The 57671-nt window shown below is 40.7% G+C and carries 65 protein-coding genes (2 of these 65 cut by a window edge); 63 read left to right on the top strand and 2 right to left on the bottom strand.

The features are described 5' to 3' along the window. The 28 genes from GX348_03005 to GX348_02870 form a co-directional block, all read left to right on the top strand. A protein-coding gene (locus GX348_03005) for a 1-deoxy-D-xylulose-5-phosphate synthase (GenBank protein ID NLP41156.1) crosses the window boundary here: on the top strand, positions 1-1009 show its 3' portion. 878 nt of this gene lie to the left of the window's left edge; 1009 of the gene's 1887 nt are visible here — the last part of the coding sequence; the start codon falls outside the window, past its left edge; its stop codon occupies positions 1007-1009. Position 1010: 1 nt separating this feature from the next. Continuing rightward, positions 1011-1823, top strand: a complete 813-nt coding sequence (locus tag GX348_03000) for a TlyA family RNA methyltransferase (GenBank protein ID NLP41155.1) — start codon at positions 1011-1013, stop codon at positions 1821-1823. A 35-nt stretch (positions 1824-1858) separates the two neighbouring features. Continuing rightward, positions 1859-2713 carry an NAD(+)/NADH kinase gene (locus GX348_02995; GenBank protein ID NLP41154.1) on the top strand — a complete coding sequence of 285 codons (855 nt, stop codon included), beginning with the start codon at positions 1859-1861 and terminating at the stop codon, positions 2711-2713. Then, on the top strand, positions 2714-3283 hold the full coding sequence (locus GX348_02990; protein NLP41153.1) for a methyltransferase: 570 nt from the start codon (positions 2714-2716) through the stop codon (positions 3281-3283). A gap of 1 nt (position 3284) precedes the next feature. Beyond that, positions 3285-3734, top strand: coding sequence for an arginine repressor (gene argR, locus GX348_02985; GenBank protein ID NLP41152.1), 450 nt, complete (start codon positions 3285-3287; stop codon positions 3732-3734). Positions 3735-3755: 21 nt separating this feature from the next. Then, a complete protein-coding gene (gene recN, locus GX348_02980) occupies positions 3756-5468 on the top strand; it encodes a DNA repair protein RecN (protein ID NLP41151.1) in 1713 nt (570 codons plus the stop codon). Between the two features lie 171 nt (positions 5469-5639). Continuing rightward, positions 5640-6998: a SpoIVB peptidase gene (gene spoIVB, locus GX348_02975; protein NLP41150.1), complete on the top strand. Its 1359-nt coding sequence runs from the start codon at positions 5640-5642 to the stop codon at positions 6996-6998. A gap of 151 nt (positions 6999-7149) precedes the next feature. After that, on the top strand, positions 7150-7923 hold the full coding sequence (spo0A, locus tag GX348_02970) for a sporulation transcription factor Spo0A (protein NLP41149.1): 774 nt from the start codon (positions 7150-7152) through the stop codon (positions 7921-7923). A 121-nt stretch (positions 7924-8044) separates the two neighbouring features. Next, positions 8045-8728 (top strand): hypothetical protein, encoded by a 684-nt coding sequence (locus GX348_02965; GenBank protein ID NLP41148.1) that lies wholly within the window; start codon positions 8045-8047, stop codon positions 8726-8728. Between the two features lie 218 nt (positions 8729-8946). Continuing rightward, positions 8947-9474: an NUDIX hydrolase gene (locus tag GX348_02960; GenBank protein ID NLP41147.1), complete on the top strand. Its 528-nt coding sequence runs from the start codon at positions 8947-8949 to the stop codon at positions 9472-9474. A 6-nt stretch (positions 9475-9480) separates the two neighbouring features. Beyond that, on the top strand, positions 9481-10668 hold the full coding sequence (locus tag GX348_02955; protein ID NLP41146.1) for a TIGR00375 family protein: 1188 nt from the start codon (positions 9481-9483) through the stop codon (positions 10666-10668). An 81-nt stretch (positions 10669-10749) separates the two neighbouring features. Next, on the top strand, positions 10750-11391 hold the full coding sequence (spoIIM, locus tag GX348_02950) for a stage II sporulation protein M (protein ID NLP41145.1): 642 nt from the start codon (positions 10750-10752) through the stop codon (positions 11389-11391). 163 nt (positions 11392-11554) lie between these two features. Further along, positions 11555-11737, top strand: coding sequence for a hypothetical protein (locus tag GX348_02945; GenBank protein NLP41144.1), 183 nt, complete (start codon positions 11555-11557; stop codon positions 11735-11737). A gap of 157 nt (positions 11738-11894) precedes the next feature. Next, complete coding sequence (gene xerD / locus GX348_02940) at positions 11895-12782, top strand: site-specific tyrosine recombinase XerD (GenBank protein NLP41143.1); 888 nt, start codon at positions 11895-11897, stop codon at positions 12780-12782. A 50-nt stretch (positions 12783-12832) separates the two neighbouring features. Next, positions 12833-14005, top strand: coding sequence for a phosphopentomutase (locus GX348_02935; protein NLP41142.1), 1173 nt, complete (start codon positions 12833-12835; stop codon positions 14003-14005). Positions 14006-14010: 5 nt separating this feature from the next. Beyond that, positions 14011-15336, top strand: a complete 1326-nt coding sequence (locus tag GX348_02930) for a pyrimidine-nucleoside phosphorylase (GenBank protein NLP41141.1) — start codon at positions 14011-14013, stop codon at positions 15334-15336. Between the two features lie 136 nt (positions 15337-15472). Next, complete coding sequence (locus GX348_02925; protein NLP41140.1) at positions 15473-16648, top strand: D-alanyl-D-alanine carboxypeptidase; 1176 nt, start codon at positions 15473-15475, stop codon at positions 16646-16648. Between the two features lie 98 nt (positions 16649-16746). Next, positions 16747-17082 (top strand): anti-sigma F factor antagonist, encoded by a 336-nt coding sequence (gene spoIIAA, locus GX348_02920; protein ID NLP41139.1) that lies wholly within the window; start codon positions 16747-16749, stop codon positions 17080-17082. A 9-nt stretch (positions 17083-17091) separates the two neighbouring features. Next, positions 17092-17523, top strand: coding sequence for an anti-sigma F factor (locus GX348_02915; protein ID NLP41138.1), 432 nt, complete (start codon positions 17092-17094; stop codon positions 17521-17523). An 11-nt stretch (positions 17524-17534) separates the two neighbouring features. Next, the gene (locus tag GX348_02910) at positions 17535-18269 is read left to right on the top strand and encodes an RNA polymerase sporulation sigma factor, SigF/SigG family (GenBank protein ID NLP41137.1); all 735 of its coding nucleotides are present in this window, start codon (positions 17535-17537) and stop codon (positions 18267-18269) included. 54 nt (positions 18270-18323) lie between these two features. Continuing rightward, on the top strand, positions 18324-18506 hold the full coding sequence (locus GX348_02905; protein ID NLP41136.1) for a hypothetical protein: 183 nt from the start codon (positions 18324-18326) through the stop codon (positions 18504-18506). A gap of 67 nt (positions 18507-18573) precedes the next feature. Continuing rightward, positions 18574-18771 carry a dodecin domain-containing protein gene (locus GX348_02900; protein ID NLP41135.1) on the top strand — a complete coding sequence of 66 codons (198 nt, stop codon included), beginning with the start codon at positions 18574-18576 and terminating at the stop codon, positions 18769-18771. 187 nt (positions 18772-18958) lie between these two features. Beyond that, positions 18959-19417 carry a stage V sporulation protein AC gene (gene spoVAC / locus GX348_02895; protein ID NLP41134.1) on the top strand — a complete coding sequence of 153 codons (459 nt, stop codon included), beginning with the start codon at positions 18959-18961 and terminating at the stop codon, positions 19415-19417. A gap of 4 nt (positions 19418-19421) precedes the next feature. Next, complete coding sequence (gene spoVAE, locus GX348_02890) at positions 19422-19826, top strand: stage V sporulation protein AE (protein ID NLP41133.1); 405 nt, start codon at positions 19422-19424, stop codon at positions 19824-19826. A gap of 5 nt (positions 19827-19831) precedes the next feature. Next, positions 19832-20221, top strand: coding sequence for a hypothetical protein (locus tag GX348_02885; protein NLP41132.1), 390 nt, complete (start codon positions 19832-19834; stop codon positions 20219-20221). Positions 20222-20239: 18 nt separating this feature from the next. Next, the gene (locus GX348_02880) at positions 20240-20899 is read left to right on the top strand and encodes a hypothetical protein (GenBank protein ID NLP41131.1); all 660 of its coding nucleotides are present in this window, start codon (positions 20240-20242) and stop codon (positions 20897-20899) included. 12 nt (positions 20900-20911) lie between these two features. Beyond that, positions 20912-21508, top strand: coding sequence for a stage V sporulation protein AE (locus GX348_02875; GenBank protein ID NLP41130.1), 597 nt, complete (start codon positions 20912-20914; stop codon positions 21506-21508). Next, the gene (locus tag GX348_02870) at positions 21486-22994 is read left to right on the top strand and encodes a spore germination protein (GenBank protein ID NLP41129.1); all 1509 of its coding nucleotides are present in this window, start codon (positions 21486-21488) and stop codon (positions 22992-22994) included. The genes GX348_02875 and GX348_02870 overlap by 23 nt, the downstream gene beginning before the upstream one ends. A 51-nt stretch (positions 22995-23045) precedes the next feature. On the opposite strand, the gene GX348_02865 is transcribed toward GX348_02870, so the two are convergent. After that, positions 23046-23798 carry a hypothetical protein gene (locus GX348_02865; GenBank protein NLP41128.1) on the bottom strand — a complete coding sequence of 251 codons (753 nt, stop codon included), beginning with the start codon at positions 23796-23798 and terminating at the stop codon, positions 23046-23048. A 251-nt stretch (positions 23799-24049) separates the two neighbouring features. On the opposite strand from GX348_02865, the gene GX348_02860 reads away from it, so the two are divergent. From GX348_02860 to ytfJ, 9 genes are all read left to right on the top strand, one after another. Further along, positions 24050-24193 (top strand): hypothetical protein, encoded by a 144-nt coding sequence (locus GX348_02860; GenBank protein ID NLP41127.1) that lies wholly within the window; start codon positions 24050-24052, stop codon positions 24191-24193. Positions 24194-24225: 32 nt separating this feature from the next. Next, entirely contained in the window at positions 24226-24354 is a 129-nt protein-coding gene (locus tag GX348_02855) for a hypothetical protein (GenBank protein ID NLP41126.1), read from the top strand. Further along, positions 24299-24661 carry a hypothetical protein gene (locus GX348_02850; protein ID NLP41125.1) on the top strand — a complete coding sequence of 121 codons (363 nt, stop codon included), beginning with the start codon at positions 24299-24301 and terminating at the stop codon, positions 24659-24661. Before GX348_02855 ends, GX348_02850 begins: the two co-directional genes overlap by 56 nt. 185 nt (positions 24662-24846) lie before the next feature. Then, positions 24847-25467, top strand: a complete 621-nt coding sequence (locus GX348_02845) for a site-2 protease family protein (GenBank protein ID NLP41124.1) — start codon at positions 24847-24849, stop codon at positions 25465-25467. Positions 25468-25481: 14 nt separating this feature from the next. Further along, positions 25482-26471, top strand: a complete 990-nt coding sequence (gene trpS / locus GX348_02840) for a tryptophan--tRNA ligase (protein ID NLP41123.1) — start codon at positions 25482-25484, stop codon at positions 26469-26471. Between the two features lies 1 nt (position 26472). Continuing rightward, entirely contained in the window at positions 26473-27192 is a 720-nt protein-coding gene (locus tag GX348_02835; GenBank protein ID NLP41122.1) for a segregation/condensation protein A, read from the top strand. Continuing rightward, positions 27192-27716, top strand: coding sequence for an SMC-Scp complex subunit ScpB (gene scpB, locus GX348_02830; protein NLP41121.1), 525 nt, complete (start codon positions 27192-27194; stop codon positions 27714-27716). The genes GX348_02835 and scpB overlap by 1 nt, the downstream gene beginning before the upstream one ends. Positions 27717-27825: 109 nt before the next feature. Further along, positions 27826-28563, top strand: a complete 738-nt coding sequence (locus GX348_02825; GenBank protein NLP41120.1) for a DUF2953 domain-containing protein — start codon at positions 27826-27828, stop codon at positions 28561-28563. Continuing rightward, positions 28499-28951 (top strand): sporulation protein YtfJ, encoded by a 453-nt coding sequence (gene ytfJ, locus GX348_02820; protein ID NLP41119.1) that lies wholly within the window; start codon positions 28499-28501, stop codon positions 28949-28951. The genes GX348_02825 and ytfJ overlap by 65 nt, the downstream gene beginning before the upstream one ends. A 183-nt stretch (positions 28952-29134) precedes the next feature. On the opposite strand, the gene GX348_02815 is transcribed toward ytfJ, so the two are convergent. After that, positions 29135-29323: a rubrerythrin family protein gene (locus GX348_02815; GenBank protein ID NLP41118.1), complete on the bottom strand. Its 189-nt coding sequence runs from the start codon at positions 29321-29323 to the stop codon at positions 29135-29137. A gap of 178 nt (positions 29324-29501) precedes the next feature. Between GX348_02815 and GX348_02810 the strand changes: the two genes are divergently transcribed. From GX348_02810 to GX348_02685, 26 genes are all read left to right on the top strand, one after another. Continuing rightward, complete coding sequence (locus GX348_02810; protein ID NLP41117.1) at positions 29502-30650, top strand: D-alanyl-D-alanine carboxypeptidase; 1149 nt, start codon at positions 29502-29504, stop codon at positions 30648-30650. Between the two features lie 93 nt (positions 30651-30743). Further along, the gene (locus GX348_02805; protein ID NLP41116.1) at positions 30744-31334 is read left to right on the top strand and encodes a spore maturation protein; all 591 of its coding nucleotides are present in this window, start codon (positions 30744-30746) and stop codon (positions 31332-31334) included. A 3-nt stretch (positions 31335-31337) separates the two neighbouring features. Then, the gene (locus GX348_02800; protein NLP41115.1) at positions 31338-31874 is read left to right on the top strand and encodes a spore maturation protein; all 537 of its coding nucleotides are present in this window, start codon (positions 31338-31340) and stop codon (positions 31872-31874) included. Between the two features lie 121 nt (positions 31875-31995). Then, positions 31996-33276: an FAD-dependent oxidoreductase gene (locus GX348_02795; GenBank protein ID NLP41114.1), complete on the top strand. Its 1281-nt coding sequence runs from the start codon at positions 31996-31998 to the stop codon at positions 33274-33276. Between the two features lie 14 nt (positions 33277-33290). Next, on the top strand, positions 33291-34259 hold the full coding sequence (locus GX348_02790) for a hypothetical protein (protein ID NLP41113.1): 969 nt from the start codon (positions 33291-33293) through the stop codon (positions 34257-34259). 19 nt (positions 34260-34278) lie between these two features. Continuing rightward, entirely contained in the window at positions 34279-34995 is a 717-nt protein-coding gene (locus GX348_02785; GenBank protein NLP41112.1) for an rRNA pseudouridine synthase, read from the top strand. A 176-nt stretch (positions 34996-35171) separates the two neighbouring features. After that, entirely contained in the window at positions 35172-36419 is a 1248-nt protein-coding gene (locus tag GX348_02780) for an NAD(P)/FAD-dependent oxidoreductase (GenBank protein NLP41111.1), read from the top strand. A gap of 53 nt (positions 36420-36472) precedes the next feature. Next, positions 36473-36997, top strand: coding sequence for a hypothetical protein (locus GX348_02775; GenBank protein NLP41110.1), 525 nt, complete (start codon positions 36473-36475; stop codon positions 36995-36997). 110 nt (positions 36998-37107) lie between these two features. Beyond that, the gene (aroF, locus tag GX348_02770) at positions 37108-38121 is read left to right on the top strand and encodes a 3-deoxy-7-phosphoheptulonate synthase (GenBank protein NLP41109.1); all 1014 of its coding nucleotides are present in this window, start codon (positions 37108-37110) and stop codon (positions 38119-38121) included. A 17-nt stretch (positions 38122-38138) separates the two neighbouring features. After that, the gene (aroA, locus tag GX348_02765) at positions 38139-39434 is read left to right on the top strand and encodes a 3-phosphoshikimate 1-carboxyvinyltransferase (protein ID NLP41108.1); all 1296 of its coding nucleotides are present in this window, start codon (positions 38139-38141) and stop codon (positions 39432-39434) included. A 30-nt stretch (positions 39435-39464) separates the two neighbouring features. Further along, positions 39465-40136 (top strand): (d)CMP kinase, encoded by a 672-nt coding sequence (locus GX348_02760; GenBank protein ID NLP41107.1) that lies wholly within the window; start codon positions 39465-39467, stop codon positions 40134-40136. Further along, positions 40129-40713: a 1-acyl-sn-glycerol-3-phosphate acyltransferase gene (locus GX348_02755; GenBank protein NLP41106.1), complete on the top strand. Its 585-nt coding sequence runs from the start codon at positions 40129-40131 to the stop codon at positions 40711-40713. Before GX348_02760 ends, GX348_02755 begins: the two co-directional genes overlap by 8 nt. A 4-nt stretch (positions 40714-40717) precedes the next feature. Then, a complete protein-coding gene (locus GX348_02750) occupies positions 40718-42415 on the top strand; it encodes a histidine kinase (protein ID NLP41105.1) in 1698 nt (565 codons plus the stop codon). Continuing rightward, on the top strand, positions 42412-43176 hold the full coding sequence (locus GX348_02745; protein NLP41104.1) for a response regulator transcription factor: 765 nt from the start codon (positions 42412-42414) through the stop codon (positions 43174-43176). Before GX348_02750 ends, GX348_02745 begins: the two co-directional genes overlap by 4 nt. A gap of 181 nt (positions 43177-43357) precedes the next feature. Further along, positions 43358-45211: a carbon starvation protein A gene (locus GX348_02740; protein ID NLP41103.1), complete on the top strand. Its 1854-nt coding sequence runs from the start codon at positions 43358-43360 to the stop codon at positions 45209-45211. A gap of 205 nt (positions 45212-45416) precedes the next feature. Then, positions 45417-47387, top strand: a complete 1971-nt coding sequence (locus GX348_02735; GenBank protein NLP41102.1) for a bifunctional 4-hydroxy-3-methylbut-2-enyl diphosphate reductase/30S ribosomal protein S1 — start codon at positions 45417-45419, stop codon at positions 47385-47387. Between the two features lie 11 nt (positions 47388-47398). Next, positions 47399-48463 (top strand): type 2 isopentenyl-diphosphate Delta-isomerase, encoded by a 1065-nt coding sequence (locus GX348_02730; protein ID NLP41101.1) that lies wholly within the window; start codon positions 47399-47401, stop codon positions 48461-48463. An 81-nt stretch (positions 48464-48544) separates the two neighbouring features. Beyond that, a complete protein-coding gene (locus tag GX348_02725) occupies positions 48545-49306 on the top strand; it encodes a DUF1614 domain-containing protein (protein ID NLP41100.1) in 762 nt (253 codons plus the stop codon). Beyond that, a complete protein-coding gene (locus tag GX348_02720) occupies positions 49191-50456 on the top strand; it encodes a stage II sporulation protein P (GenBank protein NLP41099.1) in 1266 nt (421 codons plus the stop codon). Before GX348_02725 ends, GX348_02720 begins: the two co-directional genes overlap by 116 nt. Positions 50457-50558: 102 nt before the next feature. Further along, positions 50559-51866, top strand: coding sequence for a DUF512 domain-containing protein (locus GX348_02715; GenBank protein NLP41098.1), 1308 nt, complete (start codon positions 50559-50561; stop codon positions 51864-51866). A 2-nt stretch (positions 51867-51868) separates the two neighbouring features. After that, a complete protein-coding gene (locus tag GX348_02710; protein NLP41097.1) occupies positions 51869-52402 on the top strand; it encodes a cob(I)yrinic acid a,c-diamide adenosyltransferase in 534 nt (177 codons plus the stop codon). 24 nt (positions 52403-52426) lie between these two features. Next, positions 52427-53749, top strand: coding sequence for a ribosome biogenesis GTPase Der (locus GX348_02705; GenBank protein ID NLP41096.1), 1323 nt, complete (start codon positions 52427-52429; stop codon positions 53747-53749). Positions 53750-53768: 19 nt separating this feature from the next. Beyond that, complete coding sequence (plsY, locus tag GX348_02700) at positions 53769-54383, top strand: glycerol-3-phosphate 1-O-acyltransferase PlsY (GenBank protein ID NLP41095.1); 615 nt, start codon at positions 53769-53771, stop codon at positions 54381-54383. Positions 54384-54386: 3 nt separating this feature from the next. Continuing rightward, positions 54387-55418, top strand: a complete 1032-nt coding sequence (locus tag GX348_02695) for an NAD(P)H-dependent glycerol-3-phosphate dehydrogenase (protein ID NLP41094.1) — start codon at positions 54387-54389, stop codon at positions 55416-55418. Positions 55419-55632: 214 nt separating this feature from the next. Continuing rightward, entirely contained in the window at positions 55633-57108 is a 1476-nt protein-coding gene (gene spoIVA, locus GX348_02690; GenBank protein ID NLP41093.1) for a stage IV sporulation protein A, read from the top strand. 147 nt (positions 57109-57255) lie between these two features. Next, positions 57256-57671, top strand: partial view of an ACT domain-containing protein gene (locus GX348_02685; GenBank protein NLP41092.1) — the 5' portion only. The gene runs 34 nt beyond the window's last position; only the first 416 of its 450 coding nucleotides appear in the window; it begins with the start codon at positions 57256-57258; its stop codon lies beyond the right edge, outside the window.

Below are 57671 nucleotides of genomic sequence, written 5' to 3'. Positions count from 1 at the left end.
GGACAAATTTCATGGGGTCGGTCCGTTCTGTATCGAATCAGGCGAGTTTAAAAAGAGCAGCAGTAAGCCTTCTTATACGTCAGTTTTTAGTGATACACTTGTAAAAATAGCAAAAGATGATAATAGCATAGTGGCAATTACCGCCGCGATGCCAGAGGGGACAGGCCTAAAAAAATTTGCCTCCGCTTTTCCAAAACGATTTTTTGATGTAGGTATTGCCGAACAGCATGCAGTTACTATGGCGGCAGGTCTGGCTACACAAGGTAATAAACCACTGGTAGCATTATACTCGACTTTTGCTCAACGTGCCTATGACCAGATTGTCCATGATGTCTGCCTGCAAAAACTTCCTGTCGTTTTTGCCTTGGACAGGGCCGGAATAGTAGGTGAGGATGGTCCTACCCATCATGGCGTATTTGACTATTCCTATTTACGGCATATACCTAATCTTATACTGCTAGCACCGAAGGATGAAAATGAACTGCAGCATATGCTGAACAGTGCATTTGCTTATAATGCGCCGGTTGCTATTCGTTATCCAAGAGGAAGCGGCGTTGGTGTTGCGCTAGACACATCACTAAAACAAATTGATATCGGAACGGCCGAAGAGCTCAAGCAAGGCAAGGATATTGTGTTTTTCGCGATAGGCACCATGGTAGGCACATGTATGGAGGCCAGCAAAATACTTGAAGAACGTGGAATTAAGGCCGGGGTAGTTAACGCCCGTTTTATTAAGCCAATCGATGAAGCTCTGCTGCGTAGGATTGCCCGTGAAGTCGGCATTATTGTTACTGTTGAAGATAATGTCTTAGCGGGTGGCTTTGGATCGGCAGTAATTGAAACTTTAAGTGCGTGTAATTTAAATTGGGTAAAAACATTGCGTTTAGGTCTTCCTGATAAATTTGTAGAGCATGGCACGAGAACCGAGTTGCTCGAACTCTACGAACTTACTACTAATAAAATTGTCGATCGAGTCAGCACATTTATGCAGCAGTTCGGAGTGCGATAATATGAGCAATAAGCAACGTTTGGATATTTTGATGGTCGAAAATGGAATAGCACCTAGCCGGGAACGGGCTAAAGCCTGGATAATGGCCGGAGTCGTTTTGGTTGATGGTCAGAAAATTGATAAGGCCGGTACGCTGGTCCCAACGAAGGCAAACATTTCAGTTATAAATGATAGTATTGGTTATGTAAGTCGCGGCGGTCTAAAATTAGCAAAAGCCATAGAGTACTTTTCAATTAACCTTAAGAATAAAGTAATGGCCGATATCGGAGCGTCCACCGGCGGGTTTACGGATTGCGCTTTGCAAAATGGCGCGGCTAGGGTCTACGCAATTGATGTAGGATATGGTCAGTTGGCTTGGTCACTGCGAACAGATGACCGTGTTAAAAATATGGAGCGGACTAATATAAGAAACGTAAAGCCAGACGACATTGGTGAGGAACTAGACTTTGCTTCGATTGATGTTGCTTTCATCTCGCTTAGTAAAGTTCTTCCTGCTGCTAAGGCTTTATTAGCACCAAATGGCGAAATAGTTGCTCTTATTAAGCCCCAATTCGAAGCCGGTCGAGAGAAGGTTGGGAAGAAAGGGGTAGTGAGAGATCCGCTTGTTCATAAACAGGTGATTAACGAAGTAATTAATGTAGCCCGTGAACTTGAACTTAAACCGATTGGGCTTACATTTTCGCCAATCAAAGGACCGGAAGGCAATATAGAGTACTTATTACATTTAGCGAAATTAGGCATGGACGCTGTCACGACCGATACGATAGAAGAAGTTGTAGCTCAGGCTCATCTTGGCTTAGTTAAAGAACAGTAATGCATGTTGGGTGAATACGTGTTGGGGGCTATAATTTGTTGACGATTGGAATATTTCCTAACATAAAAAAAAGTAGTGTTGTTACAATACTAGGTTTTATAGTGGATTTTTTTAAAGAAAAAAGTATTAGGGTGTTATTGCCGTCACAGGCAGCTAAAAAACTGGGGCAGCCTGACCTGGGGTGCTCTGAAGAAAGTATAAGAGAAAAAATCGACATTGCGATAGCTATCGGTGGAGACGGGACATTATTGAGCTCAGCGCGAAAAATTGCGCCGCTTAATATTCCGATTTTTGGAATAAACATGGGAAGACTGGGCTTTCTGACTGAAGTTGAAGTACCACAGATGGAAATATTTCTGGAAAAGCTGATAAGCGGACATTATGATATTGAAAAGAGGCTAATGCTTGACGCCTTTATTCGGAGAGATTCTGAAGAAATATTTGTTTCTTCTTCTTTGAATGATATAGTTATTACAAAAGCTGGATACTCCCGGATGATTGAACTGACGTTAACAATCAATAACCAAGTTGCGGCTGCATTCTCGGCTGACGGGTTAATTATTGCTACTCCAACTGGCTCAACCGGTTACTCACTATCGGCTGGGGGGCCGATTGTAAATTCGGCTTTGAACGTTATTTTGGTTACGCCTATCTGTCCTCATACCTTGTATTCCCGCCCGCTAATTGTTTCGCCAGATGAAGAAATTACAGTTATAACATCGGTTAGCTCTGACGATATTGTTCTGACAGTAGATGGACAGGTCGTGCAAAAACTCCAACCTAACGATAAAGTCTTTATTAGAAAATCATCATATAACGCTAATTTAATCAAATTTGGCCACAAAAATTATTATCAAACATTAAGAACCAAACTATGGCGGGATGACTAAATGCAAACTTATAGCGCAGTAAAACTTGCACAATTTTTATTACTTCCCCATCTTGAAAAATGCAGGCGTGCCGTAGATGCGACTGCGGGCAATGGATGGGACTCTTTATTTCTGGCGGCTAACACTCCTGATTATGCTATAATTTACTCATTTGATATTCAAAAAAGCGCGTTAGCTAAAACCAGCGATCTGCTTGCCGAGCATAATCTTCTTTCTAAGGTTAAACTTATTGAGGACAATCATGAGAATATAGCTAATTATATAGTGGATCAAATTGATTTTGCTATGTTTAACCTAGGCTATTTGCCAGGTAAGGACCATAATATTACCACACAGGCCTCTACCACAATCAAGTCAATAAAACAAACTTTAACCTTGCTTAGAGTAGGGGGCTTTTTAACAATAATAGCATATCCTGGACATGAGAGCGGACAATTAGAGTTTGACGAAGTCAATAAATTACTAAAGGCACTTCCCACGAGAATGTTTGCGGTTAATAGCTGGGTACCTGTAAATGCTTCTAGAAAACCGCCAATTTTATACGTAATTGAAAAAGTAAGGAGTGAATAACGTGAAAGTGCTGCGTCATGCGAAAATTAAGGAAATCATAGATCATAGCGAGGTAGAAACTCAAGAAGAGCTGGCCGAGGCTTTGCGCAAAGATGGTATTGAAGTAACTCAGGCAACTGTTTCACGAGATATCAAAGAGTTGAGGCTAATAAAAGTTCCAACCGGTGATGGCCGCTACCGTTATGCGTTTCCGATGGATCAGTCAATGGTATTTTCTCAATCCCGTATGGAAAGAATGTTTAGGGACTCAGTCACTGGTATTGATTCTAGCCAAAATATTGTAGTCATTAAAACATTACCAGGAACTGCGAATGCCGTAGCCTCGACAATCGATTGTGCAAGATGGCCTGAGATAATTGGAACTGTTGCTGGTGATGACAATATTTTAATTGTTGTTAAGCCAATGGATGCCGTGGGACGTGTTATTGAACGATTGCAGTCAATATTCTGATTTTTGACAGGGGCGAGTAGGATGCTAAGATCATTGTGTGTTAATAATTTTGCATTGATCGAAAAGGCTAATATTGATTTTTCAAACGGACTAAATATTTTAACAGGTGAAACAGGTGCCGGTAAGTCAATTCTTATTGATGCTTTAAATACTGTTTTAGGTGGAAGAGCATCTAATGAATATATCCGTGAGGGATGCGATTATTTTCGGGTTGAAGCTTTATTTGATATCTCTAGTTTGGAGCCTGTAAAAGAACTTGCGGATAAATATGCTATTAGTACTGAAGACGATGGGACGCTGATTATTAGCCGGCGTTTTAATACAACTGGTAAAAACCTGATAATGATAAATGGCTGTCATGTGACGTTGAGTGTTCTAAAACTATTCGGGCAAAAACTGGTCGATATGCATGGACAGCATGAGAATCAAGCCTTACTTCGTCCTGAGACTCATTTAGGACTTTTGGACTTATTTGATAAAGACATAACAGTAGAAGTTGATAAATATCGCAAAATTTTCCGTAAATGGCAAGATGTTAGTAAGCAAATTACTGAATTGGAAGACAATATCCGTGAGCGAGTTCAGCGTTTAGATATGCTGATTTGGCAGACTAATGAAATTGCAGCGGCGGGACTGAAACCTGACGAGGAGCTTGAACTTGAAAACCAGATTAAAGTCCTTACTAATATGGAAAAAATCACAAAGTCGGTTACCAAGGCATATGGACTACTTGATGAAGAAAATGGCACTGAAAGTATTTTAAGCCTGGTGGCAAAAGCTAAGCGAGAATTGGATTATGCAGTTCGGTTTGATAAAAGCTTGGAACCGCAGCTCCAAATGCTTACGGATATTCTCTACCAACTTAAAGAGTTAAGCATGGATTTGGGTGGATACGTAGACGGCGTAGAATATAATCCAGCACAACTTACTCGACTTCATGAACGAATGGATATTATTTATAAATTAAGAAACAAGTATGGCGCGACCACGAAGGACATCCTAGCATATTATGAAAAATCGCTGAAAGAAATTGACAGCATGAATGCTTCAGATGATCAGAAAGCAAAACTACACAATGAACAAAAAATACTAAAAGAACAATTAATGGTTTTAGCCGATATAATTGATAGAAAACGTCGATCCTCGGCAAAATTGATGTCCGACTTAGTTTGCTCACACTTACAAAAGCTTGGTATGCCAAATTGTCTGTTCAATATTGAAGTAAGTAACACCGATAGCTTGAATTCATTTGGGAATAATGAAGTTTCAATTGTCTTTTCTGCCAATCCTGGCGAGGTTCCAAAACCATTGCACAAGGTTGCATCTGGCGGCGAATTGTCGAGAATAGCTTTAGCAATAAAAACAGTCTGCGCAAAACGTGATGCAATCGGGACGGTAGTATTTGACGAAATCGATTCAGGTATTGGCGGTAAAACAGCACAAATGGTTGGTGAGCGAATCGCAATGGTTGCGGCAAATAAGCAAGTTTTATGCATTACTCATTCGCCTCAGATTGCTTGTATGGCTGATAATCATCTTAATATCGAAAAACAAGTTCAAGCCAACCGAACAAAAACCAAAATCATCAAGCTAAATACTGACCAGCGCAAGTTGGAACTTGCCAAAATGATAGCAGGCATTGATTTAACAAAAGCTGCCATTGAAAATGCTGGACAAATGATTATGACAGCAAAATTAAAAAAAGAAATTTGGAAAAAAGAAACGCAAGCGTGAGCTTGCGTTCCTTTTTTAACGATAAACTTGTTTAATCGACTTCCAAGGCAATTTATGCTAATAATCCCGGAATAATCCCTAAAAAAATCGGGAATCTTTAAATTTGAGATATTCAGATTAATTAAGGGCAAAAAAGGTAAAAATCAAATAAGGGGGAGTGATGGAGTAAATATGACACGAATTAGTCGGCGCTCCATAACCGGGATATGCATTGCTGTGCTGATTATTGCATTTTGTGTTTCCCCACAATTCCGCAGTGTATACGGCCTTCCGCCGCACATGCGTATTATTGAAGGCGAGTCGGCCATTTTTACCGTCAACTTCCCTTTAACGGTCACTATCAATCATGATAATGATCAAAGTTTGCGGCTGAAATCACCAATGCCAGTTTATAGTATTTCAAAGTCGGTCGCATTGGAGCCAGTTAAGCTTGGTAGATCGATAGTTGAGTTTAAGCTTCTCGGTCTCATCCCCGTAAGGACAGTCGAAGTTGATGTTTTACCGCCTATTAAGCTTGTACCAGGCGGACACTCAATTGGAGTTGTATTGCATTCGCATGGAGTTATTGTTGTCGGTAATTCACCCATCAAGAGCGAGGAGGGTCTTTATGTGAACCCAGCCAAGGATGCAGGTATAAATGTCGGCGACATTATTTTGAGTATTAATGGTACACCGGTCCAGAGTGATAGTCAAGTAGCCGAAATAATAGATAGTAGCGGTCAAGAAAAACGTCCGTTAAATCTGTTAATTAAGCGAAATGATGAAAGGGTTCAGATTACTATAAATCCGGTTCTTTGCGATGAGACTAAACGATATAGAATTGGATTATTTGTAAGGGATAGTGCAGCCGGTGTAGGTACTCTTACTTTTTATGAACCAAAATCAAATATATATGGGGCATTAGGGCATGTAATAAGTGATAGTGATACAAATCAACCAATTGACTGTGATCAGGGGAGAATTGTTATGGCTACCGTTTCCGGCATTCAACATGGTAAAAGGGGTCAACCTGGCGAAAAAATTGGAGTTTTTATTGAGGAAGATAAATTACTTGGTGATATTCAGAAAAATACCCAGTTTGGTATCTATGGACAGCTTAACGCGTCTTTGCCAAATGATATTTATAATAGTGCAATTCCTGTAGCGTCGATGAATCAAGTGCAAACCGGATATGCTGAAATGTTAACCGTTGTAGATGGGCAAAGTATTGAAAAGTTCGCAATCGAAATTCAAAAGGTGAATCTTCAAGCTTCACCTGAAGGTAAGGGCATGGTAATTAAAATTACCGACCCAAGGTTAATGGAACTAACAGGAGGAATTGTGCAAGGAATGAGTGGGAGTCCAATTATCCAAAACGGAAAGATTGTCGGAGCAGTGACTCATGTTTTTGTTCATGATCCTACCAAAGGCTATGGGTGCTTTGTTGACTGGATGTTAATGGAAAGCGGGATAATTCCTAAACGCGATAAACAAACAGCAAAAAGACTGTTCTCTCTACAAAAAAAGCCAAACATAGTGTTAGCAGCCTAATAAATATGAACGGCTAATTCTTAGCTGTTCTTTTTTATTGTTAAACAAAAATAATATATTTTTGGATTTAATTTCCAAACAAGGAAGGAACTGACGTAATTTTGTCGAATTTGAATTACATAAGATTAGGGGTAGGGAGTGAATATTTAAAATGATCAGAGAAACTATAAAACTAGCAATTGCGGACGATAATAGAGAATTTGTCGGTATAATGCAAGAATACTTAATTCAACAATCAGACATTGAACTAGTAGGAATAGCTTATAATGGAGAAGAAATTGTTAAAATTGTTGAAGAAAAACATCCAGATGTAATTATCCTCGACATCATAATGCCACACCTTGACGGAATTGGTGTTTTAGAGCGGCTTAATGCGATGCCAAATAGAAAACCTAAAGTTATTATGTTGACTGCGTTTGGTCAAGAGAATATAACTCAGCGAGTTGTAGAGCTTGGCGTCGATTATTATATTCTGAAACCTTTTAATATGGATGTACTCACTAGCCGTATTAGGCAGTTGGCTAGTACAATAACATCACAACGGCCAGTGGTTGCTGCCCAGGCTATTAAAGCACGACCGATGGACGTTGAAGTTACTAATATTATCCGTGAGATTGGTATCCCTGCTCACATTAAAGGCTATCAATATCTGCGCGATGCCATCATGATGATTATCGCCGAGATGGAGTTATTAGGAGCAGTAACCAAAGTATTATATCCAATGATTGCTGAAAAGTATTCGACAACTCCAAGCCGGGTAGAAAGAGCAATCAGACATGCAATAGAAGTTGCATGGAATCGTGGTAATATGGACATGATCAATAGACTTTTTGGATATACTATCAAGTTGGAAAAAGGGAAGCCGACTAATTCGGAATTTATGGCGATGATTGCTGATAAGCTAAGAATGGAAATGCGGGCTTAAATGGTAAGTAAAGTTCCACGATTATAATTCGTGGAACTTTTTGCGTTTACTTAATCAGCAGGACTTTCGATTGTTGATCCGAATAAACCAACTATTACATATTTAATACTAGGAGGAAAAAATGAGTCAACATGCCAATATCATAGGCAAGTCTCGCATAAACATCTTTATAGGTGAATTTGGCAGCGGTAAGACGGAGCTAGCTGTAAACTATTCAATAGCGCTTGCTAAAAGCGGTCATAAAACTGCGATTGTTGATTTTGATTTGGCTAAACCCATCTGCAGAACGCGAGAGAGTCGAGAATTGTTAGAAAGAAGCGATGTAATAGTAGTAGCTCCTGAGCAGCATTTGGCCCATAGCGATTTGCCAGTTATGCCTAGTAACCTGATTCGCGTTCTTTATGACCGAGAATGTAATGTTGTTATCGATGTTGGTGGTGGTGACTCTGCCATAGTGTTAGGACAGATTAATCAGCAATTGAGCGAAAACGGCTACCAAGCTCAATTGGTTATAAATACGCTAAGGCCTTTCACCAACACAGCAGAGAATATTGTAAACATGCTTAAGCGAATAGAAGGGGTTTCCCGCTTAAAAGTAAGCAGCTTAATTTGCAACACTAATTTAGCACAGGAGACTACCGCCGAACATATTTCCAATGGGCTTAAAACAGTAGAATCAGCTGCTCAAGCTTTAGCCCTGCCAATTAGTTTTGTAGTAGTTCCTGAATGGTTAGAAAATAAAATTTCGGTACCATACCCGCTTTTTCTTCTTACACCTTATACTAAATATCCATGGATGGGTTAATAAATCGCAGGTAACCAGTTTTTTACTGTAGCCTTATCCGGATGAACTCTTTCACAGTAATTCTATTACAAGCATTTTCCTTTAAAAAAATTTGCAGTTCTTTTACTTTACCAAAAAAATATAAACCCCTTTGAAAAGTAATAATTTGCATGGATAGCCCTCCTCAGAGGTACTATATGTTTTGTAAACGCTTAATATGCTAGGAGGCGTGGAAATAATTGGAACATTTAACAGAGAAGTTCATTTCAGCCGAAAAAATATATGACGGCAAAATATTAAAGGTTCATCGTGATACGGTAATGTTGCCCAATAATAGGGAGGCAACACGGGAAGTTGTTGATCATCCTGGCGCCGTTGCCGTTGTTCCTATTTTAGATGATGGCAGAATTGTTTTGGTTAAGCAATTTCGCTATCCGATTGGTAAGGTCACGCTTGAAATTCCGGCTGGCAAACTTGATAATAATGAGGATCCTGAAGAATGTGTTGCGCGTGAACTGCGTGAAGAAACTGGTTATGTAGCTAAACAGATGATTAAGCTTACGTCTATATATACTGCTCCGGGCTTTACTAATGAGATAATCCATTTATACATTGCCCGCGATCTTGTAAAGAAGGAAGTTTGCCCAGACGAAGACGAGTTTGTTGATGTTGAAATATATACTCCCTCAGACATTAATACTATGATTAATAATAGTACAATAACTGACGCAAAAACCTTGATAGGCTTATTACTAGCAGGCAGGTAAATAAGTATGAGGCAGTATTTTGCTGATCTACATATACATGTCGGTGTTAGTAGTCAAGGTGAGTGGATAAAGATCCCAACATCAAGTAATCTGACAGTTACTAATATAATTGATGAAGCTGCACATCGTAAGGGCATGGATATCATTGGACTAATCGACGCCTTATCGCCGTTGGTTCTCGATGATTTGGAAGCATTGGTTAAGAGCGGCCTTATGACCTTAAAAACCGGAGGCGGTTACCAGTATCTTAATAGCTTAACGGTATTGCTGGGGGCTGAGATAGAAACAGTTGAGCTAAATGGTCGGACATCCCATACGCTAGTTTTTCTGCCCAATATTGAATCAATGCGCAAGTTTTCAGGGTATATGTCCTCCCATATCAAGAATATAAACTTAAGTTCTCAGAATGCCAGAATGACGCTGCAACGTCTTATTCAAATAGCTTCAGAGTTTGAAGGTATAATAATTCCAGCGCATGTTTTTACGCCACATAAAAGCTTATTTGGTATATGTTGCAATCAGCTAACTGAAATTTTATCCGACAAGGAAATAGCAATGATTGATGGAATTGAATTAGGGCTAAGTGCCGACAGCCAGATGGCTGATCGTATTGCCGAGCTAAATTCCTTCACATTTATCACCAATTCTGACGCTCACTCCTTAAGCAAAATTGCCAGAGAATATACTGTTTTCTTGCTTGAAACTGCTAATTATGCAGAGCTTAGAAAGGCTCTGCATAATGCCGCCGGCCGAAAGGTGATGGCAAATTACGGGCTGGATCCGCGTTTAGGCAAGTACCATCGTACTTTTTGCAAAACGTGCGGCAAATTTTTACCAAACATAGATGTTAAGACATGTTTTGTTTGCGGCAGTAATAAGACTATAAATGGTGTATTCGATAGAATAGAACAACTGGCAGACTTTAGACTCCCGAATCATCCGTCGTGGAGGGCGCCATATTTCTATCAAATACCGCTTGAGTTTATTCCGGGACTAGGGAAAAAGGCTATAAAAAAACTATTAGCCAGGTTTCATACTGAGATGAACATTCTTCATCAAGCCAAGAAACATGAACTGATAGAGGCTGTAGGTGAAAAACTTGCAAATGAGATAGATAAAGCTAGGTCTGGTCTGACTAAGATTGATTCCGGTGGGGGTGGATTGTACGGAAAATTGATTCGATCAACGAATTAGGCTTTTTTTGTTGGACAAATAAGGTATAAAGCAAGTTTACCCTGCATACATTGTAAAAGGTTAAGTTGGGGGGCTCATAGTATGCTGGGATACTTTCGCCAGAACCTTAGCAGTTACTTCCGGGCAAATATGGTGGCCTACTTTTTCATGGTCCTCATCCTTATTATTGGGGTTGTGGTAGGGGCGTTGGCGGTTAAAATATTGCCTGAGGAACAGAAGTTAGAGCTGATAAGTTATCTTCGAATATTTTTTAATGGTTTATCCCAAGGTCAAGCTAGCGGCGATACCTCTGTTATTCTGAGTGCAGTGCTATATAATAATGCTAAGACTATAATCTTTATGTGGCTACTTGGCTTTACGATTGTAGGACTGCCCTTCGTGCTCTTTATTTTGTTTACCAGAGGTTTTGTCATTGGTTTTACTGTTGGTTTTTTAGTCAATGAATATATTGCAAAAGGCTTACTATTTGCGCTAGTTTCAATCTTACCACATAATTTTTTTGCGGTTCCCGCGCTTTTGGCAACTGGTGTCTCGGCGACAACTTTCTCGCTAATGCTTCTCAAACGGAGAAAACATAGCAGATCTAATTTATTATATGAATCGCTTGGTTATACCGCAGTGTGCCTCGCAATGTTGGCTCTAATAATAATTGCAGGATTGATTGAAGTTTATGTTTCACCGGTGTTCATGAAATTGGTGGCTGGTCTTTTGATAAAAGAATAGAACATATAAGTATAGGAACTGGCTATGGCTGGTTTTTTTTTGCGGTTAACCTTTGAATTTTTCATAGCTAGATACGAATAAACTTAACTTTTTGTGAATAAGTATGATATTAAGTTAAGCCGGAAAGTGGGGTGGGTAAGTGATAATAACAATTTCATGGCGGATGCTAGCCTCAAAATTAAAGCTTGCTGTTAAAATAATTCTTTTAATAATAATAGTATTCTATATTCTCCCCAAACTGCTTAGTTTGTTTTGGTACGCTACTGACCAGGAGTTGAAGTTAAAAGAGCAGCATATGTTGGATAAACCATTACGGGTTTCTGCGCAAATTATTGACAACAGCTAACAAAGTTTACAAAAAGAATCAAAAAAACAATTTTCTTCGACAGGCAAAGAAAGGAAAATCACTTACTAATGTGGAATAAAACACCAATTAGTATATTACTGCGGGTTGTCAATAGTCAGATGACATATGACCGGAATATCGAAAAAGGGTGGTAGAGATGGAAAGTTACGTAAATCAGTTCATTAATTATCTCGCGGAGGAACGAGGGCTTGCTCAAAATACCTTAGAGTCATACGGGCGCGATCTACGTCAATTTCAAACCTATTTGGACAGCAGTAATAAGGAATTCTTAAAAGATTCTAATCGCAACACCATCCTTGCTTATTTGACCAATCTTCAAACCAAAGGACGAGCCGTTTCTACAATTTCTCGAAATCTCGCTGCGATCAAGTCATTTTATCAATACTTAGTCCGAGAACGGTATATTGATAAAGATCCGGCTGCTAATCTTGAATCTCCTAAACTTGAGAAAAAATTACCTAAAATTCTTACTATTGGTGAAGTAGAAGAATTACTTAAACAACCAAACGGCTCTTTACCGGCTGGCACACGTGATAAGGCGATGCTAGAACTATTGTATGCGACGGGGATCAGGGTATCAGAGCTTATATCGCTTAATATATCTGATGTTAATTTAGATATGGGCTATATAAAGTGTTACGGCAAAGGGGCTAAAGAAAGAATTGTACCGTTAGGTTCGATTGCAGCTAAATGCGTACAAGAGTATATTAACCGTGGACGGCCTAAATTAGTGCGTACCTATGATGAGGCTGCGTTATTTGTCAATCATCATGGCAATCGTTTGACTAGGCAAGGTTTTTGGAAGATTATAAAAAAATATGCCCAAGAGGCTAACATTACTAAAGAAATTACTCCGCATACTCTCAGGCATTCTTTTGCTACGCACCTATTAGAAAATGGCGCAGATTTAAGATCGGTTCAAGAAATGCTAGGCCATGCAGATATCTCTACTACACAGATTTATACTCATGTAACTAAGAACCATCTTAAAGAAGTGTATGACAAGACCCACCCACGCGCATAATTTAAAATAACTATAGTGAATATAGAATTCGCAGCAAGGGAGTCTGTATTTTGTTTAAAAGAATTATTCTAATCGTAATGGACAGTGTTGGAATTGGCGCTTTGCCAGATGCCGCAGAGTATGGCGATTCAGATGTCAATACGTTAGGCAACATTGCTCGCTCACAAGGCGGGCTTTTCTTGCCTACTTTTGAAAAGTTGGGAATTGGCTGTATAGAGCCGATTGAAGGCGTTAAATGTGTAAATAATCCTTTAGCCAGTTACGGCAAGATGGCTGAAATTTCAAAAGGGAAGGATACTACAACCGGTCACTGGGAGTTAGCAGGCTGTCCAGTTTTTACACCATTTCCTGTTTATCCGGAGGGCTTTCCCGCAGAGGTAATTGAAAAATTTCAAAATTTGGTTGGGAGAAAGGTACTTGGTAATATTCCGGCATCTGGTACTGCAATAATTGAAGAGTTAGGGGTACAACATCTTGAAACTGGCAAACCGATCGTTTATACGTCAGGCGATAGTGTTTTTCAAATTGCGGCGCATGAAGAAATAATTACGCTTGAGGAGTTATACGAGATGTGTAAAACTGCCCGTACAAAAGTGTGTGTTGGTGAACATGCTGTTGGCAGAGTTATTGCCCGTCCATTTATAGGACAGCCTGGTAAGTTTATACGCACTACCAATCGCCATGATTATAGCCTCGAACCTCATTCGCCGACTGTTTTAGATTTAATGAAGGAAAAAGGCTTTGATGTTATTGGTATTGGGAAAATTGCCGATGTTTTTGCTCAGCGCGGCATAACAAGATCTTATCCGACTAAATCTAATGATCAAGGTATTGAGCAAATTATGGAACTGGTCAAAGCCGATAGCGATGCTAAACTTATCATGGCAAATCTAGTTGACTTTGATAGTGTGTATGGCCATCGTAATGATGTCACTGGTTATGCTAAGGCTCTTGAACGTCTTGACTATAGCGTAAAAAATCTTATTACAATTTTAAAAGAAGATGACCTTCTTATATTAACAGCGGATCATGGTTGTGATCCTACAGCTCCAGGTACCGACCATACTAGAGAATATGTACCACTCTTAGTTTATAGCCCTAACATAATAGGAAGCAATCTAGGCGTACGTACCACCTTTGCTGATGTAGCGGCAACAATAGCTGAAAATTATAAGCTAACACCACTGCCTTTTGGAAAAAGCTTCTTAAAGCAATTGAGGTGATTGTAATGCGATTACTTGATATTATTGCGAAAAAACGTGATGGTAAGATTTTAGATGCTGCTGAGATAAAGGCGTTGGTTCAGGCTTATACTATGAATGAGCTTCCAGATTATCAGATGGCGGCTTGGTTAATGGCAATTTATTTTAGAGGAATGTCGCACCAAGAGACTGCTGCTTTGACCCTAGCGATGGCTGATTCCGGACAAATGCTTGATCTAAGTAAAGTGCCCGGAATTAAAGTCGATAAGCACAGCACTGGTGGGGTTGCTGACACTACCACGCTAATACTTGCTCCCTTAGTAGCAACCGCCGGTATTCCGATAGCTAAGATGTCAGGGCGCGGACTAGGTTTTACTGGCGGAACAATTGATAAGCTCGAAGCTATACCAGGCTTTAAAACAGCACTTTCCCAAGCTGATTTTATTGACACCATACAAAAACATGGTATTGCACTAACAAGTCAAAACTCAATGATTGCTCCAGCTGACGGTAAAATGTATTCTCTTCGCGATGTTACTGCAACTGTAGAGAGCATTCCGCTGATAGCCTCATCAATAATGAGTAAGAAGATAGCCGCGGGAGCAGATAAAATTTTACTTGATGTAAAGGTCGGCAACGGGGCGTTTATGAAAAATATTGATTCTGCTGTTGAATTAGCTTCAACGATGGTTGAAATTGGAAAGCTTGTTAACCGCGAAACAATAGCTATTTTGACTAGTATGGAAGAGCCGCTTGGAGCTGCAGTTGGCAATAGTCTCGAAGTTATAGAGGCTATCGAAGTATTGCAAGGCAGGGGTCCTACTAGCCTAAGGGATGTATGTTTGGTTCTCGGCTCATATATGATAAAGCTTGCCGGGCGTGTTGAAACGCTTGATGAAGGACGATATCTTTTGACTGAACTGTTGAATAATAAGTCAGCTTTAATGAAATTTAAGGAGTTTATCGCTGGTCAAGGTGGTAATGCAGCAATCGTTGATGATTATAATTTACTACCTCAGGCAAAATATAAAATAACTGTCAGTAGCAGCCAGAAGGGATATATAAATCATATTGATGCAGCAAAGATAGGATACGCTGCCATGATTTTAGGAGCTGGCCGAGAATATAAAGATCAAAAAATTGATTTATCAGCTGGGATTGTACTCAAAAGCCGAGTAGGCAATGAAATTGAGTGCGGCCAACCTATCGCTGATATTTATACAAATAGTAAAGAAAAGGCGGTTATTGCACAACAATTAATTCTTGAATCTTTCTCATACACAAGTCAAAAGGTCTCATCTACTCAACTAATACTAGGGATCGTAGATAAAGATGGCTATAAAAGTTTTTAGGCTATTAAAACAAATACTTAGTTTCATTAATTTTCAAAAACTGGCTAAATGGCCAGTTTTTTTATTGCTGTTCTTTGCCAGTGTATTCGATATTTAGATTGGTTAACCTAAAAAAAAGATGAAAGGAGTGTGTTTAATGTACCGAATACGCCCAGTTGCAATTTTCACCTTGCTAGTAATTTCATTGATAGTTACCGGTATTTGCCTGCCTTGCGCGCAGCTCGAGGCAAGATCAGCACAAAGCACTCAGTTGAATTCAATTGCTGAATCAGCAATTTTGATGGACGAAAATGGTACCATACTCTTTGAAAAGGATTCTCACAAGAGGTTACCGCCAGCAAGTGTTACTAAGTGTATGACATTGTTACTAGCTGTAGAGGCAGTTGAACAGGGCAAGATAAAGATAACTGACCAAGTGACTACTACAGAACACTCTTGGCGGCAAGGCGGGTCGCAAATCTGGCTAGAGCCGGGTGAAAGCATGACCGTCCATGAGTTAATGATTGCTGTAGCAGTAGTGAGCGCTAATGATGCTGCTGTTGCTATTATGGAGCACATATATGGCAATGAACAAGCGGCCGTGGACGCAATGAATCAGAGGGCTCAAGAACTAGGGCTCAAGGATACGCATTTTAATAATGTAAATGGACTGCCTACGACTGACCATTATATGAGTGCATATGATACTGCACTTATTGTAAAAGAGGCTGTCAAGCATCCATTTTATCTTGAGTTGAGCAGCATTAAAGAATACTGGTTGCGTGACGGCAAAAACTGGCTAGTTAATACAAACAAACTTCTTTGGTGGTATAAAGGGGCTGACGGTTTAAAAACCGGTTGGACCGAAGAAGCTAAATACTGCTTTGCCGGTACCGCAAAACGCGACGGACTTAGATTAATTTCAGTAGTATTTGCTACACCTGAGCCGCGATCTCATTTACGAGAAAGTATGCGGTTAATGGATTGGGGCTTCGCCAACTTTACAGCTGCACCTATCGTTAGCCAAGGTGAGGTTGTTGAACGGCTCAAGGTAAATCGTGGTGTAGATAAAGAAGTACAGCTCACGGCAGCTAAAGAACTTAATCTTATCGTTCCTAAAGGCCAGAATAAAAATATTCAGAAAAAAATTGTCGCTGAGTCTTCAGTGAGTGCGCCCGTAATCCAAGGCCAAAAGTACGGCGAAATGATTGTGGTTAAAGATGGTAAAGAAATTGGCAAGATTGACTTAGTTGCTGAGAAATCAGTTGAAAAAGCAGGGTTTATACGAATCTTCCAGGATATGTTCACAAACTTATTTACGCTAGTTCAGTAATATTATATAAAATGCGGGAATTCCGCATTTTTTTTTGTCTGTGCAGGGAAAAATTTCCTTTAATAGAATATTATATGCACTAGAGGGAGGGGACAGTATTGAAAATAATTACTGTTTTAAAACAAGGAGTTTTAATAGTCCGGGTTGAGGGAGAACTCGATATGCACTCGGCTAATGAATTTCGTCAAACTATTGATAATGCACTCGATAATAACGAAGCAAAACATATACTACTCAATCTTGAGGGTGTTGATTTTATTGATAGTTCAGGCTTAGGCGTAATTTTAGGACGATATAAGCGAGTTAGTCTTCTGCAGGGGCAAATGTTAGCCGCCCATATCCAACCACAGGTTGCTAAAATTTTTGATTTAGCCGGATTATTAAAAATAATTAAGGTCTATAATAACGAATCTGAAGCTTTAGCGTGTATATAGGAGGACATCATGGCAATTAAAAATACTTTCAGAATGACGTTTGGCAGTCTTAGTGAAAATGTAGGCATTGCCAGGGTGACAGCTGCAGTTTTCGCTGCTCAGCTTGATTTTACAATAAATGAAATCGAAGAAATCAAGGTCGCGGTTTCTGAGGCAGTATCTAACTCAGTTATTCATGGCTACGGCAATGAAAGTGGACAGGTTGAATTGGTGATGAATTTGTATGAAGATAATGTTGAGTATATTATAAAGGATTGTGGTCGGGGAATTGCGGATATTAATCAGGCTCGCCAGCCATCTTTTTCCAGCGACCCGGAGCGTATGGGGCTAGGATTCGTATTTATGGAGTCCTTCATGGACGAACTTGCTATTGAGACACAGGTTGGCCAGGGAACAACAGTCCGAATGATAAAAAAAGTACAGCTCAATAAGACGCATTAGGTGGGATGACCATGCTAGGGGATGAGGAGCTAAAAGATTTAATACAGCGAGCGCAGGCTGGCAGTAAATCTGCTAAGGAAATAATTGTTGAGCATAATTTTAACTTAGTAAGAAGTATTGTTCATCGTTTCACTAATCGCGGCTATGAATGGGATGACCTGTTTCAGATAGGATGTATAGGTCTAATAAAAGCTATTGAACGATTTGACTTAAATTTTAGTGTAAAGTTTTCAACTTACGCCGTTCCGATGATTATTGGCGAAATCCGCAGAGCAATTCGTGACGATAATCCGGTAAAAGTTAGCCGCCCGATTAAAGAACTAGCCTATCGAGTTCATAAAACTCAGGAAAAACTAAACGGTACATTAGGGCGAGAACCGACAATAAGCGAAGTTGCCAAAGAGTTGGCACTTGCACCGCAAGAGATTGTTTCGGCGCTTGAAGCAGTCCAACCGCCAGCCTCGCTCTATGACAGTGCATTTCATGATGATGGAGGCGAAGCGATTCCGTTGCTTGATCAGATCAAAGCAGTTGACGGCCAGGACAATGCTTATTTTGACAGCTTAGCGTTAAAGGAAGTATTGGCGCGGCTTCCGGCTAAAGAGCGAACGGTAATTACACTACGCTTTTTCCAGGACAAGACTCAATCAGAAATTGCATCACTAATTGGGTTATCTCAGGTACAGGTTTCCCGTATCGAAAAGCAGGCATTAAAGTTTCTAAAAGATTTTATGACGACCTCATAATGAAGAGGTCTGTTTTTTTTTGAAAGGGAGATACTATTGCTAGAGGTGAGTTATATGGGAAAAAAAGCAATTTGGGCAATTTTAACTGTTTGTCTTGTTTTGTCGGCTAGTCTACTGACATGGTGTTATTTTCAGGTTGACGTTCCGCGTAAATCACCGGTTAGAGCCAAACAGGTCTTTAATATTAACGCCGGTGATTCTGGTCGGCTAGAATTTAATATTGCCTTTTTAGAATAATATTGATAACAATGAACAAATTATAGATAGTAGTTTAACAAAAAATCATAAAAGGGAGGAATTAGTAGTGGTTGTAAAAGTAATTGAATTAGTAGGAACTTCGCCGAACAATTGGACAGATGCGGTAGATAGTGCTGTTATGGAAGCTAGCAAGACTCTAGATGATATTCTTGGTGTAGAGGTTACTAACTTTACTGCAAATATTGACAATGGACGTATTGCTGAATACAAGGCAGATGTTAAAATAGCTTTTCATGTACATTAAGATAAATTTTTTAAAAAGAGTGCCGTTTCGGCGCTCTTTTTAGATCTACCAGCGACTTGTACTTGTGCTAAAGCTCAGAACAAGTCGGGTATTCTAAACTTTGGACGTGGTTGTGCTTGTAATGAAGGCTTTTCAATCTATGAATAAATGATATAACAGTGGTCAAAATAGCAATAGAGGTGTTGGTATGGCAAGCTACGGACAACAAAACAAAGACGAACATCAGAAATATCAAGAGAAAGTTAATCAGGTTTCGCCGAAACCACCCCTACTCAAAAACATAGTTTGGGCTTTTGTAGTTGGCGGACTAATTTGTACGCTTGGTCAATTCTTCCAAAATGCCTTTATGGACGCGGGCATCGCCAGAAAAGAGGCTTCAGCGTTAAGCTCAGTCGTCCTGGTCTTTCTCGGAGCGTTTTTTACCGGACTTGGCATCTATGACGAACTGGGACGTAGGGCAGGTGCCGGTTCGGTTGTACCAATAACAGGATTTGCAAATTCGATTGTTGCTCCGGCAATGGAATTTAAGCGCGAGGGTTATGTATTTGGGATTGGTGCTAAAATGTTTGTGGTAGCAGGACCTGTATTAGTTTATGGAATGGTGACCGCCTTTTTTATAGGGCTAATATACTGGATTTTGCATTAACATAATGTTGATAACAAAATCAAACCTGATCGTGAGGGCGAAAGGAGAAAAAGACGTGCAGTCGTACTTATTGGCATTTTTAATTGGCGGTTTAATTTGTGTGATAGGACAGCTTTTAATGGACCTAACACCGCTAACGCCTGCACATGTATTAGTTTTATTTGTTGTTTCTGGCGGTATTTTAAGTGGAATTGGCATTTACCAGCCATTAGTAGACTTTGCCGGAGCAGGTGCTACCGTACCTTTATTAGGATTTGGACACACATTAGTATCTGGCACTATCGAAGAAGTTGCGAAAATAGGGATTATGGGGGTATTCACCGGTGCATTAAAGGCAACTGCAGCTGGTATAATGGCCGCGGTAGTTTTTGGTTTTCTAATGGCGGTAATCTTTAATCCAAAGGGGTAAATGCTTTGGTAGCAATTGATCTAATCGGATTATGCATTACAATACTAGCGATTGGAATACGCTATCCGCATTATGGGCTGATAACTGTTTTCGTTCACGAAATAGGGCGTATGTTAATGGCTCTTGTAATAAGTGGGCGAATTGACGCTATAATATCAGCCGGAGCATTTGGTTCAGCAACATTCATTAATCAAAGTGATTGGTCGGTGACTGTTTTGTTTGCCCTTAGTGGACCTTTGGCAAATTACGTATTTTGTGCTGCATCTGGAGGCATTGATCAGGAAAAGCTTAGAAATATTTTTAACCCAGCAGCTAAGTTAAGAAACCCGTTTGCTGTACTCAATCTAAGATTTGCAGTATTGTCTTTCATTGCTAGCTCGTGGCATTTTCTGTAATTGTTGGGAGTGAAAAAAGTGTCGAGAAGAACAATGCGTAATCACCTTAATTTAAAGTCACCCGGTAAAAATACTAGCACTTTAACAGAGAATCTTGAAGAATATGGCAGTGATAATAATTGTGATGCTAACATTGTGACCGATTTAGCAAAAGGCTTTGCACAAGCTCAAGCCAGTAGCAGTAGCTCTGCCAATAATCAGGCGATTTTGGATTTGCTGCAAAAAGTAAATAGTCAGCTTGAACTACTGCAGTTACAGCAAGGTGCGGGCCAAAATCAGCAGCAAATGAACAATCCTAGCTCTCAGTTAACGCCACAGTCGGGGCAGCAACAGCAGCAAGGAGAGGAACAGAATCAGCCTAATTCCGATAGCCAGGCTGAAAATCAGCCTGCTAAGAACTTGGAAAACTTATTCAGTCAAATTCTTATGAAATCAGATAATCAGAACCAGAAGTCTCAGAGTAATTCTAATGCGAAATCGCAGTCTTCCAAGCAAAATAATGAATCGTCGGCACTAGCTGTTCAAACAGCCAGTCAAGTGTTGGCCAAAGCACAATACGAGCTTGCTAATGAACTGGAAACTAGTTTGCAGAAACTGAAACAAGTCATAAGTGAAAGTGAAAAAATTGCAAACCAAATTAGCAATTTACTAGGGGAAAGTAGTAATAAAAAATCGTGAGGTGACACAATTTTGCCGAAAAAGGTGCGGGTTATACTTATAACTGACGGGGACCGAGTCGCCCAACAAGTTATTGAGGAGATAGGAAACTCGTTAGGGTTAAGATGTATATCAGCTTCGGCAGGAAATCCAACCCCAATAAGCGGTAAGGAAATTGTCGCTTTATTAAAAACAGTACCTTATGATCCGGTATTAGTTATGTTTGACGATCGCGGTGAGAGTAGCAAAGGCTTAGGTGAGCGAGCCATGGAATATGTGGCGTCACATCCCGATATAGAGGTACTCGGGGCTGTGGCGGTAGCATCTAATACAACCGGCATTAACGGTGTTGAAGTTGATGCCAGTGTTACAATGTCAGGCGATATCGTTGCTAGTTCGGTTGACAAGAATGGTGAGATAAAGCAAGGAAGTCGACATGATACACGAATCACTGGTGATACCGTAGATGTTCTAAACGATATCGAAGTACCAGTAATAATTGGTGTTGGGGATATCGGAAAAATGGATAAAGCAGATGATATCAGGCGTGGTGCACCGATTACAAAGAAGGCGATTGAGGAAGTTTTGAAACGGAGTGGCGTAAATTATGGTCATAGAACGCAAGATTGATAAAGATATCGACGTTAATATTAATTACGTAAAAGACCTAGTAGGGGTCGGTGAAAGCTTTGACGTCGTTTTTCGTGAATATAAGGTCGGACGCAAACGTGCAGCTTCATTTTCAATCAATGGCATGGTCAATGACATTTTAATTAGTAACGTTTTTGAAGAGATGGTAGCGTTTAATCAAGAGGAGTTATCACTCAACTTGTTTCAAAAGCTGTATTATTCAAGAGCAACTCATTCGCAGGTAAAACTTATTGACAATATGAATGATGCCCTAACAAGTTTATTGTCTGGTGAAATGCTATTCTTTGTTGAAGGAGAAAGCCAAGTCTTAGTTCTTGATGCCAGGGCATATCCGAGTAGGTCGCCATCTGAGTCAAATATCGAGAAAGTAACGCGCGGGTCGCGCGATTCATTTGTTGAGACAATTGTCTTTAATACCGCATTGATACGCCGGCGGCTACGTGATCCAAATCTCAGATTTGAAATCGTTAAAGTTGGTTCACGGTCACGAGCTGATATAGCAGTTTGTTACATTAAAGATATTACAAATCTTGAGTTAGTAGACACTATAAAAGAACGGCTCAATAATATCAGTATTGATGGTATACCTATGGCTGAACGGACTATAGAGGAATACGTAGTTAAAGGCAGTAAGTGGAATCCTTTGCCTAAAGTCCGATATACCGAACGACCGGACGTTGCGGCAGTTCACCTTTTAGAAGGTCATGTCTGTCTAATTGTGGATACGTCGCCGAATATTATGATTTTACCAACAACCTTCTTCCATCATGTACAACATGCAGAAGAGTTTAGACAAAATGTGGTTATAGGTTCTTATCTTCGTATGGTAAGGTTGTTTGCCGTATTATTATCGCTAATTTTGCCGCCACTATGGCTTGCATTCGCATTACAGCCGCAGCTTCTGCCAGAACCGCTTGCTTTCTTAGGACCGCGTGAGGCTGGTGCTCTGCCAATAGGGATACAGTTTATCTTAGCGGAAATAGGAGTAGAAATTGTAAGGATGGCTACAGTTCATGTTCCTTCACCGCAAGCTACCGCACTTGGTTTTATCGGAGCTTTTATGCTAGGGGATTTTGCTACACAAGTGGGGCTATTCGGAAATGAGGTAATTTTTTATACAGCGGTAGCAGCCGTGGGCTCATTTGCTACACCAAGTATGGAATTTGCCATGGCTATGCGATTTTTTCGCCTAATCCTAGTTGTTGCTGTATTTCTATTCAAGCTGCCAGGCTTTTTATTAGCCTTGGGAGGAATTTTGGTAGCAATGCTCTTTACTAAATCCTTCGGTGTTTCCTATTTGTGGCCTATCTTACCCTTTAATTTTACGGCGCTCAAAGACGTTTTATTCCGGTTGCCAATTCCTGATAAAGTGCTACGGCCAGCAGTATTAAAGCCGCAAGACCAAGATAGAATTGAGACTACTAAAGGCAAAGATAAAAATAAAAATAAGGGCGATAAAGATTAAATTAATACAAGGGGCTGTCTCGATGAGATAGCCCCTTGTATTATTTAATCTTTATTTTTCGCGGAAGAAGTTGCGAATATAGCCAAGGCTTTCGTTAATATTAGCGGTATGCTCTTCAATGGCACCTTTATTTTCGGCATTTACGGCATCTTTCATTTGTTTTATCAAAGAATGGGTTCTTGTTACTTCATCTAATATACCTACTTGCTCCATAGTAGGTTTAGCATTGCCCCAGATACCTTCCAGTTCTTTAACTTTAGACGCTGCCTTCGGCCAATCCTTGTCTTCAACATAGAAGTTAACATTTCTTACCGCATTGCTAACGCCAATTATACTTGAAAGTGGTGAGAGTTTATACGATTTAGCAATGTCTCCAATGCTGCCCATAAACTGGTTGAGGTTTTCGTAAGAGTTAGTAATTTTCTTATCGGCAATAGCTGTTGATAATTCTTGAAGGGCCTTATCTGCTTCTTTAACACCTTTTTTATCGCCAACTAGCGGTTTGGCATTTACCCATATGGTTTGTAAATTATTAAATCCGGCCTCTGCTTGTTCCCAGTTTTCTTTATTGATACCCTCAAATAAGACACCGGCAGTTGCTTCAAGATCGTAGAGCTCAGGCGGTGGCGAGTAAAATCTCTCAAGCAGCGGGGGATTTGGTTTAGACTCTACAGGTTTGCCAGCAGGACCAACATCAGGCTTTTGGGCTGGGGTCATCATGCCGCAGCCGACGAGTAGAAAAGAGATAACAGCAACCGTTATTATACAGTTTATAACTTTTAAATTCTTAGTGAATTTTTGCAATAATACCCCTCCTTTTTCTTTTATTTTTTGTAGGCTGATTACAATTTATTCGGGGCTTATAAAAGCAACAATGTAGGCATTTAACAGGCCGATCACGTTATAATTCAATAAAGTTAAATAAAATTATATAGAAATGTCAGGAGATTACTATTTCTTTAGATGGTTAATATTCGGATTATATATTGCTTCGCGTCCGACGTAACTGATGTTACTTGGGTTAACTAGTGCTTTTTTGAAAGGGGTATTTAAATATGATGCAAGGTATAATGAAGGTAAATGCTCTTGGGCATTTAGAAATCGGGGGATGCGACGCCACTGAGCTAGTAAAAGTATTTGGCACTCCTCTGTATGTAATGGATGAAAACAAAATTCGCCAAACTGTAAGGCGTATGTAGATTCTTTTAAAAAATACTATCCAAAATTTGAAGTGATTTATGCATGTAAAGTGTTTTCTACAGCGGCTGTGTGTAAATTAATTGAGGAGGAAGACATGGGGCTAGATGTTGTTTCGGGAGGCGAACTATATTCTGCGCTTAGTGTTGATTTATCCTGTTGACCGTATTAACTTTCATGGCAATAATAAAACGTATAGCGAAATTGAACTGGCTCTGGAGGCAAGGATCGGTTGTATTGTTGTTGATAATTTTTACGAACTCGATTTGCTTAACAATTTAACACAAGAGAAAAAGGTTAAACAAAAAATATTATTAAGAGTTTCACCGGGTATTGATGCTCTTACTCATCATTATATTAAAACCGGTATGATCGACTCTAAATTTGGAATGGCCATCGCAAATGGTCAAGCGCTTCTTGGAATCAAAACGGAAGCGCAGATGAGGTTGTTAAGCGCGAAAGTTATCTAGACTTGGTAAATAAAGATGTTTTACCAAAAGGAAAAAAATATAAAACATAGTTGAGCTTGAAATAATAAGGAAGACCAGGCATTGGTCTTCTATTTTGCGTTAAAGCCGGTTTTCAGTTATAATAATGAACAGTTATATTTTGCCTTTGCCTTGGAGTGGACAAATACGACTACGTGAGGAAACTAATGTTTGGCTTCGATCAGGATATGATTTTTCGTATTCCGGCCTTACTCATTGCATTAACAATACACGAATATGCTCATGCTCGGGCAGCAGTCTGGATGGGCGATCCTACGCCAAAGTTTTTGGGACGTCTAACCTTAAATCCAATTTCGCATTTAGATCCCATTGGACTTCTAATGTTATGGCTTGTGCAGTTCGGGTGGGCTAAGCCAGTACCGATTAATCCTAATAATTTTCGTGAATGGCGTAAAGGTATGATACTAGTATCGTTCGCTGGTCCTGGATCCAATATTCTTATGGCCTTTATAGTTGCACTGCTCATGGCGATCTTGGGAGAAATGCAGATGTTAAGTAGCTGGGTATATGCTATTCTGCGCTTGACATATGTCTATAATCTTATCTTCGCAATATTTAACTTAGTGCCTGTTCCGCCGCTAGATGGTTCGAAGATCTTATCCAGTTTATTGCCGGCACGGTATAGTGAGATATTTGATCGTATAGAACCTTATGGCACTTTTATACTAATCGGACTCATCTATCTTGGTATTATAGGCACCATTATTTATCCGATTACTTCATTGCTTGACATTATTATTCGCACTGTAATTCACATTTTTATATAGTAGGGGGAATTTAAATGACAAAGGGCCGGATTTTTAGCGGGATGCAACCTTCGGGTAAATTTCATTTAGGGAATTATTTAGGAGCGCTGGAAAACTGGGTCAAATTACAAAATGAGTACGAGTGTTTTTTCAGTATAGTAGACTGGCATGCCCTTACTTCAAGTTTTGAAGATACCAGTAAGTTAACTGAAAACATTCATAATATGGCACTTGACTGGCTTAGCGCTGGTTTAGATCCTGAGAAAAACGTGATTTTTATTCAGTCACATGTAAAAGAGCATGCCGAACTACACTTGTTATTATCAATGATGACGCCATTATCTTGGTTGGAAAGAGTCCCAACCTATAAGGATAAGATTTCGCAATTAGGTTCGCAAGGCAAAGATATTAATACATACGGATTTTTAGGTTATCCAGAGTTAATGACAGCTGACATAATATTGTATAAGGCTGATACTGTGCCAGTCGGTGAAGATCAAATACCTCATCTGGAGTTATCACGCGAAATTGTGCGACGGTTCAACAATATGTATAAGCCGGTATTTCCTGAGCCCAAGGCCTTTTTAGGCAAAGCTTCGGTGCTTCCGGGGATAGACGGTCGCAAGATGAGTAAATCATACGGTAATGAAATTCCGTTTGCTGCAAGCCCTGACGAGCTTAGAGCTCGGGTGCGGCTGATGGTTACCGATCCACAGCGTGTGAAGAAGTCCGATCCCGGTAATCCTAATGTATGCACAGTTTATTCATTCCATAAGATATTCAATAACGACCAGATTGGCGAACTGGCTAAAAACTGCGGCAATGCTAATATCGGCTGTGTCGACTGTAAAAAATGCTTAGCTGAAAAAATGGTAGATTCCTTATCGGATATTCATGCCCGGCGCAGCGAATTGGAGGCAAATCCGGCCCGTGTTAGAGAAATTCTTGTGTATGGTGCTGAACGAGCACGGAAAGTAGCTGCGGCAACTATGGAAGAAGTTCGCCAAGTAATGAATTTACCATAAAATGGACGATTATAAGATTAAACTAGAAGTTTTTGAGGGGCCAATGGCCTTATTAATGCATCTTATTGAAAAAGCTGAATTAGATATTCACGATATTCCGATAGCTAAAGTTACTGAACAATATATGTTATATCTAAAGGCATTGGAAGAGTTTAATATTGAGATTGCTAGTGAGTTTTTAGTAATGGCCGCCAGTTTACTACAGATAAAATCACGGCTTTTGCTACCTCGCCCGGAACATATAGCGGACAATAGTGAAGAAGAAAGCGACCCACGACAAGAACTAATTGAAAGATTATTGGAATATCGTAAATTCAAGCAGCTTGCTAGCATTTTAGACGGTATGGGATCCCAACGCCAACGCTATTACACTAGGTTACCGCAGGAAATCACTGAACGGGTGTTATTGCCAAGCGGGCTAACAATTCATGACCTTATATCGGCACTGGCATCCCTCTTGACTGATGAGAAGGTTAACTTTGCCTTAGTTGAGCATGATGAAGTTAGCGTTCAGGATAAGATGAATGATATTATATCTTTGCTAATAAAACATAACGGGCAGTTGAAATTCACCGAAACAATTATTCGGTCAGGTACGCGCTCAGAAATGATTGCATCTTTTTTAGCTATTCTTGAATTAATGAAATTACGACGAATCGCAATAACGCAGCAAATGCAGTTCGGACCGATTTATCTAATGCTTAGAGAGGAGTATACATAGTGTTTTATTCCCATTTGAAAGGGCATGTTGAAGCCTTGCTCTTTGCCAGCGGAGTACCTTTGCCGCTTGCTAAAATAGCACAAGTGCTTGAAATAGAGGAAGACAATGTTAAGCTGCTGATTGCCCAGCTGAATGAGGATTTGACAGATAATAATCGCGGTCTTACCATTGTTGAAGTTGCTGGGGGATTCCAATTATGCACTAAACCGGAATTAGCTGAGATCATTGAAAGGTTGGCCAATGTTCGTGAAACTAAGCTATCGACTGCTGCTATGGAAACGGTTGCAGTTATTGCCTTTAAACAGCCGATAACCAAGCAGGAAATCGAAGCTATTCGCGGGGTTAAAGTAGATAAGCCGCTTGCTACGCTTATTGATCGTGGCTTAGTAAAAGAACTTGGCCGTAAAGAAACAATTGGCAGACCAATACTATATGGAACAACTGAAGACTTCTTGCAATGTTTTGGATTAAAATCGTTGGCAGAGTTGCCACCATTAGCCGATCTACTAACTGAACAGCCCTAGGGGCTGTTTTTTTTTAAGACTTTAGTGTGTGACTAAGAGCGAATCCAAAATACATATTTACTTAATTAAAGTTAAAAATATATCCGAATGATGCTATAAGGAGACAGTTATGGAATACGGCTTAGCGGCGTTAGCAGCCCAGATTGTAGTGCTTTATGTTTTTTCAAAGCTCATCATTTATATAGATTTACGTTACCATCGTGATAAATCAGATGATTTTATTGTTGTTAATGTCTATCTCGGTAAGAAGTTCATGCTTTACAGTATGAAGGTACCGGTTGTTGAGTTAATAAAAAATGATGAATCACTTTGGCTTTCGTCTGAGATAAAAACTTCAGATGGAACTGCTAAAACTAAAACAAACATTGAACGTGAGCGTCGGTTTCTAAATAATATCGTTAGAATGTATTTTTATAACCCGCGACGTTTGTGGCATGCTTTTAAATCGGTAAAATTTTATGCTAAATTATACCGAAGGGTTATTTGTAGGCTAGTTAATTCGCTAAATTGTGAACGTCTGTATTGGAAGACAACATATGGTTCAGATGATGCTGCCATTACTGGTTTAATGTCGGGAACTTTATGGACAGTTAAAGGTATGTTAGTAACTGTGCTAAGGCGACGTTTCTGCTTTAGTGCTCCGCCAGAACTGTCGGTAACTCCTGCGTTTGGGCAAGCTTGTTTTTACGTCGACTTTCAGTGCATATTCAGTCTAAGACTTGGAAAAGTTATAAGTGCAGCAACAATTTTGACAAATTTAAGTGGTAAGGGGGCAGCAACTGGTGGCCGAGCATCCAATCCAAGGGCTAATGAAGACAGCTATGGAAAGTATAAAAGATATGGTTGATGTCAATACTATCGTTGGCGATCCGGTAGAAACACCTGATGGCACTGTTATAATTCCAATTTCGAGGGTAACTTTTGGTTTTGCTGCTGGGGGTGGAGATTTTGAATCAGAAGAAGAGCCGGAACAGCTTGGCAATTCCTTCGGCGGAGGGAGCGGTGCTGGAGTTAGTGTAAAACCAGTCGGATTCTTAGTGTGTACGCAATCTAGCGGCGTGAAATTCCTGCCGGTAGAAGGTAATCTTGTGTATGACCGGGTGCTGGATTTAGTTCCGCAAGTGCTGTCTAAGATTCAGGCAATGATGTCAAAAAAACAGCAGCAGGACGAATTAGAAGATTTGGCACAAACAGCGGAGACGCAAGCAGCTCAGTCGCAGCAACTACAAGTATAAATTGTAAACCGTCTACACTGTAGGCGGTTTTCTATTTATAAGGTCACAAGAGTCTGTAAAATTAAAGCGCCAATACTAAAGAATAAATTAGTATTGGCGTTAATGGTATATTATTTACTTTATGAAATTGTTGGAAGATTTTGCACATAACAGTATAGCTTATTTCATATAAATTTTAATAGCTTATTGCAACTTTTCCAATTCATTTTTTATTTTCGTTGCATGTAATGCTTCAGCTTCTGCAAAGTGGCGGTAAAGCTTGGAAACTTCTTCATTATTTATTTGTTCGGCAAATGTCTGATAATCTCGCACAAGCTCTTGCTTTTGAGTAAGCGTAGACCGTAAGGCTGTTTTCAAATCCATCATTTCCATGGTTTCACCTCCCTCAAATTAATATTATAATGTCCTATTTATATCATAAAAATGTATGACCACTTTGACGACTGGGTAAAACATATATATAATAATTACTAGTTTACTTTTTCCGTATTTAAATTTAATTATGCACTTATAAAATGCTTTTTTTACGACTATGATTGAGGGGTATTATATGATGTATAAGTATAAACTGTTTTACATATTATTACTATTTTTTATGGTTCCGATGCAAGTCATGGCAGCTCCTAGCAAACCACCAGAAGTTACAGCAAAATCGGCAATTGTTATTGAGGCCAATACCGGAAAAGTGTTATATGCTAAGGAAAGTGAACAAAGACGTTATCCTGCTAGTACGACCAAGATAATGACATTAATAGTTGCGCTTGAACACGGCAATCTAGAGGACATAGTAACTACAAGTGCTAATGCTGCCAGTACCGAGGGCTCCTCGCTGTGGTTGACAGAAGGTGAACAGCTCAAACTTAAGGACATGTTATACGGAATCATGTTAGTTTCAGGAAATGATGCAACGGTAGCTGTAGCCGAACATATATCTGGTTCACTACCCAAATTCGCAAGGTTGATGACTGAGAAGGCTCATGCTATAGGAGCAACTTCAACTTCATTTACTAATTCGAGTGGTCTGCCAGATCCAAATCATTATTCTACTGCTCATGACCTTGCAAAAATTACTGCATACGGCTACAAAAATCCAATGTTTACGCAAATAGTAGGAAGCAAAAGCAAGATTATCCCATGGCCGGGTAAAGATTACGACCGTGAACTCTTTAATGAAAACCGGATGCTTTGGCTATACGAAGGCGCCAATGGTGTTAAAACTGGTTACACGGAAGCCGCAGGCCGCTGCTTAGTTTCAGCAGCTAATAAGAATGGTATTCAACTTATAACAGTTGTTTTGGATAGTGATCATATGTGGGAAGACTCTATTGCGTTATTGGATTACGGTTTTGATAATATTTCACCTGAGATAATTTTTAACAAAGGTGAAATTTTAAAGACAATCAAGGTCACAAATGGCAAAAGTGGAAGTGTAAAACTGCTAGTAAATTCAAAAATAGTTGCGCCAATTTCCGAAACCGACAAAAATGAGTTTAGGACCGAGATTGAGGCGCCTGCTAAAGTCGAGGCCCCAATAAAAGCTGGGCAGACACTTGGTACAGTCAAATTAATATATAAGGATATTGAGGTGGAAACGGCTGATTTAGTGGCTGCCGAAAGTATTGAGAAAAAGTCGTTGTTCGGTTTGCTGTGGAGTTCAGTGTGGAATTTTTTTACATTCATTATTCGTAACTTTGCTTAAGAGGGAGTATCCCTCTTTTTTTATTGTCTTCGAAAGGCTGCACTTGTTCTAGTTACCTGGGATGATTCATACGCTCTTAGCGAGGTGATGCAGGTGATTAATATAATTTGGGTACTTTTAATGGCTGGCGGAATTATCTATGCCGGCCTGAACGGACGAATTGAAATTATAACGCAAAGTGCAATAACAGCTGCAGAGGATGCCGTAAACCTTTCTTTTAAACTAATAGGCGTTATGTGCCTGTGGCTTGGTATCATGAAAATTGCTGAAGCCTCTGGTTTTGTACGTTTTATATCGATATTGCTGAGTCCAGTTATCCGCTTGCTGTTTCCTAGTGTACCGTCCAGTCATCCGGCAATGGGAGCAATAATCATGACACTAAGCGCAAATATGCTCGGGCTTGGTAATGCTGTAACGCCGCTTGGTATTAAGGCAATGCAGGAACTGCAGAAACTAAACATAAAAAAAGACACCGCATCTCCTGCAATGTGCACCTTACTTGCTTTGTGCACTACAGGTTTTACACTGGTCCCGGCTACTATTATTGCGCTGCGATCGGCGGCTGGCTCTGTAAATCCTGCTGAAATAGTAGGCGCAACCCTTGCAGTAAGTCTTGGAGCGACTGTCATTGCCATTACTGTTGACCGCATATGCCGGATGGTATTTGCCCGCGATAGGAGGTAGCAAATGTTTGAAGAACTATGTAGTTTATTATCGAGCTGGGCAATACCAGCTTTACTGCTCGGAATTCCCATCATTGGCGTTATACGACGGGTGAAGGTATACGAATTATTTGTCGAAGGTGCCGCCGAGGGGTTTCACACTTCAATTCGTATAATGCCGTTTTTAGTAGCAATGCTGGTAGCTGTAAATATTTTTCGGGCCTCAGGGGCGATGGATTTGCTTATTGGGATCTTTGAACCTGTACTTAATGCTTTCGGAATTCCGGCCGATTTAGCCCCTCTCGCTATAATGCGTCCTTTATCCGGATCAGGTGCGCTTGGTCTTGTTACTGAGATTTTAAATACTTATGGCCCGGACTCCATGGTCGGACGGATTGCCTCAACGGTACTTGGCAGTACTGATACAACTTTTTATATTCTGACTGTTTATTTTGGAGCTGTTGGGATTAGGAATCCTCGATATTCTGTTTTTGTTGGTCTAACGGGTGATGTTGCGGGATTTTTAGGCTCAATATATGTATGTACGCTATTGTTTAGCTAAAATAAAACCAATTTGGAAAACTGGCAGCTTTTGCTGCCAGTCCTTTTTTTGACTGTTGTGACACTTTGGGGCGCTAAGAATAGACTGTATTGTGATTAAGGAAGTGAATGGAGGGACGTCCATGGTAAAGGTAGTCGTTGCAGGCGGCGGTTGGGCGGGATGCGCAGCAGCATTGTCAGCTGCTAAGGCTGGAGCCGAGGTGATACTAATTGAGCGAACCGATTTATTATTGGGAACGGGACTAGTCGGCGGAATATTCCGTAATAACGGACGTTATACTGCAGCTGAGGAAGCCATTGCGATGGGAGGAGGCGATCTTTTTGTTGCAATGGATGCTAATAGCCGTCATGAGGGTATTAATTTTCCAGGGCATAACCACGCATCGCTTTATGATGTAACAACAATGGAACCTTTAGTAAGGAAGGTACTACAAAATTATAATATTGAAATAAAAACAAAAACACGCGTTATAGATATAATTAAATATGGTAAGACCATAAAAGCACTAATCTTAGATCATGATGAGGTAGTTCGAGGAGATGTATTTATCGATACAACTGGCTCAGCCGGCCCGATGGGCAATTGTCTTACATATGGTAACGGTTGCTCAATGTGTATTTTACGGTGCCCGTCATTTGGACCGCGGATTAGCGTTACCAGTAAAGCGGAAGTAAAAGAGATTATGGGCTGCAAAGCTGATGGGTCATTTGGTGCGATGAGCGGTTCCTGTAAGCTAAATAAAGATTCCTTAAGTTTGGAAATTAGAGAACAGCTCGATTCTGCAGGTGTGGTAGTATTGCCGTTGCCGGAAAGTCTTCAAAAAACTGGGACACTAGGCAAAAAAGCATGTTCACAGTATGCCGTAAAAGAATATGCAACAAACTTAGTATTGCTCGACACCGGGCATGCAAAGCTAATGACGTCATATTTTCCGCTTGATGATTTACGCAAGGTCCCAGGGCTTGAGCGCGCCCGTTATGAAGATCCTTACTCGGGCGGTGTTGGTAATTCGGTGCGTTATTTAGGAATTGCGCCATGCAGTAACTATTTAAAGGTTGATGGGGTTGATAACTTATTCTGCGCGGGTGAAAAATCGGCCATACTAGTTGGTCATACCGAGGCTATTATTACAGGATTATTAGCAGGTCATAATGCAGTTCGACATTGTCTCGATATGCAATACCTAGAAATTCCAACAAGTTTAGCCATCGGTGATTTTATCGCCTATGTTCATGAGCAAATGACTACAGATTTGGGACTAAGGGTGCGCTATACCTTCTCTGGTTCAGTTTATTTTGACAGGATGAAGTCTAGGGAGTTATATTCTACAAATCGTAATGTTATCAAAGAGCGGGTAGCAAGTGCAGGGTTGACCGACATTTATAATACCTGTCTAGTATAGGAGGGTGCTACGTTATGCATAATAATATGAGCCGTTGTATTGACATAAATTCAGCGTATTGCCCTTGTCTGCTAGCTGAAACAAATAATTGCGTTTTCTGTAGTCATCTTCAGGGAAAGTTCATGTGCGATTGTAATTGGGCCGGGGTATGCGTTTTGTATGAAAAATATTGGCAGCCTAAGAAACGTTGTTTAAGAGGCGGAGATGTTTTGTCTGTGCGGGTTGAAGCTGAAACACAGTATGAGATAATCGAGCGAATAAATGAACATGTCTATAGGCTTGAATTTGTTTTGCCTAATGAACTTGCCGAAAGTTTGACAAAGGCTGGGGCATTTATCTTTATGCGTTGCCCCGGGGACCCTGATTTTTATTATTTTCCGGTCGGAATAATGAAGGTTAATCAGAATAAAGTCCAAGTAGTGATTGAAGCTATAGGACCTAAATCACGTAGAATATTAAGTGAAACTTGCAGTAAGATTATGGTTAGGGGACCTTATTTCAATGGGATACTCGGGCAACCATGGATTGACAATACTGAGAACAGTAGGATATTATTGGTTGCAGGAGGAATGGGGCAGCCGCCGGCACTTGCTATTGCAAGCAAGTTAGTAAACAATAATAATGAAGTTACGGCTGTATTAGCCCCTGGTCATATCGGTAAAGTTTTTATTGGCGACGAATTACGAGCACTTGGAATCCAAGTCAAGGACGTCACATCGATGCGCCGTGACGGGCTGGATATGCTTACTAATATTTTCAGTGAGTATGATTTGGTTGTGAGTGCCGGACCTGATGAACAGCATTATGGTGTTATTGATGCCATGCAGAGAGCTGATATAAATCTGCCGATGGCTGCTACCAATAATGCTACTATGTGCTGTGGTGAGGGTATATGCGGAAGCTGCCAAAAAGAGACTCAACGCAGTGGAGTTATTCGAACCTGTAAAGTACAAACAGATTTTAAAGATATTATTCGTGACTAATGAACTATTGGAGGCTCTAATGGAAGAACGGTTGCAGAAAATTATCAGTCAGGCCGGGATTGCCTCCCGCCGTCATGCCGAAAAGTTAATTACTGACGGGCGGGTTTCAGTTAATGGCCGTATTGTTACAGAGCTTGGCACTAAAGTTGAGCCGTACAAGAATAAAATTGCAGTTGATGGCAAGGTTATTGCTGTTGAAAAGTACGTCTATATATTGCTGAATAAGCCGAAGGGCGTTGTTACCACTCTCAATGATCCTCAAAAACGTAAGACAGTGGCAGATTTGATTAGAGATATCCCCGAGCGGATTTACCCTGTCGGCAGACTTGATTACAACACTGAAGGATTGCTTTTACTGACTAATGACGGGGAATTAACAAATGCGCTAATTCATCCTAGTCGTAAGGTTAGAAAAGTTTACTTAGCTATCGTCGAGGGCTTTCCAACTGAAGAGAAACTTGATCGATTACGAGTTGGCATAAGGTTGGATGATGGCATGACGGCTCCCGCTTTAGTAAATATTGTAGATTTTGATAGGGAAAGAAATTTAACCGCACTTGAAATAGTAATTCATGAAGGTAAGAATAGACAAATTCGCCGAATGTGCGAGAAAATCGGGCATCCGGTAAAGCAACTTAAGCGAATTAAGTTTGCCTTTCTGGATTTACAAGGAGTTAGAAGAGGCAGTTACAGGTTCCTAACTCCGGCTGAAGTAGCTGAATTAAAAAGCTTATAATACCAGGTTAAATCTTTAAAATAAGGGTTTTAAGGTCAGCAGAGTTTATAGCGGCAAATTTTGATGACAGAGGTACAGCCGACGGCTTCGCTGTCGCTAAGGGCTCGGCAGAAGCCGGGCTTTCTTATTTATGGAGAGTTCCTAGCAGTAAATAAATTAGACGGGTGAAAAATATCATGCAGCGAATTATTGTTGTGGGCGGCGGAGCCGCTGGGCTTATGGCGGCGTATAGTGCCGCAAAAAATGGTGGAACGGCTACAGTTTTAGAAAAAATGCCGGATATTGGAAGGAAAATTTTGATAACCGGTAAGGGAAGGTGCAATATCACTAATAGCGCCGATATTAAGACAATTATTAAAAATATACCTGGCAACGGTGCATTTCTTTATAGTGCACTTAGTGCTTTTGATAATAACGATGTCGTCAGTTTTATGAATGAATACGGAGTTAAAACAAAGGTAGAGCGTGGCAACCGAGTTTTTCCAGTTAGTGATAAAGCCCGCGATGTTGTTGCCGCCTTTGCGAAAGCTTTAGCCCGTGTGGGTGCAACGGTTATAACTGGGACAACTGTGAAAAAAATTAGGGTTGCTGAAAATAAAGTCGTTGGAGTCGTAACGGAAAAAGGACACGAATATAATGCCGATGCTATTATTGTGGCAACAGGCGGTGCATCTTATCCGGGTACCGGGTCTTCGGGGGATGGATATAGAATAGCCAAGGAACTAGGTCACACTGTTACATCTCTTAAACCTTCACTCGTGCCATTAGAAGTAGCTGAAGAGTGGGTACAAGATTTGCAAGGCTTGTCGCTTCGTAATATTACGGCTAGCGTTATATTCGAAGGTAAAAAAGTTGCTGAAGAATTCGGTGAGATGCTGTTTACCCACTACGGTCTTAGTGGACCGATAATCTTGTCGTTGAGCAAAAAAGTTGCTGAATTATTGAATAATCATAACAAGGAAGTTATGGTTTCGATTAATTTAAAACCAGCGCTAAGTCTTGAAATCCTAGATCAACGGATTCAGCGAGACTTCGAAAAGTTTTCGCGTAAACAGTTTAAAAATGCATTAAGTGACTTATTGCCAGCTAAACTGATTGAGACATTTATCGATTTGTCGTTTATTGATCCTGAAAAACCTGTCAACCAGATTACTAAAAAAGAGCGCCAACGGATGATTGAGTTGTTGACTGATCTTAGACTCACTATTACTAAAACCAGACCGATTAGTGAGGCGATAGTAACGGCTGGTGGAGTAAATATTAAAGAAATTAATCCGAAGACAATGGAATCCAAATTAATAAACGGTTTATATTTTGCTGGCGAAGTTATTGATATTGATGGGTTTACTGGCGGGTATAATCTTCAAGCTGCATTTGCAACAGGCTATGTGGCAGGATATCAATCTGTATTATCTCGGCAGTAGAATTTCAATGTTTTGAGCATAATATGGGAAACATTAGATTTTGGAGGAGCAAAGTGAGTACTTCAAAATGGAATTGGCTGCTGAACATTGACAAATTAATATTCAAGCTTGCTTCAGTCTTAATTGTTACCTTAGTTAGTATACAATTATTACATATAAACGATAATATGCGACTATACATTTCTAAAGTAGACAGGCTTGAGGGAGATAATATTAGTCTTGAGGGGACTTATCATGCCGAGGCGCCTTTACAGATTAAAGACAGCGAATCGGCAGCGGGCTATTTTAAGTCATTCCGTGCAAGTAAGGTTCTGAATTTACGCCTAATAAAGCCTCAAGCAAGTTCGGATATATGTGCCACAGTTAATGGAAAGGTAATCGACGACTTTCGAAAAGGTAGTGTCAGACTGATTGTATATGATGGCGACTATGTTGAGATTGACTCTACAGCCTTTCAAGGACCCGTACAAGCCGTTGTTAATGTAATAGGTGACAAGGTGGAAGCGCCAATTGATGGACTGTTTTTAGAGGGCAATGGCAATATGCTGCCAATTGGCCGGGTAAAGTTTAAAAACTAGCCATTTCTCGTTAGAAACTGCAAGATAAAAATATATGGAAAAGGATATCAGCTTTTTGTAGGGAATATAAAATTACAAGAATTTTTCGCTAGACACCGGAGGTTTCGTCTATGATCATTGTTATGAATGCCCCAACGACCGACCAAGTCAATCGGGTTATTGAAAAATTGACTCAAGTCGGTCTTGACGCACATTATCTACATAGCTGCGGAAAAACAATCGTTACAGCAATTGGGGATTCGACAGCTTGCAACGAAAAGCAATATGAGCGGATGCCTGGAGTTGATAGAGTTTTACCAATTGTAACTCCTTATAAATTAGTAAGCCGGGAATTTCGATCCGATAATAGCCTTGTCCAAGTAGAAGGAGTCTGCTTTGGCGGGACAAGCATTCCTGTAATTGCCGGACCGTGCGCTGTTGAAAGTTATGAACAATTGAAGGAGTCTGCCTTGGCTGTTAAAAAAGCCGGAGCAAAACTCCTACGCGGAGGTGCCTATAAACCTCGTACTTCACCTTATAGTTTTCAGGGGTTGGAGCAGGAGGGACTTGATATCCTCAGAGCTGTTTCTAAAGAAGTTGGATTACCAATAGTTTCAGAAGTTACTGACCCTCGCGCTGTTGAGGTCATGGCCGAGCAAATTCACATGCTACAAATAGGTGCGCGAAATATGCAGAATTTTGTACTCCTGAAGGAAGTGGCTAAAACTAATAGGCCAGTGCTTTTAAAACGAGGGCCGGCTGCCTCAATTGAAGAATGGTTAATGGCCGCTGAGTATATCATGGCCGGCGGAAATGATAAGATAGTGTTGTGCGAACGGGGAATACGGACCTTTGAAAGTTTTACCCGCAACACTTTGGACTTAAATGCTGTTCCAGTTATTAAACAACTTAGTCATTTGCCAATTGTGGTCGATCCAAGCCATGGTACTGGAAATTGGAGTTGGGTTGGACCAATGGCTAAGGCAGCTCTTGGTGCAGGAGCAGACGGCTTAATAATTGAGGTTCATCCTGATCCCGAAGAGGCTGTATCGGATGGGCCGCAATCGTTGACACCGATAAATTTCAGGCAATTAATGCAAGAGTTAACCTCAATAGCCGCTGCGCTTAACAGAAAAATGAGTTAAGCAAAGGAAGGTGCTAAATGGAATCAAAAATAGTAAATAGAGTATCCGTATTACGAGGCGATATAGCCATACCCGGCGATAAATCGGTTTCGCATCGCAGTGTAATGATGGCAAGCCTATCATCTACGCCTGTGCTTGTTAAAAATTTCCTCAACTCTGATGATTGTCTGGCAACTGTTGCTTGTATGACTAAGTTAGGGGCAAAGGTTGAACAAAAGACACCCAATGAACTATTAATATCGGGAAATGGGTTATTCGGACTAAAGGAACCACAGGATGTTCTAGATGCCGGAAATTCAGGTACAACGATGCGGCTGCTAGCTGGTATTTTAGGAGCGCAGCCGTTTTTTAGTATCTTAACAGGAGATCATTCGCTCTGCTCCCGGCCTATGGGACGAGTAATTGAGCCTTTACAGCGAATGGGTTGTTTTATACTTGGCCGGGATCAGTCGAAATATGCACCCTTGGCTTTAGCTCCAGCTTCCAAAATCCACGGTATTGAATATAAAACACCTGTGGCTAGCGCCCAGTTAAAATCTGCTATTTTGTTAGCTGGGCTATTTGCAGACGGCGCTACTGTTGTTACTGAACCAGAACTATCTCGGGATCATACTGAGAAAATTCTTGCGGCCTTCGGTGTACCAATTAGTGTATCTGGTACGTCAATTAAACTAACACCAGTGTCAGAACTTAAAGCACCTGACATACTGCAAGTTCCGGGCGACATAAGTTCGGCTGCTTTCTGGGTTGTTGCAGCGACAATAATTCCTGGAAGTAAAATTATTCTGCGCAATGTCGGTGTTAATCCTACCCGAACAGGCATAATCCATGTTCTAAAACAGATGGGAGCAAATATACAATTAGTAAATGAGTCGTTCGCAGGGCAAGAGCCCATTGCTGATTTAATTGTCTCGTCAGCCGAACTTGTAGGCGTTGAAATTAAACCGGCCATTATTCCGACTCTGGTAGATGAAATACCAATTTTAGCCGTAGCGGCAATGTTTGCCAAGGGAAGAACAATAATACGGGGTGCGTCTGAGCTCAGAGTTAAGGAAACTGATCGATTAAAGGCTATAAGTACTGAATTTAATAAGATGGGTGCTAATATTATCGAGACCAAAGACGGCCTGGTAATTGATGGCCCGCAGCAGCTAAAATTTGGACGAGTCTATTCCCATAATGATCATCGAATGGCAATGGCATTGGCAGTTGCCGGGGCTGCAGCCCAAGGCGTGCAAATAGATTATGCAAAATGTGTATCTATATCATATCCTGACTTTTTTAATGTACTAAAAAAGCTAAGTGAGCAATAGGATAAATGATAAATGATAAGTGGAGGAACAATGAAGAAACTGACGATTGCAATTGACGGACCAGCCGGTGCGGGTAAAAGCACAGTCGCACAAATAGTTGCCGGAACTCTGAACTATACCTATATCGACACTGGGGCAATGTACAGGGCTGTTACTTGGCTGGCAATAGCTAATAATATTACTTCAGATAAAGTTTTAATTAATTACGCACGCGAGGCCGTTATAAGGCTAGCTTATATTAATGGCAAAACAAAGGTGTTTGTCAACGGCACGGATGTAACTGACGAAATTCGCACTCCTGAAATTTCACGTAAGGTAGCAGAAATAGCTCAGATTCCTGCTATTAGGGAAGTCTTAATAGCTAAGCAGCGTGAGATGGCCCAGGAGGGTGGAGTGGTAATGGATGGGCGTGACATAGGCAGCTATGTCTTACCAAATGCCGATGTTAAATTATTTTTAACAGCTTCAATCGAAGAAAGGGCACGACGGAGATGGCAGGAACTTACAGAGAAAGGTATTGATGTTTCCCTTCAGGACATTGCCAATGATATTACTTGCCGTGACAAACAAGATTGTGAGCGGGAGATAGCTCCTCTAAAGAAAACTGAAGACGCTATTTTGATCGATACTACAGGAATAACAATTCAAGGCACAGTACAAAAGATTCTAGATATTTGCAGGGAGAGAGCAGGTCTTGTATGATATTTTAAAATTACTAGTTTTAGTGTTGTTTAAATTGGTGTTCTGTTTGGAGATTTCCGGTCAAAATAATATCCCCAAAAAAGGCAGCGCAATTATTGCCTCCAATCACATAAGCTTGCTGGATCCGCCGGTGATTGGCGTGAGTATGCCAAGATATATTCATTTTATGGCCAAAGAAGAATTATTCAAGTATCCCGTGTTTAATTGGATTATCACACAGCTTAAAGCTTTTCCTGTACGGCGGGGAACTGCTGACCGCACTGCTATACGGACAGCAATTAATCTACTGGAATCAGGGGCAATAGTCGGGCTTTTTCCTGAAGGAACCCGGAGTAAAACAGGGGTACTTGGCAAACCTGAACCCGGTTTAGCTCTAATAGCTGTTAAAACAGGGGCACCAATTATTCCGACTGCTGTCATTGGAACCGGCGACTTTAGTAAAAAGCTTCTACCGAAATTTAAAGTGAAGTTTGGTAAGCCGATAGGAGTAGAAAAAGGGAAAACTGATAAAGAAAGTCTGGAGAAAATCAGCCAGTCCTTAATGCAAGAAATTGCTAGATTGATAAAAGAGGGGTAATCGCATGCATGATAGTCTGTCAATGGTGTTATTCCAGCGAATAGCAATTATTGCAGTCGTTGCCTATGTCTTTTCTCAAACCCAGGCTTTTAGATCTTTGTTTAAAAAAGAAACAACTCTCAAAGAAAAACTTGTGCTAATATTAATTTTTACAACAGTTTCGATCGCTGGAACTTATTTCGGAATTCCAATAGAAGATGCCTTGGCTAACGTCAGAGATACCGGCACTATTGTTGCTGGTCTTCTGGGCGGTCCGCTGGTTGGCGGCATAACCGGTGCTATAAGTGGTATCCATCGCATGACTCTTGGCGGGTTTACTGCGGTAGAATGTGGTTTTGCAACTATCCTTGGCGGTATATTATCTGGCTATATAAGTGTTCGAATGAAACCCAGAACTCCTGAGGTAATCACCGGAATAGTTACAGGAGTATTTATTGTTTTATTCAGCATGGGGCTGATATTATTGTTTGCTAAGCCTTTCAGCGCAGCGGCTTCTCTTGTATTCAAAGTTGCGGTACCAATGTCAGTTGCTAATGCAATTGGTATTGCCGTTTTCATGATAATCATTCATAACGCTCGCGAGCATCAAAATAAAATTGGCGCCCTCCAAACTAATAAAGCACTTCGTATAGCTAATGCAACATTGCCACACCTGCGCAAAGGACTAAACTCAAATTCAGCTGAAAAAGTAGCAGCAACTATAAAGAATATGACTTCCGCATCGGCAGTAGCTGTAACCGATTGCTCGCAAATACTTGCCCATGTCGGAATGGGGTCTGAACACCATCATAGGGGAGCTCCGCTACCTGAAATGATAAGGAGTTGTTTGACCACTGGACATATTACTCTTGTGCAGTCAGCTAATGAATTAGGCTGCAGTTATGCAAAATGTCCGCTTAAGTCGGCAATAACGGTACAATTATTATGCCGGGAAGAAAAAGTTGGGACGTTGACGATTTATTACTCGTCTGAAGCGGCTATTACTGAGCTGGATATTGAGTTCGCGCAAGGCCTCGGACAAATTTTTAGTACACAGCTAGAGCTGGCTAAACTGCAGCAAAAGGCTGAGCTAGCTACAAAAGCCGAATTAAAAGCCTTGAGAGCGCAAATAAATCCCCATTTTTTATTTAACTCCTTGAACACCATTGTGTCACTATGTCGGACAAATTCAGAAGAGGCTAGACATTTAATTATAGAATTAAGCGACTTTTTTAGACGAAGCCTGAAATCAGCGCAAGAATTTGTTAATATTCAAGAAGAATTAGAACTTGTCGATTCATATCTAACGCTTGAAAAGGCTCGATTTGGTCGGCGTCTTTCTGTAGAAAAAGATATTGATTCGGAAGCTATGAGTGTCCCAATTCCTATTTTTACCTTGCAGCCGTTAGTAGAGAATGCTGTAAAACACGGACTGTTGGCGAAGGAACAAGGAGGAACAGTAACTATCTTAATTAAAAAAGACCACAATCGGGTGCTGATCTGCATAAATGATGACGGACAAGGAATTGCCCCCGAGCTGCTAACGAAGATACTTACACATGGCTTCGGGAAGGGCGCCGGTGTCGGTTTATCAAATGTTAATGAACGGCTGAAAGTTATTTACGGCCCGCAGCATACGTTGGCAATCGACAGCGTGCTGGGTGTTGGTACGAATGTTAGATTCAGTATTCCGATAAGGAGTAATGAAGGGGTGGTAGCATGAGCACATCAATGACCATTCGGGCAATGATTGTTGATGATGAAGAGCATGCACGCAACGAGTTAAGATATTTGCTTGCGGAATATCCTGATGTTGAAATCATCAGCCAATCAAGTAATTGTTCTGAGGCATTGAGAGTAATTGATAAACTAACGCCGCATCTAGTGTTTATGGATATAGAAATGCCAGGCATGAATGGACTTAAAGCTGCAAAAAAAATTGCCGCGGCAGAATTTCCGCCGCTTATTGTTTTTGCAACAGCCCATGAAGAATTTGCTGCCAAGGCTTATGAAATTGACGCTGTTGATTATCTTTTAAAGCCATTCTCATCAAAAAGAGTTAACAGGTGTATAAAAAGGGTACGAAATCTTTTGACGAACAGGCTGAATGTTTCCAGCCACTATCTATCAAGCATAAACAGTCAACCTTCTAAGCAAAAATTAGCCATAGAGAATAATGGCAAGGCTAGCATTATTGATATTAATGATATTATATTAGCCTGCTGTGTAGACGGGCAAGTGGCAATCTACACTAACGACAGAACCTATTATTCTAATATGACGCTTCATGAACTTCAGGTGCGACTTAAATACCAACCATTTTTCCGTAGTCATCGATCATATTTAGTAAATATCGAAAAAATCCGTGAAGTAATACCTTGGTTTAACGGTACATATAATTTAGTACTTGAAGGTATGCCTAGAATGGAAGTCCCGGTAAGTCGCCAACACGCAGGCTGTTTAAAAAAAATATTCAATCTATAATGCAATTGGGAAGGGAAACTATGTAGTTCACCCTTCCTTTTTGACATATCGGGCCAACTTTAAAGTATGTATTCAAAATGAAGATTATCATAAAATAAAGCAAGTTATCAGAATTTACAGTGTTCTGTTTTAAGGAGGTGAAGCCACAGGGTTTATTATTTCAAGTAAAGGAGATGAAAGTATGAATTCAGTAATGCTACTAATTGTTGCAGCGTGCGTTTTTGCTCTTGCTTATCGCTATTATTCTTCTTTTATTGCTGCCAAGGTTTTTGCATTAAATGATTCTTACGTAACACCCGCATACCGTCTGAATGACGGTCGTGAATTTGTGCCAACTAATAAATGGGTTCTATTTGGTCATCATTTTGCGGCAATTGCCGGTGCAGGTCCGCTAGTTGGGCCAGTTTTAGCCGCCCAATATGGCTGGGGACCTGGTTTTGTATGGATTCTGCTTGGTTCAGTTTTTGCTGGCGCAGTACATGACTTTATAATTCTATTTGCATCGATTCGTCATAACGGCCAATCGCTTGCTGTTATCGCCAGACGGGAAACTGGTCCAGTTACTGGTGTTACTACTTCTTTAGCCATCTTTTTTATAATTATCGTAGCACTAGCTGGTTTGGCAATTGTTGTCGTAAATGCTTTATTTAAAAATCCATGGGGTTTATACACCCTTGCTATGACCATCCCGATCGCAGTAGCAGTTGGGCTTTATATGTTCAAGATTTCTCCGGGATCAATTCGTTCTGGTTCGATTATTGGTTTTTTATTGGTTATGGGCGCGGTATTCACTGGACATTGGCTAAGCCCAGGCCAACCATGGGAAGGAATAGCAGGTGCATTCTACTTTACTAAGCCGCAGCTTTCGATTGCTCTTCCGCTTTACGGTTTCTTTGCGGCAGTTTTACCGGTTTGGTTACTGCTGGCACCTCGGGATTATTTAAGCTCCTATATGAAGATTGGTACAATACTGGCTCTTGCAGCAGGCATTCTAATTGTTCAACCTATAGTTCATATGCCGATGACTACAAGATTTGTTGATGGCGGCGGACCAATTATTCCTGGACCTTGGTGGCCGTATGTATTTATTACAATCGCTTGTGGCGCAATTTCTGGGTTCCACTCATTAATTAGTTCAGGCACTACTCCAAAGATGATTGAAAAAGAAACTCAATCTCGTATGATTGCATATGGCGGTATGTTAGTAGAAGGTTTTGTTGGTATAATGGCATTAATTTCAGCAGTAGTTTTAATGCCTGGCGATTACTTTGCCATAAATACTCCGGCAGCATCCTTTGCTAAAATTAATATACCGACTGTAGAACTTAATGAACTTGCCCTTCTTGTCGGCATGGATATAGCCCATCGACCAGGCGGTGCAGTTTCACTAGCGGTTGGTATGGCGCATGTTTTCTCTAGTATTGGCGGTATGAAACATCTTATGAGTTACTGGTATCAATTTGCCATAATGTTTGAGGCCCTCTTTATTTTGACAACCATTGATGCCGGTACGCGGGTAGCTCGATATATTCTTCAAGATATTCTAGGGACTTACGTTTATGCACCGCTGAAACAAACAGGATGGTGGCCTGGAATTCTGTTTTCAAGCGCTTTAGTTACTTATATGTGGGGCTATCTATTGTATAGTGGTGACGTTGCAACCATATGGCCGCTTTTTGGTGTAGCTAACCAATTGCTTGCTTGTGTTGCACTGGCCGTTGGAACTACAATTATCCTTAAAATTGCTCCCAAGAAGTCCTATGCTTGGGTAACTTTTGCACCGCTAATCTTTTTAGCAATCACCGTTATTACTGCCGGTATCATGAACGTCGGTATGTATTTTAAACGCGGGGATACACTTGGCAATTTGAATGGTACAGTCAGTATATTCTTGATTATCTTGGTTATTGTTACTCTGATTGACTCAGCGCGTAAATGGTTGGAGCTTCTCAAAACTGATGGACCGATTGGCATGAACACCGAAATACAAGACTTTACTCAATATGAGGTAAAACAACCGTCTAGTACGCAATAGAAACGACTCGAAAAATAAGAGGGTCCATTGAGGCGCTCTTATTTTTTTTATGAATATAGCAATAATAATATTTTAAGATAGCGCAGCGTACTTGAGGAATACTAGGCATTAAGGTACTAATTCTTTAGTAAAAATATATGTAAATAAAGGAATTATATTTTTGAGGTGCGAATACTATAATCAATATTTAAATAGGAGGTTGCCAATGAAAGTCTATTTGGCCAAACATCGAGGCTTTTGCTACGGTGTAAAGCGCGCAGTTGAACTGGCGGAGGCGACTGCCAATAGTACAGAAAATGTTCATACGCTCGGACCAATCATTCACAATCCCCAAGTAGTCGGCCGCTTAGCCGACCAAGGCATTGCAGTGGCTGAGGACTTGTCACAGATAAAAGATGGTAAAGTAATAATACGTTCTCATGGGGTTGGCCCACGCATTTACGATGAGGCCAAAGCTAGTGGGTTAGAAATTGTTGATGCAACTTGTCCGCATGTGAAAAAAGCCCAACAGGCCGCAGCCGAGCTTTTGGTCGAAGGGTACAAGGTTGTCGTAGTTGGTGAACGACATCATCCTGAGGTCAAGAGTATTGTTGAGTGGTCTAAAAATACAGCAACAGTCATCGAAACAACCGAAGAAGCGCAGAACCTGCCATTTACAGCCCGCATAGGTGTTGTTGTGCAGACAACCTTTGCTGGAAGAGACTTTGATGCGATTGTAGCAATCTTAAAGGCTAAGTGCGATGAATTTAGGATTGAAAGAACTATTTGCAACGCTACCGAAGCTAGGCAAGGAGCAGCTGTTGAACTGGCCCGTACTGTCGATATTATGATAATAATCGGTGGAAAAAATAGTGCCAATACCTCACGGTTAGCTGAACTTTGTCATGAGGTTTGCAGAAAAGTTTTTCATATTGAAACTGCTCAAGAGCTTAAAAAAGAATGGTTTGAGGATGTTAAGACGGCTGGTGTTACTGCCGGAGCATCTACTCCGGACTGGATTATCAAGGAGGTCGTACAAACAATGGAACAACTAGGTCAAGAAAATGGACAGGAAATCAGTCAGCTAGAGTCCGGCACAATTCTAAAGGGTAAGGTCGTAAGCGTCCGGCCTGACGAAGTATTTGTTGATATAGGCTATAAGGCGGAAGGGATAATTTCCAAAGCCGAATTGGCCTATCCGACACCTGAAAATGCTGCAGAAGTTGTAAAGGACGGCGACATTATCGATGTATATGTAATAGAGGCTGAGAATGAGGAGGGTAATGTTAAACTTTCCAAGGTGCGAGCCGATAAAATTGTAGCTTGGGAGAAACTACAATCCGCTTTAGATGATGGACAACCACTTGCAGTGAAGGTAACCGAGGTTGTAAAAGGCGGTTTGGTAGCAGCTGTTTTTGGGCTGCGAGGTTTCATTCCTGCCTCACAGGTTGGTTTACGCTTCGTTCAGGATTTGTCTCAGCATGTTGGTCAAACACTGGAAGTTTTACTAATTGAGTTAAACCAAGAGAAAAATAAGATAGTATTATCGCGCAGAGCAGTCTTGGAAAAGGAACGTCGTAAAGTCGAAAACGAAATTTTCGCCAAGGTTGCTGTTAATCAGGAATTGCAGGGGACCGTGACCCGTCTTGCTGATTTTGGAGCATTTGTTGATATCGGAGGAGTCGAGGGGCTTGTCCATATCTCCGATTTATCCTGGCAGAGAGTGAAAACTCCGGCAGAGGTTGTTAACGTTGGTGACCAAGTTAAAGTTATTGTTTTAAAGGTCGATGTGCAAGCAAGAAAACTATCCTTGGGTTTAAAGCAAACGCTTCGCGACCCATGGTTTGATGCAACTGAAAATATTGCCGAGGGTATGCTTGTCAATGGAACAGTCAGCAAACTGGCTAAATTCGGTGCTTTTATTAAAATAAAAGACGGTGTTGAAGGTTTGGTACATATTAGTGAGATAAGCGAGCGCAGAGTGGCTAACGCTGCAGATGTTCTTGAGGTTGGTCAAGCAGTTAAAGCTAAAGTAATTGGAGTCGATAAAGCTAGTAAACGCATAGCATTAAGCATTATAAAAGCGCAGGAAGATGCTGAGCGGGCTGAGTATCAAGATTACCTTAATACTCAAGACAAACAAATTGGGGTAACCTTGGGCGAAAAGTTTGGTCATTTATTTAAACGAGAGGATTAAGGAATGCCATGATCCGTCAATCACGCAAACTGGATCACTTAAAATATGCAATGGCTCTTAAAGATGGACCTGTCGCTAATGGTTTTAACGATTTTTCACTAATTCATAATTGCTTGCCAGACATAGCTTCAAGTGATGTAACATTATCTTGTACTCTGTGTGGATTGGAATTGAACCATCCTGTAATTATCAATGCGGTAACGGGTGGGGATAAAGATGTAACTGAGGTTAATGCCAAATTGGCTGAGTTTGCACGGCAAACTAACTCAGTTATGGCGGTTGGCTCACAGTTTGCCGCCATTGAAAGTCCAGAAGTGGAAGAGTCTTTTAATATTGTCAATACCGTCAATCCTGATGGCATTGTATTTGCAAATATAGGCGCGCATGCTACTGCTAAGCAGGCGGAGTTAGCGGTTAAGATGATAAAGGCTAAGGCTATACAAATTCATTTAAATACGGCTCAGGAATTAATTATGGGTGAAGGCGATCACGACTTTTCAGGCTATCTTGAAAATATTAGTCTAATAGCAGCGGCGGTAAACGTACCTGTAATTGTCAAAGAAGTTGGTTGCGGAATTGCCAAAGAGCAAGCGATTAAATTATTTCAAGCTGGGGTAAAGGCTATCGATGTCGGAGGAGTTGGCGGAACTAATTTCTTAGCTATTGAAGCAGCTAGGAATAAGTCTGATTTAGATAAGGAAACTCTATCATGGGGTATTCCTACCGCAATTAGTACAGTAGAGACTTTAAGCGTTTTACCTTCAAATCGCGAAGTAATAGTATCGGGCGGTTTGCGTACTCCACTCGAAGTTGTCAAAGCCATAGCATTGGGCGGAAGCGCAGTTGGCATAGCCAATCCAATTTTGCGTTTAGTGTTAAAAAATGATATGCCGGGCGCGGTAGCTGCATTTAAGGAATTTCTCGTCAAGGTTAAGCTGTATATGACGCTGCTTGGTGCAAAAACTATACAAGATTTGCATTCGGTTCCAATTATTATAACAGGCAAAAGTAAAGATTGGTTAACAGCAAGGAATATTGACATTACACAATTTGCAAACCGTCAAAAGCATGGCTGACTGCCATGCTTTTTTGCATGAATCAGACAATAAAGGGCAAAATAAACCATGCAACTAGAAAATTGGCAAGAGGTGAAACAGATGAATATGCCGATTGGTATGATCACTCTTTTGGTCATCGGAGTTTTGGTTTATTTTGGTATTGCCCACAGGATCCTAGATAGAATGCGGCTGACTGATAAACAAGCTTTAATGTTTATTGCCGCTGTAGTTGTCGGTAGTTTTATCGACATCCCGTTGATGAGCTCACCGACTGAAGTCACCATAAATGTTGGTGGAGCTGTTCTGCCGGCTTTGTTAGCCATTTGGTTAATATTTAAAGCTGATGAAACTGCCGAACGGGTACGGGCGATAGTCGCTGCATTCTTAGTAGCTGCTGCAGTTTCTTTGGGCTCAAGGTATCTGCCATACGAGCCAGAAAATATGTTTCTTGATCCCAAAATCATTTATGGAGTATCGGCAGGCCTAATTGCTTATTTAGCTGGACGTTCACGGCGTAGTGCTTTTGTTGGCGGAGTTTTAGGGATTATTTTGAGCGATATTGTTCATATGTTGACCCTTGTTGGTTTAGGTATTCCCGGAACTACCGCTATGGGTGGGGCAGGTGCTTTTGATGTCGTAATCATCGCCGGAATAGTAGCAGTTATGGTTGCCGAACTAGTCGGGGAGACCCGCGAAAAAATGCAAGGTGGACCGGTATTAGGGCAAAATCGGCCGGAGGGATTATATGAATTTAGTGAGGAGCTCTCACAATACCGGAACAAGAAGAAACAAGAAGACGATACTAATAAACAAAAAAATAATAATTCGGGTAAAAATAGGGAAGGTGAAAAGGGTGAATAGAATAACATGCTGTTTTTTTGCAACACTGTTTGCCCTAATCTTGTTGACTACATCTGGCTATGCGCATGAACGTAATGACGGCGGTTATTATACAATTGTAGACGAGATGGGTACTGCAGTTTATTTGACAGGCCGCGCTATTGATATTGGTGATCAGTTTCTAACAGAGCAAAACAAACGATATGAGGTAATTTCAATCGAAGGTGATACAGCGCACGCTAAATTTATTGGTACCGTAAATATGTCGCTCTACGAACAGCCAAGACAGTCCCCGTTGGCTGCTTTGCTAGCACCTAAAATTGCCAATGCCCAACAAAAAGGTACAGTAGCTATATATCATACACACACTGATGAATCATACGTACCTACAGACGGTGTGGAAAGTAAATTGGGAGCAGGCAGTATAATGAAAGTTGGCTCTGCCTTTGCTGAATCACTTGAGGCTAAAGGTATCAAGGTTATACATTCAAAGGCAAAGCATGACCCCCATGATAATATGGCATATGAACGGTCGCGACGTACGGCAATGAATTTAGTCAAGCAGAAACCTAGCGCAATTTTTGATATCCATCGTGATGCCGTACCGCCTCAGGTCTATGGAACTAAGATTAATGGTAAAGATGTTAGTAAAGTCCAGTTGGTTGTTGGTAAATATGGACCAACTGGTAAGCAAATAGAAGATTATGCTTTGAAAATAAAGGCTGCTGCCGATAAACAACATCCTGGCTTAGTGAAAGGCATATTCTTTGCTAAGGGCGGAGACTATAATCAGGATTTAATGCCAAGATCAATGCTCTTAGAGGTAGGTGCTCATACTAACAGTCTTGATTCGGCCGAACGGGGTATTGCTCTTTTTGCTGATGTTATTCCCTCAGTTATTGGCGCAGCGCCAGCAGGCCAACAAGCTCAAAGCGGGAAAGCTGGCTTTGGTACAGCCGCAGCAGGACCTTCAGGTGCAAGTAAATCGATAGGTTGGATTCTAGGGCTCTTAGTTGTAGGTGTAATTGCATTCTTGTTGCTTAGCACGGGTAGCCTTAAGGAAGCCGGCTCAAAATTCAAGCAATTTACATCAACTGAATTCACTAATTTCTTAGGTTCTATAAAGAAAAGAAATAAAGGCCGTAAAGATGACGATGAGCGTTCTAAATAGGATTTGCGGACAAAGAGTGATGCTTTTTTTCATCACTCTTTGTTTATTTGCAGGAAAAGATAACAAATAGAAGAATTTAATACTAGATAAGAGGTGATAAGTTTGTCAATTAGCGGCGTTATTGCGCATATATCGCCTGAAAGTATAGCTAGTGAGCTTGGGTTAATGCCAGGAGATAAAATCCTAGCAGTGAATGGTCAGGCAGTTACCGATTTAATTGATTTGAGTTTTGCTTTTGCCGATGAAGATATTGAATTGCTTGTTGAAAGGTTAAGTGGTCAACAAGAAATATTTGAAATCGAAAAAGATTATGATGAAGATATGGGAATTGAGTTTGAGAGTGCGGTCTTTGATGGTGTAAGACGCTGTGCTAATAAGTGTATTTTTTGCTTTGTGGATCAAATGGCTCCCGACATGCGCCAAAGCCTGTACGTCAAAGATGACGATTACAGACTTTCCTTTTTATATGGCAATTTTGTAACGCTAACCAATTTGACTCAGAAAGATATAGATCGTATACGCCGGCTACATTTATCGCCGTTATACGTATCTGTACATGCCACCGATGGTCAAGTACGAGCCCGAATGCTAAATAATAAGCGGGCCGGCGATATTATGGGGCAGCTAAAAGCATTAACGGAATTTGGTGTTGAGATACATACTCAAGTTGTTCTTTGTCCGGGTGAGAACGATGGCGAGATTCTAGAGAAAACTTTTAGTAATCTCTATAGCTTGCATCCTAGCGTTTTGTCACTGGCAATTGTGCCGGTAGGCCTAACTAAGTTTCGAGACAATTGCCATCCGCTGCGAGGTTTTACACAAGAAGAGTCGATAAAAATAATCGATATGGTAAGTGCGTGGCAGCAGCAGTGCCGTCAGAAAGATGGCAATTCATTTGTATATCTTTCGGATGAATTTTACTTAGCGGCTGGTTGTCCAATTCCGGAATACGAGTTTTATGACGGTTTTCCTCAACTTGAAAACGGTATCGGCTTAGTCCGAAGCTTTTTAGCTGAGTGGCAAGAGGCTGATTTTATTCAAGATGGATATAAAGAACCAACTTATCTTGATGTAATTTGTGGTGTTTCAGCTGAAAAAGTCTTACGACCGTTGATAGATGATTTGAAAGTTGCTAATCTTAATGTAAGATTAATACCGGTACAAAATCAATTTTTTGGTGAAGCTATTACAGTAACCGGACTTCTCACAGCCCAAGACATACTCGACAAGCTGAAATCGTTACCAGGTAAACGAACCGGTATAATCTTGCCTGGTGTAGCGCTGCGTAAAGGCGAGGACATCTTTTTAGACGATAAAAATCCTGAGTATATCGCTGATGGCCTTGATGTTCCTGTAAAAGTAGCATATAGCGCTAGCGATTTGGTGCGATTATTAACAGCTTGGAGGTAATCATGACTAATTTAGGGTTAATTCAAGTATATACTGGTAATGGCAAAGGAAAAACTACTGCTAGCTTAGGTTTAGCATTACGCGCCACGGGTCATAATTTAAAAGTTTGTATGATTCAATTTATGAAAGAAAGTGATGCCTATGGTGAAGTTCATGCAAGCAAATATCTCCCGAATTTTACGTTGATACAAGTCGGTCGAAATGATTTTGTAAACCTTGCTGATCCGGATCAAATTGATGTTGATTTAGCTCAAAAAGGCTGGCAGAAGGCAAAAGCAATAATAACCTCGGGTGAGTATGATATAGTAATTCTTGATGAAATAAATGTAGCTATCGCTTGTAAGTTGCTTGACGTAAATGAAGTATCAGCCTTTCTTATGAGATTTAAAGCCCTTCCTAAAAAGCCAGAATTAATTTTGACAGGCAGGTATGCCCCCCAGCAAATTATTGATATTGCCGATTTAGTAACCGAAATGCAAGAAATTCGGCATTATTATAACGGTGGTACTGAATCCCGGGCCGGGGCAGAATACTAAAGAGAATGATAGTAGGTGATAATATTGAATAAACCAATTGTTGCAATAGTTGGTCGGCCGAATGTCGGAAAATCAACCTTATTCAATCGTATCGGCAAGAAAAGGGTTTCCATAGTTGAAGATATGCCTGGCGTAACGCGCGACAGGATCTATATGGATGGAGAATGGCTCGGCCGCGAGTTTACCATGGTAGATACTGGCGGTATCGAATTTGAAACAACTGATAAAATTCTTACGTTAATGCGGCACCAAGCTAAATTAGCCATTGAGGAAGCCGATGTTATCGTATTTGTTGTCGATGCCAAAACAGGCCTGACCACGGCTGACCAGGAAGTAGCGGCCATTTTACGCAGCACCCGCAAACCGGTGATTTTGGCTGTTAATAAAGTTGACAGCGTGAAAAATGAACATGATATTTATGAGTTTTATAATTTGGGTCTTGGTGATCCAATCGGTATATCGGCAGCCAATCTATTAAATATAGGAGACTTACTAGATCGTGTTATTGAATGCCTTGCCGATTATACACCAGTTGAAGATCATGACGATTTGATAAAGGTCGCCGTAATTGGCAGGCCGAATGTTGGTAAGTCTTCATTAGTAAATTCACTAATTGGTGAAGAACGGGTAATAGTGAGTGATGTTCCGGGCACTACCCGTGACGCTATTGACACTCATTTTACTAAAGATAATACTAACTTTTTACTGATTGATACCGCAGGTATGCGGCGCAAAGCTAAAATTGACATGCCCGTTGAACGTTATAGTGTTATTCGTTCGCTTAGAGCAATTGACAGGGCAGATGTTGTTCTTATGGTAATAAACGCCGAAGAAGGGGTTACCGAACAGGATAAAAAAATTGTTGGTTATGCGCATGAGGCTGGCAAAGCTACAATTATTGTTGTTAATAAGTGGGATCTTATTGAAAAGGACAGTAAAACAGCTTTGAGATTTACAGATATGATTCGTAATGAGATGGCGTTTATTCAATATGCTCCGGTTCTGTTTACTTCGGCGCTCACCAAACAAAGAGTTAACCGGATAACAGATTTGGTAAAGTACGTTGCCGATCAGCATTCGATGCGCGTTCAAACTAGCGTTCTGAATCAAGTAATTGAGGACGCGACAGCCATTAATCCGCCGCCATCCAGTCATGGGAAACGCTTAAAAATTTATTTTGCTACCCAGCCGGATGTTAAGCCCCCGACCTTTATTCTTTTTGTTAATGATCCGGAAATAATGCATTTTTCTTACCTTCGTTATTTAGAGAATAAACTTAGAGAGAGTTTTGGTCTTGAAGGCACACCGATAAAACTTGTAGTACGAGGCCGCAAGGAAGAAGAATAGCTTAGGGCGAGGAGAAAAGATGTACTTATTACTTTTTTTAATATCATATCTAATCGGTTCGATCCCGAACGGATTATTTGTTGGCAAGCTTGTAGGTGGAGTTGACCTACGCCAGTTTGGAAGTAAAAATATTGGCGCAACAAATGCTTTTCGGGTGCTTGGCCCTTGGCCTGCAGTTGCCGTATTCCTAACAGATGCTGCTAAAGGTGTTGCCGGTGTCTATCTTGGTCAGTATTTAATTGGTACACCTCTTGCTCTGTTGATAGGAGGGATTGCTGCGATTGCAGGTCATAACTGGTCAGCCTTTCTTGGTTTTAAAGGCGGCCGGGGTGTTGCAACCGGCCTAGGAGTTATTGCGATGCTATCGCCAAAGGTTACGCTGGTTGTTTTTATTGCTTGGGCACTAATTGTTTATTTTACTCGGTATGTATCGTTAGGGTCGATTGTTGCTGCTGCGCTTGTACCGGTTACAATGTGGCTGTTTGGGGAAATTTTAGAATTTTTGATATTTGGTGTGATTGCCGCGCTCTTTGTAATAATTAGGCATAGACCTAATATCGAACGTTTGCTTAAAGGCGAAGAACTAAAAATCAAACCTGGCAATTTAGGAAAGATAGATAAAAAGGAGAAATAGCTAATGAAAATAGCCGTAATCGGTGCCGGTAGTTGGGGAACTGCAATGGCGGGCATGTTAGCTACTAAAAGCCAGCAAGTAGCCTTGTGGGTACGCAATATCACTTTGGCTGAACAAATAAACTCCGAACGGCAGAACAAGAAATACCTTCCTGGAGTCATGCTTTCGCCTACTCTATACTGTACAAATGATTTGGCGGCTGCCGTTGATAAGGCTGAGATAGTAGTGCTTGCCACACCGTCTCACGCCATTCGTACTACAGCACAGCGCTTATCTAGGCTGCTTGATGAAAATACCATAATAGTAACTGCAGCAAAGGGACTTGAGTTACAGACCTATAAACGAATGTCGGAAGTTATTATCGAGGAAATACCTAGTGCTGAGGATAAAGTCGTAGCGCTTTCAGGGCCTAATCATGCCGAGGAAGTCGGGCTACAGCAACCGACAGCCACTGTCGTGGGATCGAAGTCTCGGATGGCCGCGGAGAAAGTCCAGGATGCCTTTATGCTCCCATATTTTCGAGTGTATACCAATCCTGACATTGTTGGAGTGGAACTCGGCGGTGCCTTAAAGAATATTATTGCTCTTGGTGCCGGGATTATTGAGGGTTTGAGCCTTGGTGACAATACCAAAGCGGCCTTAATGACGCGGGGAATTACTGAAATTACTCGGTTAGGCATAGCCTTGGGCGGTCAACCCTTTACTTTTGCTGGGTTGTCAGGTATAGGCGACCTTATTGTTACTTGTACTAGTGAGCATAGTCGAAACCGCCGAGCAGGTATGTTGGTGGCTGCAGGAAAAACCATCGGGCAAATTGAGGCAGAAACTAATATGGTGGTAGAAGGGATTAAAGCTACTTGGGCGGCATATCACCTGGCTAAAGACCACAACGTTGAAATGCCTATTACCGAACAACTTTTTTCGATACTTTATGAACAAAAACCGACAATGGAAGCCGTATTGGAATTGATGACGCGATGCAAAACAAATGAAGTTGAAGAAGTTGTCACTGAAAATACACTATGGGTGGATTAAGAGTATGGAAGTTACCATACTCTTTTTTAATTGTAATAATATTAGCGGCATGTCATATATTTATAATGGTTAGACATATATTAAGTTGATGATAGGCTACAATTATTTATTCCTTCTCGTCCGGAAACTATTTTGCTTAAGGGAGGGATGAGCGCGAGGATTTAGTGGGCAGTGCTCACATTCTACATAAATTGAGTTATGGGGAGGGAAACAGATGGAAAAATTTGATCTATTTAGAGATATTGCCGAACGTACTGGCGGTGATATTTATATCGGAGTTGTAGGCCCAGTACGTACCGGGAAATCGACATTTATCAAGCGGTTTATGGAAACAATGGTTTTACCTAATATTAGCGATCCTTATGATAAAGAAAGGGCTAAAGATGAACTGCCGCAAAGTGCAGCCGGTAGAACCATCATGACTACCGAGCCTAAGTTCATTCCTAATGAAGCTGTCGAAATTAATGTAAAAGATAATGTAAGTGTCAGGGTCAGAGTAGTCGACTGTGTAGGATATACTGTCGAAGGCGCCCTTGGTTATGAAGAAGAAGGCCCGCGGATGGTTCTTACTCCCTGGTACGATCATGAAATCCCATTTCAAGAGGCCGCTGAAATTGGCACTCGTAAAGTCATAGCCGAGCACTCGACAATCGGAATGGTAGTAACCACTGACGGAAGTGTAACTGACCTCGATAGGGAAAACTATCTACCAGCCGAGGAGCGAGTAATAAACGAATTAAAAGAACTTCAGAAGCCATTTTTAGTAATTTTAAATACTAATCAACCAGTTGCAAAAGAAACCAGAGAGTTAGTAGCGAAGCTAGAGAGCACCTATGATGTTCCGGTAATTCCAGTGGACTGCGCTCAACTGAGTCATGATAATGTCTATGCAATACTACAAGAAGTTTTATATGAATTCCCGGTAAAAGAAGTCAATATTTCGCTGCCTAAATGGGTAGAAGAGCTAGAGGCTGAGCATTGGCTCAAACAGAAATTTGACACAGCTGTACAAGAAGTACTTCAATATGTTCGCCGCTTGCGGGATATTGATCGCGCCATTGATGACTTGTCGGGTTATGAGTTTGTTGCAGATGTCATACTCCATGACATGGATCTTGGATCCGGGCTAGCTGTCCTTGAAATAACAGCTCGTCAAGATCTGTTCTACCAAGTTCTTGAAGAATTAACCGGTTTTACTATTGCCGGAGAACATCATCTACTGAGGCTGATGCAAGACCTCTCGATAGCTAAGCGAGAGTATGATAAAATGGCAACTGCGCTTGAGCAGGTTCGGCAGACGGGGTATGGAATTGTCCCACCGCAGCTTGATGAAATGGTTCTAGAAGAGCCAGAAATCATCCGTACAGGCAATCGTTTTGGAGTACGTCTGCGGGCAATGGCTCCTTCGCTACATATCATTAAAACCGATGTTCAAGCCGAAATTTCACCAATTATTGGAACTGAAAAACAAAGTGAAGAACTTGTTCAATACCTGATGCGGGAATTTGAAGGCGAGCCGGAAAAAATTTGGCGCACTAATCTATTCGGAAAATCCTTAAATGCATTGGTACGTGAAGGCATTCAAAATAAATTATCAGGCATGCCAGAAAGCGCCCAAACAAAACTCCGGGATTCGCTGCAAAAAATTGTTAACGACGGCAGCGGTGGCTTAATTTGCATTATATTTTAATAGATATAGTCCAAAGTCAGTCTAGCGACTGACTTTATTTTTTTACAAAACTTATAATAGTACTTGTTTCGTGATAGTTAGAATGCTATAATGTCTACTGTAAATAGATAATTATCCGCGCATGCAGAACTAAAGGAGGAGATAAATATGCCTAATAATAAGGCTGGCGTATATTATTTAGTTAGAGAAGAAATTTTACCTGAGGCTATTAAGAAGACGATAAAGGTTAAAGACTTACTTAAAAGAGGCGAAGTTGCAACAATTAACGAGGCTGTCGAAAAAATGGAGCTTAGCCGTAGTGCATATTACAAATATAAGGATTATGTCTTTCCCTTTTATGAGGCTAGCCGTGAAAAAATTGTAACATTGGCGGTATTGCTTGAACATCGATCAGGTGTATTATCCCGTGTGTTAAATACTATTGCTGCCGACAACGGTAGTGTTATGACAATTAATCAAGGCATACCCCTTCAAGGCGTGGCTAATGCAACAATATCGATAGAAACGGCTGAACTTGATATAGATTTAGAGGCTTTACTTGACAAATTGAGATTGGTAGATGG

The sequence above is a fragment of the Veillonellaceae bacterium genome, from assembly GCA_012523975.1.
Taxonomy (GTDB): domain Bacteria; phylum Bacillota; class Negativicutes; order JAAYSF01; family JAAYSF01; genus JAAYSF01.
Note: the sequence above shows the minus strand (reverse complement) of the source record. Positions and strands in the feature narration are given on the sequence as shown.

What these genes read in the sequence shown, in the direction of transcription:
- GX348_03000 (NLP41155.1), top strand. Translation starts at nt 1,011, where the DNA reads ATGAGCAATAAGCAACGTTTGGATATTTTGATGGTCGAAAATGGAATA.
- GX348_02990 (NLP41153.1), top strand. Translation starts at nt 2,714, where the DNA reads ATGCAAACTTATAGCGCAGTAAAACTTGCACAATTTTTATTACTTCCC.
- recN (NLP41151.1), top strand. Translation starts at nt 3,756, where the DNA reads ATGCTAAGATCATTGTGTGTTAATAATTTTGCATTGATCGAAAAGGCT.
- spoIVB (NLP41150.1), top strand. Translation starts at nt 5,640, where the DNA reads ATGACACGAATTAGTCGGCGCTCCATAACCGGGATATGCATTGCTGTG.
- spo0A (NLP41149.1), top strand. Translation starts at nt 7,150, where the DNA reads ATGATCAGAGAAACTATAAAACTAGCAATTGCGGACGATAATAGAGAA.
- GX348_02965 (NLP41148.1), top strand. Translation starts at nt 8,045, where the DNA reads ATGAGTCAACATGCCAATATCATAGGCAAGTCTCGCATAAACATCTTT.
- GX348_02955 (NLP41146.1), top strand. Translation starts at nt 9,481, where the DNA reads ATGAGGCAGTATTTTGCTGATCTACATATACATGTCGGTGTTAGTAGT.
- spoIIM (NLP41145.1), top strand. Translation starts at nt 10,750, where the DNA reads ATGCTGGGATACTTTCGCCAGAACCTTAGCAGTTACTTCCGGGCAAAT.
- GX348_02945 (NLP41144.1), top strand. Translation starts at nt 11,555, where the DNA reads ATGCTAGCCTCAAAATTAAAGCTTGCTGTTAAAATAATTCTTTTAATA.
- xerD (NLP41143.1), top strand. Translation starts at nt 11,895, where the DNA reads ATGGAAAGTTACGTAAATCAGTTCATTAATTATCTCGCGGAGGAACGA.
- GX348_02930 (NLP41141.1), top strand. Translation starts at nt 14,011, where the DNA reads ATGCGATTACTTGATATTATTGCGAAAAAACGTGATGGTAAGATTTTA.
- GX348_02925 (NLP41140.1), top strand. Translation starts at nt 15,473, where the DNA reads ATGTACCGAATACGCCCAGTTGCAATTTTCACCTTGCTAGTAATTTCA.
- GX348_02915 (NLP41138.1), top strand. Translation starts at nt 17,092, where the DNA reads ATGGCAATTAAAAATACTTTCAGAATGACGTTTGGCAGTCTTAGTGAA.
- GX348_02910 (NLP41137.1), top strand. Translation starts at nt 17,535, where the DNA reads ATGCTAGGGGATGAGGAGCTAAAAGATTTAATACAGCGAGCGCAGGCT.
- GX348_02905 (NLP41136.1), top strand. Translation starts at nt 18,324, where the DNA reads ATGGGAAAAAAAGCAATTTGGGCAATTTTAACTGTTTGTCTTGTTTTG.
- spoVAC (NLP41134.1), top strand. Translation starts at nt 18,959, where the DNA reads ATGGCAAGCTACGGACAACAAAACAAAGACGAACATCAGAAATATCAA.
- spoVAE (NLP41133.1), top strand. Translation starts at nt 19,422, where the DNA reads ATGTTGATAACAAAATCAAACCTGATCGTGAGGGCGAAAGGAGAAAAA.
- GX348_02870 (NLP41129.1), top strand. Translation starts at nt 21,486, where the DNA reads ATGGTCATAGAACGCAAGATTGATAAAGATATCGACGTTAATATTAAT.
- GX348_02860 (NLP41127.1), top strand. Translation starts at nt 24,050, where the DNA reads ATGATGCAAGGTATAATGAAGGTAAATGCTCTTGGGCATTTAGAAATC.
- GX348_02850 (NLP41125.1), top strand. Translation starts at nt 24,299, where the DNA reads ATGTTGTTTCGGGAGGCGAACTATATTCTGCGCTTAGTGTTGATTTAT.
- GX348_02845 (NLP41124.1), top strand. Translation starts at nt 24,847, where the DNA reads ATGTTTGGCTTCGATCAGGATATGATTTTTCGTATTCCGGCCTTACTC.
- trpS (NLP41123.1), top strand. Translation starts at nt 25,482, where the DNA reads ATGACAAAGGGCCGGATTTTTAGCGGGATGCAACCTTCGGGTAAATTT.
- GX348_02835 (NLP41122.1), top strand. Translation starts at nt 26,473, where the DNA reads ATGGACGATTATAAGATTAAACTAGAAGTTTTTGAGGGGCCAATGGCC.
- GX348_02825 (NLP41120.1), top strand. Translation starts at nt 27,826, where the DNA reads ATGGAATACGGCTTAGCGGCGTTAGCAGCCCAGATTGTAGTGCTTTAT.
- GX348_02815 (NLP41118.1), bottom strand. Translation starts at nt 29,323, where the DNA reads ATGGAAATGATGGATTTGAAAACAGCCTTACGGTCTACGCTTACTCAA.
- GX348_02810 (NLP41117.1), top strand. Translation starts at nt 29,502, where the DNA reads ATGATGTATAAGTATAAACTGTTTTACATATTATTACTATTTTTTATG.
- GX348_02800 (NLP41115.1), top strand. Translation starts at nt 31,338, where the DNA reads ATGTTTGAAGAACTATGTAGTTTATTATCGAGCTGGGCAATACCAGCT.
- GX348_02795 (NLP41114.1), top strand. Translation starts at nt 31,996, where the DNA reads ATGGTAAAGGTAGTCGTTGCAGGCGGCGGTTGGGCGGGATGCGCAGCA.
- GX348_02790 (NLP41113.1), top strand. Translation starts at nt 33,291, where the DNA reads ATGCATAATAATATGAGCCGTTGTATTGACATAAATTCAGCGTATTGC.
- GX348_02785 (NLP41112.1), top strand. Translation starts at nt 34,279, where the DNA reads ATGGAAGAACGGTTGCAGAAAATTATCAGTCAGGCCGGGATTGCCTCC.
- GX348_02780 (NLP41111.1), top strand. Translation starts at nt 35,172, where the DNA reads ATGCAGCGAATTATTGTTGTGGGCGGCGGAGCCGCTGGGCTTATGGCG.
- aroF (NLP41109.1), top strand. Translation starts at nt 37,108, where the DNA reads ATGATCATTGTTATGAATGCCCCAACGACCGACCAAGTCAATCGGGTT.
- aroA (NLP41108.1), top strand. Translation starts at nt 38,139, where the DNA reads ATGGAATCAAAAATAGTAAATAGAGTATCCGTATTACGAGGCGATATA.
- GX348_02760 (NLP41107.1), top strand. Translation starts at nt 39,465, where the DNA reads ATGAAGAAACTGACGATTGCAATTGACGGACCAGCCGGTGCGGGTAAA.
- GX348_02750 (NLP41105.1), top strand. Translation starts at nt 40,718, where the DNA reads ATGCATGATAGTCTGTCAATGGTGTTATTCCAGCGAATAGCAATTATT.
- GX348_02745 (NLP41104.1), top strand. Translation starts at nt 42,412, where the DNA reads ATGAGCACATCAATGACCATTCGGGCAATGATTGTTGATGATGAAGAG.
- GX348_02740 (NLP41103.1), top strand. Translation starts at nt 43,358, where the DNA reads ATGAATTCAGTAATGCTACTAATTGTTGCAGCGTGCGTTTTTGCTCTT.
- GX348_02735 (NLP41102.1), top strand. Translation starts at nt 45,417, where the DNA reads ATGAAAGTCTATTTGGCCAAACATCGAGGCTTTTGCTACGGTGTAAAG.
- GX348_02725 (NLP41100.1), top strand. Translation starts at nt 48,545, where the DNA reads ATGAATATGCCGATTGGTATGATCACTCTTTTGGTCATCGGAGTTTTG.
- GX348_02720 (NLP41099.1), top strand. Translation starts at nt 49,191, where the DNA reads ATGAATTTAGTGAGGAGCTCTCACAATACCGGAACAAGAAGAAACAAG.
- GX348_02710 (NLP41097.1), top strand. Translation starts at nt 51,869, where the DNA reads ATGACTAATTTAGGGTTAATTCAAGTATATACTGGTAATGGCAAAGGA.
- plsY (NLP41095.1), top strand. Translation starts at nt 53,769, where the DNA reads ATGTACTTATTACTTTTTTTAATATCATATCTAATCGGTTCGATCCCG.
- GX348_02695 (NLP41094.1), top strand. Translation starts at nt 54,387, where the DNA reads ATGAAAATAGCCGTAATCGGTGCCGGTAGTTGGGGAACTGCAATGGCG.
- spoIVA (NLP41093.1), top strand. Translation starts at nt 55,633, where the DNA reads ATGGAAAAATTTGATCTATTTAGAGATATTGCCGAACGTACTGGCGGT.